Source organism: Micromonospora sp. CA-249363 (assembly GCF_050950185.1).
Classification (GTDB): Bacteria; Actinomycetota; Actinomycetes; order Mycobacteriales; family Micromonosporaceae; genus Micromonospora.
Genome location: NZ_CP192020.1, coordinates 6,261,388 through 6,316,158, shown reverse-complemented (window position 1 = coordinate 6,316,158; position 54,771 = coordinate 6,261,388). Strand labels below are relative to the sequence as shown.

The following is a 54,771-nucleotide window of genomic DNA, read 5'->3' as shown; positions in this document are numbered from 1 at the left end:
CGACGCCGCGCAGCGCGATCGGGATCGCGTACTCCTGGATGGCGAACGCGCGGGTGATGCCGGCCGCGGCCAGCGCCTCGACGGTCTCGTCGCGGGCGCCGAGGGCGGCGAAGGTGGGTGCCTCCGGTCGGACCGGGGCGGTGGGGGCCAGTTCCTGGCCGTCCATCAGATCTTGTGTCAGCTCGCTCATGTGGATGTGGGGGTGCCCTCTCGTGGGTGCGCCCCGTCAGGTCCTGAGGGCGCGGTCGGTATGACGCGGGCCACACGGTCGGGGGCAGACTGCCGAGCCGGACCGGGCCGCACGCGCGCCGCGGGCTGAACGTCGATCAGATCGGCGCCCACGGCAACTGCTCTATGCTACCCGAACAGGCAAGCTCACGTCCCGATTCCCGGTCGGCCAGCCGCCACGCGGGGCGACTGAATGTGAGCTGCCTCACACGCGGTAGCGTGCGCTCGTGTCCACCGCCGGTTCCGCCGTCCCCGATCTGCTGGGCCTGGTCGCCTTCGGCGAACTGCTCGCCTTCGAACGCATGGCCGCTGACGCACGACTCGCCCCCGACCTGCGCCGGCGCGTCGCGTTGGACCAGATGGCCGCTGCCGAGATCGACAACTACCGCCGCCTCGCCGACCGGCTCGCCGCGCTGGGTGTGCCGCCGGAGGAGGCGATGACGCCCTACGTGCGGCCGTTGCAGGCGTACCACGACTCCACCGAGCCACGGGACTGGGCGGAGGTCGTCACCAAGGCGTACGTGGGCGACGCCATCACCGACGACTTCATCGGAGAAATCGCCGACGCGCTGGACGGGCCCGACCGGGCGCTGGTGCTCGACGTGCTGCACGACTCCCGGTACGCGGAATTCGCCGCCGCCGAGATCCGGGCGGCCGTCGCCGACGACCCGCGGGTGGCCAGCCGGCTCTCCATGTGGGCCCGGCGGCTGGTCGGGGAGGCGCTGTCCCAGGCCGGCCGCGTCGCCGCCGAACGCGCCACGCTCACCGCGCTGGTCACACAGGCGGACCGGATCGACGTACCGGGCCTCTTCGCACGGCTCACCGCCGCGCACACCGCGCGGATGGCCGCCGTCGGACTGAACAACTGAGCGCCACCCGTCGAGGCGTCTCCGCGGTACCGGCCCGCGGCAGGTGGCCAGACGCCGACCTGCCGCGACGGCCGGACCGGTCAGCGGACGGTGAAACCGACCGCTCGGGGGGACGCCTCGGCGATCTCGACGTAGGCGACCTTCTCGACCGGAACGATGACCCGCCGGCCCTTCTCGTCGGTCAGGGAGAGCGTGCCGCCGTTGCCGGCGAAGGCGTCGGTCACGATCTGCTCGATCTCGGCCGGCGACTGCGCGCTGTCCAGAACCAGCTCGCGCGGCGCGTACTGCACGCCGATCTTGACCTCCACTGTGCCTCCTCAACTGGGGCGATAACCGCCCTGCGAAGGCTATCCGATCACGGGGGCGGCGGTCAGGCTGACTCACCTTGCAGCGGGAAGCTCGCGATGCCCCGCCACGACAGCGCGGCGACCAGTGCCTCGGCCTCCGCCTTCGGCACCTGCCGGCCACCGGCCAGCCAGAACTGCGCGGCCGTCTCCGCCGCGCCGACGAGCCCGGAGGCGAGCAACTCGGCGTGCGACCGGCCCACGCCCGTGTCGGAGATGATGGTGTCGGTGATCGCGGCGATGCAGCCCTGTTCGACACGCTCGACCCGCTGCCGCACCGCCGGGTCGTTGCGCAGGTCCGACTCGAAGACGAGCCGGAACGCCTCGCTCTCGTGGTCGACGAAGTCGAAGTAGGCGCGAACCGACGCGCTGACCCGTTCCTTGTTGTCGCTGGTGCCCCGCATCGCCTCGTGCACCTGAGCGACGATGGCGTCACAGTGGGTGTCCAGCAGCGCCAGGTAGAGATCCATCTTGCCGGGGAAGTGTTGGTAGAGCACCGGCTTGGAGACCCCGGCCCGCTCGGCGATGTCGTCCATCGCCGCAGCGTGGTAGCCCTGCGCGACGAACACCTCCTGGGCCGCCGCGAGCAGCTGCTTACGACGCGCGGAGCGGGGCAGGCGGGTGGGCCTGCCAGCGGTCTGTGCGCCGTTCCCCACAGCCGTCATGGGATCCTCCGAGTTCTCCGTACGAGCCGCCATTTTCCCCCCAGACCGGGGCGGCCCCCGACCGCGTCGTGGAATTGGCCCGCCGCTGTAACTTATCGCCACTCTCCCCACACGGTAGCCTCAGCGAGGGCGACCAAGGAGCGCGCGGTGAGTGAAACAGGGCAACCCGGAGCCGCCACCCCGGGAGAGCACGGTGACGGAGCGGGTCAGCACGACGACCCGGGTCGTTCCGGCAACGGGTGGGCGCCCTCGACGGGCGGGTGGTCACCGTCCGGCGAGAGCGAAGCGGCCGGGGAGCAGGCGCCACGATGGCAGCCCGACCCCGCGTCCGGCTGGCGCACCACCTCCACGAGGCACGGTGACCTTCCCGCGCCTCTGCCTGGACTGGCCTCCGAGCGGCCGGCGCGGGTCAACGGCCACCACACCAACGGCGTCCACCACGCCGAGGGCGAGGTCAACGGTGACGGCGTGGTCAACGGCGTCCACCACGAGGACGCCGAGATCAACGGCGCGGGTTCGTCGTCCGGTCGGCAGGCACCGGTCAGCGCGCCGCCGGGGCGGGCCGCCGAAGACCGGCCTGACCTGAGCGTCGGGCGCCTGGCGGTGCCCGCCCAGCGTCCCGCGCCGCCCGCCGACCAGGGGTCGGGGGAGGCCGACGACGGCCGGGCCCGGCACCTGACGGCCGACCCCACCACGCCGCGCAGCGTCCGCTGGGCCGAACCCGGCGTGCCCGGCACCGCGCCCATCGAGGTGCCGCCCGTCGGCACGGCGGCCTCGGGCTTCGAGGTGCCACCCGGACTCCACGCGCCGACCGGGGACCGCTCGACCGTCGACGACCGGGAGGCCGGGTCGCGCGCCCGCCGGGAAGCCCGCCCGCCGGAGGCCTCGGCCGAGCCGGGACGCGGCGACGAGTCCGAGCCGGAACGCCCCGCCGCCGACACCCGCCGAGTGGGCGAGTCCTCCTCCGTCGAGCCGGACTGGTCCGGGCCCAGCTGGAACCGCCCGAGCTGGGGCGGCGGGTGGGCGCCACCGTGGTCCCGACAGGACGGCGAACCGTCCGACCGACCGACGCGGGACGAGTCCGCGCCGGGTTGGGTCGCCGAGCCCAGCGTGCCGTACGAACCCGTGCGGGCCGAGCCGACGCGTCCGTACGAGCCACTGGCCGCCGAGCCCTCCCGCGCGTACGACGTCGCCCCCGAGGCAGAGGCGGCACCCGACCGCGGCCGACCCTCGCGGCCGGCCTGGGCCGGCGAACGGCCGGCCACGACGTCGGCCAGCGTGCCGCCGGAGGCCTCCCGCTCCGAGCCGCCCGAGCGCCCCTCCTGGCCCGGCGGGCCGACGTCCGAGCCGGGCGGTACGCCTCCCACGGGCCGTCCGTCCTGGGCCGCGCCGTTGTCGAGCAGCGTGCCGGCCGACCCGCCGCCCCGCCCGGGCGTCTCGGACGCCACGCCCACCAGCGGACCCGGGGCGCCTACGCCGGCGACGTCGGCGGCTGCCGAGCGTCCGTCCTGGGCCGGACGGCCTGCACCGACCAGCGGTCCGCCGGCTGCCGAGCGTCCGTCCTGGGCCGGGGGTTCCGCGCCGACCAGCGGGCCGCCGGCGGCCGAGCGTCCGTCCTGGGCCGGAGGCCCCGCGCCGACCAGCGCCGCGCACGCCGAGCCGGCGAGCGGTCCGCCGGCTGCTGACCGTCCGTCCTGGGCCGGCGGTTCCGCGCCGACCAGCGGGCCTCCGGCTTCCGAACGCCCGTCCTGGGCCGGTCCGGCCTCGGCTCTCCCGCCGCCGCCACGGCCACCCTGGGCCGGCGAGCCCGACTCGCCTCCGAGCGGCTTCGGGGCGTCACGCCCGTCCTGGCCCGGCGCTCAGGCCTCCGACGGCCCGCCCGCGCGCCCAAGCTGGGGCGGCCCCGCGCCGGTGGACCCGTCAGCGCCGGTCGATCCTCCACCGGCGCCCGCCGGCCCACCGGCCACCGTGGTGGATGCGCCGTCGCAGAGCACGCCGTCACCGGCGACGCCCGCCCGCCCGGCGGCCGAGCGCCCGTCGTGGGCGGGGAGCTCGCCGACGCCCGCGGCGAACACGGCGGCCGAGCGTCCGTCGTGGGCAGCGAGCTCGCCGACGCCCGCGGCGAACACGGCGGCCGAGCGCCCGTCGTGGGCGGGGAGTTCACCGACGCCCGCGGCGAAGGTGGCGGCCGAGCGACCGGACTGGTCCGAGGGGCGCATTCCGGCGGCCTCGCCGGCCGATCGTCCGTCCTGGCCGGCGAACCGGCCGGTGAGCCCTGCTCGTGCGAGCGACGCGGACGAGCCGGCCAACCCGGTCCGACCGACCGCGCCGTTCCGGCTCCGGCCGGCGAGCCCCGAGCCACCCGACCCCTCGACCGTCGGGCCGACCCCCACCACCCCGACGGCAACCGGTCCGGCCTCGGCCACCGGCGGGCCGGGGCGACACGACCGGCCGTCATCCGCGTCCGCCCCGCCCTACGCGGCCCGCCGATCCGCCCCGGATCCGGCGTCGTCACCCGACGCCGCCGCCGGCGGTCGACGGCCCGACACGCCGGCGGTGCTGCCGCAGCGCGTCCCCGCGCAACCGGACGTGCCCGTCGTGCCGGAGCCGCCAGCCGTGGAACCACCCGCCGAAACCCCCGAACTCGCGCGCATCGCCACCCATCTGCGCCGTGACGACGAGCCCGCTCCATTGCGGGAGCGTCCCGAGGGATTCGACGTCAACGCCATCCTGGATGCCGTCCGGGAGGTGGCCGGCGTCCGGGACGCGGCGCTGCGTCGTACCCCGGCGGGTGCGCACAGCCTCCGGCTGGACCTCGCCGACGGCGCGGATCCGGCCGAGGTGAGCCGACAGGTCGCCCGGCTGCTCCAGGAGCGGATGGGCCTCGCCGCCGCCCCGCAGAACGTGCCCGGCCTGCCCACCACACCGGCTCCGCCGGTACGCCGCCGCGCCGCCGAACCGCGATCCACCGAGCCCCGGTCGGGTGGCGCGAAACCCGCCAACGCGCGATCCGCCGAGTCCCGACCTGCCGAGCCGCGCAACAGCGGTGCGAAGTCGCTGGCCGGCGAGGCGCCGGCGACCGCTCGGCCGGGCGGCGGCCCGGCGTCGGCCGCACCGGCGGCTCCCGAGCAGTGGACCGGCCCGGACACCGCAGGTCGACGACGGACGGGCACCCCGCACCGGGGCCGCGCCACGGTCGAGGAGCCCGGCTCGGTCTCGGGGGTGCCCGCCGGAGGAGCCACCGGCAGCCCGGCGACGGTCGGTACGTCGTACTCCGGTGGTCAGGTGACCACGACGGAGTCGGCGCCCTCCCGCCCGCTGGACACCGGCGGCGCGCCGGGGCCGCGGGTGGTCATCGACCACGTGCAGGTCAGCACCTTCGGTCTGGACGCCAATGTGGAGGTACGGCTGCTGGCCGGCGACGGCAACGCCGCCGGGTACGCGACCGGGCCGGCGGTGGACGGTTACGTGCTGCGGCTCTGCGCGGTGGCAGCCGCCGCGGCCGTCGACGAGCTGCTGCGTGGCACCGAGAACGCCGAGCGTGGCCGCTGCTTCGTCGAGCACGCGGCGGTGGTGCCGTTCGGCAACTGCGAGGTGGCCACGGTCGTGGTGCTGCTGGTCTGCGACGGCTGGGTGGAGCAGCTCGCCGGCTCGGCGCTGGTGGCCGGCGACCCGCGGCAGGCGGTGGTCCGGGCCACGCTCGCGGCGGTCAACCGACGGCTGGAGGCACTGCTGTCCTGACGGCTGGAGGCACTGCTGTCCTGACGGGTGCGAGGCAGACTGGACGGATGAAGCGTGCCACCCTCTGGCCGGACCACCTCCTCCCCGACGCCGGTGTGCCGCCGCCGTGGCCGGGCCGGAAGGTGCGCCTCGACGGCCAGGTCACGTACGTGCGGGACACACCCGCGACGAGTACGGGCGCGGAGCCGGCGCTGTTCGTGCACGGGCTCGGCGGCTCGTCGCAGAACTGGACCGATCTGGCCGGGCTGCTCGCCGACCGGTTGGACGGTCAGGCCATCGACCTGCCCGGGTTCGGCCGCAGCGAGCCGGGCCGGCGCTACACGATCCCGGCCTTCGCCGACCTGGTCATCAGGTGGATCGAGCACTCCGGTCGAGGGCCGGTCCACCTGTTCGGCAATTCGTTGGGTGGCGCGGTCTCGGTCCAGGTGGCGGGGTTGCGGCCGGATCTGGTCCGCACCCTCACCCTGATCTCGCCGGCGCTGCCGTTTTTGGACTTCCGGCGGTCGTTGCAGGGCCGGATGCTGCCGGTGCTGGCCATTCCGGGGGGTGAGCGGCTGGTCGCCCGGCGGTTGACCCAGCTCGCCCCGGAGGTGATGGCCGAGCAGGTGCTCGAGGCGTGCGTCGCCGATCTGAGCCGCATCTGCGTGCAGCGCCGGGAGGAGGCGTTGGAGGAGATCCGGGTGCGGTACGAGGAGGCGCACTACGCGGCCGCGTACGTCCGGACGTTCCGGGGCCTGGTCTCCAGCTTTCTGCGGGCGTACCTGCCGGGGGCGGGCTCGCTGTGGCGGCTCGCGGGAGCGGTCCGCGCGCCGACGCTCGTCGTGGCGGGTCGGCAGGACCGGCTGGTCGACGTCCGGGTCGCGCCGCAGACCGCCCGGGTCATCCCGGACAGCCGCCTGTTGATGCTCGACGGTGTCGGTCACGTGGCGCAGTTGGAGGTGCCCCGGCTGGTCGCCCGTGCGGTGGTGGGTCTGCTCACCGAAAAGGGGGACGCCGTCCGGCCGTCCGATCTGGCAGGCTGACCCGGATGTTCAGGTCCGCTTCCCGCCACCGACGCTTCGCACTGATCGCCCAGTTGGTGGCGGTGGTGCTGGCGATCGGCGCGGCCGTGACCGTGGTCGCCGAGGAGCGGGGCGAGCCGTCCGATCGGCTGACCGCCGAGGAGGCCGTTGCGCCGCCGCTGGTGGCGGGTCCGCTTCCGGCGTCGGTGAGTCCGTCGCCGAGTGCCACGGTGGCGGCGTCGCCGAGCGCGTCGCCGGTGCTGCGGATGCCAGGTGCGGTCCCGAGCGCGGGGACCGGCCGGTTCGACCACGACGACCGTTCCGGTCCGGTCCTGGGGCGCGCGGGTGAGCTGCGGCGCTACCGGGTGGCGGTCGAGTCGGGCAGCGACGAGGACGTGGCCGCGTTCGGGCAGGCCGTCCAGGTGGCGCTCACCGGGCCCGGCAGCTGGGTCGACAGCGGTCGGCTGCGGTTGCAGCAGGTGCCGGGGGACGCTCCCCGGGACTTCACCGTCTACCTGGCGACCGCCCGTACGGCGGGCCGGATGTGCGCCGCGGGTGGGGTGGACATCCGCATCGACGGGCGGCCGTACACGTCCTGCCGGGCGCCCGGTCAGGTGATCGTCAACCTGGACCGGTGGCGGTTGTCGGTGCCGCACTACGTCTCGGCGCGGGTGCCGCTGTCGGTGTACCGGACGTACGTGGTCAACCACGAGGTCGGTCACCAACTCGGTCACCGGCACGAGCGCTGCCCGGGCTCGGGACGCCCGGCGCCGGTGATGATGCAGCAGACCCTCTTTCTCAACGGGTGCAAGGCCAATCCGTGGCCGTACGTCGACGGTCGGCGCTATGCCGGGCCGGCACTCTAGAGGCACCGCTCAGACGTATTGCGGTAATAGCGGCAAAAGCGGAGAATTGCCCGAATAGTCTGGCACGCTGGACGTCATGACGCCGTCGTCCCCTTACGGCCCGCCCGAGTCGCCCGACCCGTCGCCAGGGTCGGCGTACGACGGCGCGCGTCCCAGCCTCGTGCGGATGCGCCGACGCCGGCGGCGCAGTGTGCTGCTCGGCGTGCTCGTCCTCGCCACCGCCATCGGCGTGACCGTGGCGCGCGGTGGTGAACCACCGGCCGACGCGCCACCCACCCCGACGCCGGGCGGCATGGGCGTGGGCGGCGGGGCGGCCCATCCGGCGCCCAGCGACTACCCGTCGGTCGGCGCGGGACGGTTCACCGCCGCCGACTCGGAGACCGCCGTGCACGGCGAGGACGGGCCGCTGCGCCGGTACCGGGTCGTGGTCGAGCGCGACAGCGGCCAGGATGCCGACACGTTCGCGGCGCGGGTGGACGAGGTGCTGGCCGACCCGCGTAGCTGGATCGCCTCCGGCGATCTGCGCGTGCAGCGGGTGGCCGACGCCCGGGCCGCCGACTTCACCATCTACCTCGCCACCCCGGTCACGTCGGAGCGGATGTGCGCCGAGGGCGGGCTCACCACCGAGCGCTACACGTCCTGCCGGCTGCCCGGTCGGGTCATCATCAACCTGGCTCGCTGGCAGGAGGCGGTGCCCGACTACGGCGCGCCGCTGGAGACGTACCGCACCTACGTGATCAATCACGAGGTCGGCCACGAGTTCGGCGCCGAGCACGAGGCGTGCCCCGGCCCGGGCGAACCCGCCCCGGTGATGCAGCAGCAGACGTACGGGCTGCAGGGTTGCGTCGCCAACGCCTGGCCCTACCTCGACGGCCGTCGCTACGCGGGCGACATCGTCCCCTGAGTTATTCCCGCTCCCGCATCGCGGACCACGTGTCCTCCCTCATGGCCGAGCGGGGCCCCGGCGAGCAACAATGGCGCGGTTCACACCGCCGATCCCGGGGAGTCCACCGTGTCGTTGCCCCCGCTCGTCGAGCCCGCCGCCGAGCTGACCGTTGACGAGATCCGCCGCTACTCGCGCCACCTGATCATCCCGGACGTCGGGGTGGCCGGGCAGAAGCGGCTGAAGAACGCCCGGGTGCTCTGTGTCGGCGCCGGTGGCCTCGGCTCGCCGGCCCTGTTGTACCTCGCCGCGGCGGGAGTCGGCACCCTCGGCATCATCGACTTCGACACCGTCGACGAGTCGAACCTCCAGCGCCAGGTCATCCACGGCGTGTCCGACGTCGGTCGGTCCAAGGCCGAGTCCGCCGCCGCGTCGATCCGCGAGATCAACCCGCTGGTCAACGTGGAGATCCACAACACCGCGTTGGACCGGGAGAACGTCCGCGAGATCTTCGCCCAGTACGACCTGATCGTCGACGGCACCGACAACTTCGCCACCCGCTACATGGTCAACGACGCCGCGGTGCTGCTCGGCAAGCCGTACGTCTGGGGCTCGATCTACCGGTTCGACGGCCAGGCGTCGGTGTTCTGGGCCGAGCACGGCCCCTGCTACCGGTGCCTCTACCCTGAGCCGCCGCCGCCCGGCATGGTCCCCTCCTGCGCCGAGGGTGGCGTGCTCGGTGTGCTCTGCGCGTCGATCGGGTCGATCCAGGTGAACGAGGCGATCAAGCTGCTCACCGGCATCGGCGAGCCGCTGGTGGGTCGGCTCATGGTCTACGACGCCCTGGAGATGGAGTACCGCAAGATCAAGGTCCGGAAGGACCCGAACTGCGTGCTCTGCGGTGAGAACCCGACCGTCACCGACCTGCTGGAAGACTACGAGGACTTCTGCGGCGCGGTCTCGGTCGAGGCCCAGGAGGCGGTGGTCGACTCGACCATCACCGCGCTGGAGCTCAAGGAGTGGCAGGACGCCGGCAAGGACATCTTCCTCGTCGACGTGCGGGAGCCGGCCGAGTACGAGATCGTGCGGATCCCCGGCGCCACCCTGATCCCCAAGGGCGACATCATCTCCGGTGAGGCCCTCGCCCAGCTCCCACAGGACAAGCAGATCGTGCTGCACTGCAAGTCCGGCGTCCGCTCGGCCGAGGCGCTCGCCGCGCTGAAGTCGGCCGGGTTCCGCGACGCCGTCCACGTGCAGGGCGGCGTGCTCTCCTGGATCAAGCAGATCGACCCGTCGCTGCCCGCGTACTGACCGGCGGAGCCGGGGCGGCCCTGCCGTCCCGGCCCCGACCCGTCGCGTCAATCGACGCAGATAGCTCCGACCAGACCTGCGCGCCGAGCGACGCAGCCATTTCCGGCTGGCCGATTCCCCGAGGCGGGATCGCGTCTGCGCAGGTAGCGTCTCCGCCGTGGTCGACTTGGAAGCCGCGATCGGGTTCGTCGTGGCGCACGGGGACGCGGTGGAACGCGCCCGCCTCTCCTGGCTCCGCAACGGCACCCCGGTGCCGGCGGAGCTCCTGGAGGTGGCCGAGGTCGGCCAGTCACCCGAGGGTGGCTGGCCGGCGACGTGGGGCGGCGAGGTCGCCTCGGTCGACGCCACGTGTTTCCGGCTCAGCGAGCTGGACGACCTCGGCGCGCTGGGCCGTCCCGCCGCCCGGCGGGCACTGGACTGGCTGGCGTCCCGGCAGCAACCCGACGGTGGTTGGGACGAGGACCTCTCACTGGCCGGCTCGGCGCCCGAGTGGGCCCGCCCCGGTGACCCCGAGGCCAAACTCTTCCTCACCGCCAACGCCGGTTTCTGGCTCACCGTCGCCGGCCTGGACGCCCGCGCCTCAGGTCCGCTCGATCACCGGGTCGGTGGGGCGTACGCCGGTGTGGTGCAGGCCGCGGCCCAGTCGATCGTCGCGCGGCTACGCCCGGACGGGAGCTGGCCGTCGTTCCTCGCCGCCGGCTGGCTGAGCGCGGCCGTCCTGCACCGCCAGGACATGTTCCAGGAGTCGGCGCGGATCCAGGTGGTGCTCGCCGAACGGATGGCCGCCATGTCGCCGGGCGACGTGGCGTGGCTGGCGGCCACGCTGCGCCGGGTCGGCATCGACTCCCACGACTGGGTCATGACGCGCGCCCTGCGACGGCTCACCGAGACCCAGCGCAGCGACGGTGGGTGGGAGAGCGACGACGGCCACCAGTTCGACGTGCACTCCACGCTGTCCGCGATCCGGGCCTGCCGTCCGGCCGGCTAGCGCACGTGCCCGTCGCCGGTGACCACGTACTTGGTGCTGGTCAACTCAGGCAGGCCCATCGGCCCCCGGGCGTGCAGCTTCTGCGTGGAGATGCCGATCTCCGCGCCGAAGCCGAACTCACCCCCGTCGGTGAACCGGGTCGACGCGTTCACCATCACCGCCGCCGCGTCCACCCGGGCGACGAACTCGCGGGCGGCGGTCGTCGAGTCGGTGACGATCGCCTCGGTGTGCCCGGTGCCGAAGCGGCGGATGTGCGCGACCGCCGCGTCCAGCGAGTCGACCACCGCCACCGAGATGTCGGCCGACAGGTACTCCGTGGCGAAGTCCTCCTCGGTGGCCGGGACCACGGCGGCCGAGTGGGCGACCACCTCCGGCGAGCCGTGCACGGTCACGCCGGCCTCGGCGAACGCGGCCAGCATCGGCGGCAGGAACGCGTCGGCGACGTCCACGTGCACCAGTAGCGACTCGGCCGTGTTGCAGGTGGACAGGCGCTGTGTCTTGGCGTTGAGCGTCACCGCGACGGCCTTGGCGACGTCGGCGGCGGCGTCGACGTAGACGTGACAGTTGCCCACGCCGGTCTCGATGACCGGCACTGTCGACTCCTCGACCACGGTGCGGATCAGCGACGCGCCACCGCGCGGGATGAGCACGTCGACCAGGCCACGGGCGCGCATCAGCTCCTTGACCGACTCGCGGGAGGCGGCGTCGAGCAACTGCACCGCGTCGGCCGGCAGACCGGCCTCGGCGACCGCGTCCCGCAGCACCGCGACCAGCGCGGCGTTCGAGTGCGCGGCCGACGACGACCCGCGCAGCAGCGCCGCGTTGCCGGACTTGAGGCAGATGCCGGCCGCGTCCACCGTCACGTTGGGCCGCGCCTCGTAGATGATGCCGACCACCCCGAACGGCACCCGGATCTGGCGCAGTTCCAGCCCGTTGGGCAGGGTCGACCCGCGGACCACCTCGCCGACCGGGTCGGGCAGCGCGGCCATCTCACGCAGCGCGCCGGCGATGCCGGCCACCCGGCCGTCGTCGAGGGCGAGCCGGTCCAGCACGGCCGCGCTCAGCCCGGCCTCGCGCCCGGCCGCCAGGTCCGCCTCGTTCGCGGTGAGGATCTCCGGGGTACGCGCCACCAGCGCGTCGGCCATCGCGACCAGCGCGGCGTCCTTGACGGTACGGGTGGCCACGGCCAGGTCGGCGGCGGCGTCCCGCGCCCGTCGCGCCTGTTCGGCGACGCTCATGCCAGTACTCCTCACAGCAGCACGAGGTCGTCGCGGTGGACGACCTCTCGTTCGTACGCCGGGCCGAGCGCCGCGGCGAGTTCGGAGGTGGAACGCCCGAGTAGGCCGGGCAGCTCCACCGCGTCGTAGTTGACCAGTCCCCGGGCGACCGGCGCGCCAACGTTGTCGACCAGGTCCACCGGGTCGCCGGCGGTGAAGGTGCCGTCCACGGCGGTGATGCCGGCGGGCAGCAGCGACTTGCGTCGCCCGACGACGGCGGCCACCGCGCCCGGGTCGAGGTGCAGGCGGCCCCGGGGGGAGGTGGCGTGGGCCAGCCAGAACAGCCGGGCCGTCGGCCGTTGCCGCTGCGGGTGGAACAGGGTGCCGACCGGCTCGCCGGCCAGCGCCGGCGCGGCCAGGTCGGCGGAGGTGAGCACCACGGGGATGCCGAAGCCGGTGGCGATGCGGGCCGCCTCGACCTTTGTCACCATGCCGCCGGTGCCGACGCCGGACCGACCGGCGCCGCCGATAGTGATCCCGGCGAGGTCCTCCTCGCCGCGTACCTCGGCGATCCGCACCGACTGGGGACGGGTCGGGTCACCGGTCCAGAGCGCGTCTACGTCGGAGAGGAGCACCAGCAGGTCGGCGTGCACGAGGGCGGCCACCAGGGCGGCCAGCCGGTCGTTGTCGCCGAACCGGATCTCCTCGGTGGCGACCGTGTCGTTCTCGTTGACGATCGGCACCGCCCGCAGGTCGAGCAGTTTGCGCAGGGTGCGGTACGCGTTGCGGTAGTGCGCCCGCCGGGTCACGTCGTCGACGGTGAGCAGTACCTGGCCGACGGTGCGGCCGTGCCGGGCGAAGCTGGCCGCGTACCTGCCGATCAGCAGGCCCTGGCCGACGCTGGCGGCGGCCTGCTGGGTGGCCAGGTCGCGCGGACGTCGGGTCAGACCGAGCGGGGAGAGCCCGGCGGCGATCGCGCCGGAGGAGACCAGCACGACCTCGCGGCCCTCGGCGCCGAGCCGGCCCAGGGTGTCGACGAGCGTGTCGACCCGCTCGTCGGCCAGACCGCCGGTCGCGGTGGTCAACGAGGAGGATCCGATCTTGACGACGATCCGTCGAGCGGCCGTGACTGCGTCGCGCACCCGCCCATTCTGCGCGGTCACGCCCTCGTGGCCCGGTGGCGTTCCCATATGGTGGCGGATTGTGACTCCTGACGAATACGTCGAGGCGGTGCTGGACCTCGTGGAGCGGATTCCGGAGGGTCGGGTGATGTCGTACGGCGCGGTCGCCGACGCGCTGGCCGAACGCTCGGGTCGCTCCTCCGCGCGACTCGTGGGCAACATCATGGCCCGGCACGGTGGCTCGGTGCCCTGGCACCGGGTGGTGACCGCGGCTGGCCGGTTGCCGCCGGGGCACGAGCGTGAGGCGCAGGCCCGACTGCGGGCCGAGGGGACGCCGTTGCGCGGCGCGGGGGTGGACATCGCGGCGGCGGGTTGGTCGCCCGAGGAGGGGATGTGACCCCCGCCATAACGTGAGTAACATTCGGCCCCATGAACCAGCCGCCGGGTGCTGCCGGCCTGCCCTCCACCGGTCGGCTGTCCCGCCCGGTGCACGTCGGATACGCGCTCGGCTCGCTTGCCACCGGCGCGTTCGGCACCGTGCCCGGCCTGCTGTTGCTGCCCTACCTGACCGACACGCTCGGCGTCGCCGCCGGGGTGGCCGCCCTGCTGGTGCTGCTGCCGAAGGCGTGGGACGTGCTGGTGAACCCGGTCGCCGGCCGGATCTCCGATCGCACCCGGTCGCGTTGGGGCGCACGCCGCCCGTACCTGCTCGTCGCCGGTCTCGCGCTCGCCGTGCTCTTCGCGGCCATCTTCGCGGCGCCGTTCGGCAGCGGGCCGGCCGCCGCGACGTACGTGGCGCTCGCCTTCCTGGCCACGGCCACCGCGTTCGCCTTCTTCCAGGTGCCGTACATGGCGATGCCCGCCGAGATGACCGACGACTACACCGAACGCACCCGGCTGATGACCTGGCGGATCGCCGTGCTGGCGCTGGCCATCCTGATCTCCGGCGCGGTAGCCCCGATGGTGGTGACGGCCGGCGGCGACGGCGTGCCCGGGCACCGCTGGATGGGCCTCTTCGTGGCGGCGCTCATCGGCGTCGGCGCGGTCGGCGCGTTCCTCGGCACCCGGTCCGCACCGGCTGGTGTGGTCGGCGTCAGCGAACCGACGCTGCGTGCGCAGCTCGCGGTGGCCGGGGCCAACCGGCCGTTCCGCGCGCTGCTGATCTGCTTCGTGGTGCAGTCCGTGGGGGTGGCGACCATCCTCGCCGGGGTCAACTACTTCGCCGGGCAGATCCTGCGCGACGACCGGAACGGGCCGACGCTGCTGTTCGCCTGTTTCGTCGGGCCGGCGCTGCTGGTGATGCCGCTCTGGGCGCGGGTCGGCGCCCGGCTGGGCAAGCGGGCCGCCCTGGTCGTCGCCGGGCTGATCCTCGCTGCCGGGGCGTTCGCCCTGGTCGCCGCCCCGGTGCTGCCTCCGGTCGTCGTCTACCTGGTGGTCGCGGTGCTCGGCGTCGGGTACGCCGGGCAGCAGGTGTTCGCGCTGGCCATGCTCCCCGACTGCATCGCGTACGAGACGGCACGCACCGGTCGCCGGCAGGCGGGCGTCTTCACCGGCCTGTGGACCGCCGGGGAGACCTTCGGCCTGGCTCTCGGCCCCGGCATCTACGGCCTCGTGCTGCAGGTCTCCGGCTACGTCTCCTCCGACACCGGAACGGCCGCCGCCCAGTCCGACACGGCGAGGCTGGGCGTCCTGCTCGGCTTCACCCTGATCCCGGCCCTCCTGATAGCAGCCCCCATCATCCTGCTCCGCCAGTACACCCTCCCCACCCCCGCGCCCGTCTCCACGCCCGTTTCCCGGAGCGATCATGGAGTTGTGGTGGGGGACGAAAGCCGTTGACCGTCACGAGAAGGGCACCACAGCTCCATGATCGACGAGAGCAGGGTTGAGGCCGGCGCGTTGTCCCGCGACGGGGTCAGCGCCGAGCAGGCGTTGGACGAGGTGCGGCGGCTGCGTGCGGGCGACCGGCCCACCCATGGCGGGCGGCTGTTCGCCTACGTCTACGACCCGGCGGTGCCGGGGCTCGACGACCTCACCGCCGCCGCGCACCGCGAGAGCGCCCACGTCAACGGGCTCGACCCGACCGCGTTCCCGTCCCTGCTGGCCATGGAGAACGCGCTCGTCGGCGCGGCCGGCCGGCTGCTCGGGGGCGGCCCAGGCACGAGCGCGCCGGACGTGGTCGGCAGCGTCACCAGCGGTGGCACCGAGTCGCTGATCCTCGCCGTCAAGGCAGCCCGGGACGCCCACCCGGAGATCGCCGCGCCCCGGATCGTCGTGCCGTCGACGGCGCACGCCGCGTTCGCCAAGGCGGCGCACTACCTGCGGGTGGCGCTGGACGTGGTGCCGGTCCCGCCGGAGACGCTGCGTCCCGAACCCACCGCGATGGCCGCCGCGATCGGGCCCGACACGGTGCTGGTCGCCTGCTCCGCGCCCTCGTACGCGCACGGGGTGGTCGACCCGGTCGTCGAGATCGCCGCCGTTGCCGCCGAGGCCGGAGTGCGCTGCCACGTCGACGCCTGCTTCGGCGGCTGGGCCCTGCCGTACCTGCGTCGCCTCGGCGAGCCGGTGCCGGCGTTCGACTTCACCGTCCCCGGCGTCACGTCCATCTCGGTCGACCTGCACAAGTACGCGTACGCGCCGAAGGGCGTGTCGGTCCTGCTGCACCGGGACGCCGCCGGACGCGCGCCGCAGTACTTCGCGTACGCCGACTGGCCCGGGTACACGATGATCAACCCGGTGATCGCCTCGACCCGCTCGGGCGGGCCGATCGCCGCCGCGTACGCCACCCTGCGGCACCTCGGCGACGCCGGCTACCTGCGGTTGGCCGCCACCACCCGGGACGCGGTCGCTGGTCTGGCCGACGCGGTCCGTGCCGTCGACGGGCTGCGGCTGATGGCCGAGCCGGAGTCCACGGTGGTCTGCTTCACCGCAACCGAGGACGGCCCCGACCTGTTCGTCCTGGTCGACGAGCTGACCGCACGAGGCTGGCACACCCAGCCCCAGCTGTCGTACGCCGATCTGCCGGCCAGTGTGCACCTCACGGTGACCGCCTCGGTCGCGCCCCGGGTGGCCGAGTTCGGCCCGGATCTGGCCGCCGCGGTGGAGGCGACCCACGCGGCCGGACCGGTGCGGCTGCCCGCCGAGCTGGTGTCCCTCGTCGGAGTCCTCACCCCCGAGGCGCTGACCCCGGAGGTGGTGGCCGGCCTGGCCGCCGGGCTGGGCCTGGGCGGCGACCCGAACAGCGACGACACCGTCGGCCCGCTGCCGGAGCGGATGGCGGTCGTGAACACGCTGCTCGACGCCGCTGCACCGGCGCTGCGCGAGAGGTTGCTGGTCGAGTTCGTCGGCCTCCTGCAACGGCCCGACTGGAGTTCGGGCGAGTGAACCCCGGTGCCCCACCTCCGTGGAGGTGGGGCACCGGACGTCGGGCTCAGAGCACGCCGGGCAGTTGCACGTGGTTGTCCTTGTCGTTGAGGTCGCGCCACGGACGGTCCTGGGCGTCGATGTGCACGATGTAGAAGTCGCGCTTCACCGCGGCGGCACCCGAGCGGTCGGGCACCAGGTTGACGAAGGTGTAGCGCCGTGACTCGCCGGCCGGCACCCCCGGCAGGAGGCAGATCCGGTTGACGTCCTGACTCGCGCCCTCCGGGTCGCACCTGGGCCAGTCGCCGCCCGCCGGCTCACCGACGTCGAAGCCCCGGAACTCGAGCTGTGCCGCATCGACCCGCCCCCCGTTGGTGACGGTGAAGACGGTGGTCAGCTTGCGGCCGCCCGGGGCGTCGACGAGCGTGTGCGTCATGGTCACCCGCAGGTCGGTGAGCCGGGGATCCTTGCCGAACTTCGTGGGGCCGTCGGTCTGGACGAACCGGCCACCCTGGAAGCGGTAGGTGCGCTGCTGTTCCTGCCGCCAGTACGTCGGGGTGTCGCAGCACGGCTGGAGGTCGGCCACCCGTACCTGCACGGCACCGGCGGTGCTCACCGTCAACCCGAGGATGTCCGCGATCCCGTCGGTGGTCCGGGCGACCCGGCCGAGCGTCACGATCCGTCCGTCGTCGTCCCGGTCGAAGGCGACGACCTGCTTCGCCAGCGCCTCGCCAAAGCGGCACGCGATCAGGGCGACCGTCTCCTGCGCGCCGTCCCCGTCCAGGTCGGCGTGGCTCACCGGCCCATCCGCAAGCAGCGGAACCCAGGCCTCGATCGCCCTGGTCACCAGGCGTACGTCCGACGTGGTGCAGGTCGGCGGCACGTACTGCGGCCAGGCTGGCAGGTCCAGGCGGGCACCGAGCAGCTGGGTTCGGCTGATCCGGCCGTCCGGGGCATCAGGCGTGGTCGTCGGCGTGGAGTCCGGCGACGGCGTGGCGGACGGCGTGGTCGGCGGCGTGGTGGTCGGCGGCGGTGTCGGGTCGACGGACTCCGCCGGCACCGGTGGCGTCGTCCGGTCGCCCTTGAGGGCTGCGTTGGCGACGACCGGTGCCAGGACCAGCACGGCCGCGGCCGTGGCGACCGCCACGACCTTCGTCCGCCGCCGGCGGCGCAGGGTACGTCGGGCCTGGTCGGGACCGGGGCCGACGGCCCGGGCGGTGACGTCCGCACGGTACGCGGTCAACCGTTCGCGCAGCCGCGGGTCGAGATCAGACATCGGACACCCCCTCGGTGTTCTCGTCCAGCAGTCCGGCCAGGGCGGTCCGGCCCCGGTGCAGCCAGGACTTCACGGTGCCCTCGGCCACCCCTTCCTGGAGGGCGATCTGACTGACCGACAGGTCGGCCAGGTAGTGCAGGATGACGGCCCGCCGATGGTTGGGGGGCAGTTGCGTGAGCGCCGCGTCGATGGCCACCCGGTCCGGTGTCGGGCCGTCCACCTCGGCCTCGACGCGTCGCTGCCGCAGGAGGTGGTTGCGGGCCGTGCGGAGCCGACGCCAGCGGCTGCGGGCCAGGTTCCAGGCGACCCGGCGGACCCAGGCCACCGGATCCTCGTAGCGGACCAGGCGGTCCCAGCGCGCCAGCGCCCGGCAGAACGCCTCCTGGGCGAGATCCTGCGCGTGGCCCAGATCCCCGGTGTACGCGCAGAGCTGAGCGGTGACGCTCCGGAAGTGCGCGTGGTAGAAGTCGTCGAAGGCGATCACCGCCGTATCCGGCCCCCCGACCGTCAGCGGCGCCGGTGGTTCGTTGGCGCGGGCTCCCATCGTTGCTGTCACTGCCCCTCCCCCGTGTGCCGCCGGGCCGGTGCCCCGGGCGCCGGTAACACTCCCCGACAGCGAACGCGGTTGCGCCCTCTTCTGCCGCGAACCCGACTGTCCCGGGCCAACGCTGAAGCGTCCGAGAACGCCGCACATGATCCGTAACGAATCAACGGCCTTATGTATAGACAAGTATCACTATAAGGAGGTTTTGTGGTATTCGCCGCTTCCGTACGTCAATTCATCAACCAACGACACGGGAGAAGGCGATGACGATGCGGAAGATCCTGATGACCGGTCTGACTGCGGCGGCCGGACTGGCCCTCGGCGTGACCGGAGTGGCGACGGCAGCCCTGGCGATCGGTCCCGGCCCGGGTGCGCCGGGCGAGATCGGTCCCGGCCCGGGCGTCGTCCTGGCCTGACCCTTCGATGGACGAGACGGTCTGCGTCGGGGGGGGGGGGGGGGGGGGGGGGGGGCCGGTCGGTGACCGGCCGCCCCGGTGCGCCTTCAGCGATAGTCGAACGTCGACTCGTTGTCGCTGTCGTCGTTGTCCAGCCAGGGGTCCCGGTCCGGGTCCGCTGGCCAGATCCGCAACGCCGCCTGTCCCGAGGGAAGGCTGGCCCCGGTGGCCACCCCCAGTTCCAGGGTCCGCCGCACCTCGCTGTGTCCCCGTACGGCGCTCAGGCGGCAGGACACCTGCACGGTGCTCCCCGTCTCGATGTCGCAGCCCGTCCAGCCGTCTCCGACGGGTCGCAGGGCCTTCGGCAGCTCCATGGTCAGGATCACCTCGGGTGCCGTCCGATCCGCTTCGTTGCGGATCCGCACGGTGACCGCACCTGACCGGGAACCGTCCGTCGCTGCGGTCAACACCACGTCGGTGGCGGTGACGGACAGGTCCGTCGAGCGCGGGTTGGGACCGAACGAGGTCGGGCCGGACACCTGCTCGAACGCGTCGCCGGCCCAGCGGTAGCCGCGCCACTGCCGTTGGGAGTTCTTCTCCGGCCAGCCGCCGCCGGGCGCGACGTCGAGCACCTCGACCCGAATCTCGCCGTCGTCGCGTACGTCCAGGTCCGTCACCCAACCGGGAGTGGGGGAAGCGGTGCCGGTCACGCGGCCGAGGGTGACGACCCGCCCCGCCGCGTCCCGGTCGAACGCGACCACCTGGAACGGACCACGGGTGCCGAACACGCAGCGGACCAGGGCGACCGTCTCCGTCGCCCCGTCGCCGTCCAGGTCGCCGTGGTCGACCTCGACCAGCTCGTTGACGTCGTCGCGGGCCGGTTCGGCTCCCAGCCGCACCCGCCCGGTGGGGCATTCCGCCGGTGTGTTCCAGGCGGGCAGCGACACCGTCGCGGCGAGCAGCTGGGCCCGGCTGATCCGCCCGTCCGGGGCGGCACCGGTCGGACTGGCGCCGCCGTTCGACGCGGTGGCCGACGGGCTGGCCGTCGTAGCGGCGGTCGCGGTCGCCGACGGGCGCGCGGACGGCGTCGGCGTGGGATCCACCGGCCCCGGCTCGCGATCCGGGCCGTTCATCGTCGCGTACCCGACGGCTGCCCCGCCGAACAGCGCGAGCACCGTCGCGGTGGTCGTGGCCAGCCGGCGACGGCCGCGCCGAGACGCCGTCCGCCGCACGGCGGCGGGCCCGGGCACCTCGACCTCCTCCAGCACGGTACGGCGGTAGTGGGCGAACTCTTCGGCGAGGTCGAGGATCTCCTGCTCAGACATCTCGCACCTCCTCGGTGGTGTCGCGCAGGTGCGTCGCGAGGGCCGTCCGTCCCCGGTGCAGCCAGGACTTGACGGTCCCCTCGGCGACCCGTTCCTGGGCGGCGATCTCGGCGACCGTCAGGTCGGCGAGGTAGTGCAGCACGACGGCCCGGCGCTGCTTCGGCGGCAACTTGGCCAGCGCGGTGTCGAGGGCGACCCGGTCCGGGCTCGGCTCGGCGACGTGTGTCTCCCGTTGCCGCAGCAGCCAGGCCTGCGCGGTCCGCAGCCGCCGCCAGCGGTTGTGGCCGAGGTTCCAGGCGACCCGGCGTACCCAGGCCAGCGGATCGTCGTACCGGGCGAGCCGACTCCAGTGGGCGTACGCCCGGCAGAACGCCTCCTGAACCAGGTCCTGCGCCTGCCCGCGATCACCCGTATACGCGGTGAGCTGCACCACCAGCGATCGGAAGTGGGCGTGGTAGAAGTCGTCGAAGACCAGTTCGGCGGTCGCGGCGAGAGGGCTTCCCGGTGGGTCGGGGGGCGGTCCGCCCACCCGTACTTCTCCTGTCACAAGCACTTGTCCTCCCCGTGGTGGCCGCCGACGGCGTGTTGGCCGGCACCGGTCACACACTCGGCTGCGCCCGCCGGTTGCGATCGGGGCCGGTGGGGTTGCCTGTCCGGTCCGTGACAACCGGCTGTGATTCACTGTGAGGTGAGGAGAGGGGACGTCCGTGCAGCTACCGGCAGTGCTCGGTGAGCCGATCCGGTTCGTGCTGAACTGGGGGCGCCGCTACTCGCTCTGGGTGTTCAACTTCGGCCTGGCCTGCTGCGCGATCGAGTTCATCGCCACCAGCATGGGCCGGCACGACTTCATCCGGCTCGGCGTGATCCCGTTCGCCCACGGCCCCCGACAGGCCGACCTCATGGTCGTCTCCGGCACGGTGACCGACAAGATGGCCCCGGCCATCAAGCGGCTCTACGACCAGATGCCCGAGCCGAAGTACGTGATCTCGTTCGGCGCGTGCTCCAACTGCGGTGGCCCCTACTGGGACTCGTACTCGGTCACCAAGGGCGTCGACCAGCTCATCCCCGTCGACGTCTACGTGCCCGGCTGCCCGCCCCGCCCGGAGGCGCTGCTGCACGGCATCCTGCGCCTGCAGGAGAAGATCGCCGCCGAGCAGTCCGGGATCGGCGGCGTGCCGCAGCGGGACCTGCTCGCCGCGCCCGCCGAGGCCGGCGCCCCGCGCTCGGTCGACTCCCTCACCGCCCCACCCGTACGCCCACCCGCCGCAGGTTGACCCTGGGGGTGGTCGGGCGGCGCTAGCCTGCGCACTATGAGCAGCTCAGGAGACCGGCGCTCGGATCACATCATCGACGTGCTCAGCGCGGAGTTCGGGGCGTCGATGGCGGTCGACCCGGCGGCCTTCCGCCGCAAGTTCCGCAAGATGGCCGCGTCGCCGTTCGCCTTCTACCGGGGCAGCGCCGCGCTGTTCTACGCCGACCAGCGTGGCGACTTCGCCGACGACCGGTTCCTCGACGAGCGGACCGGCCGGGTGTGGATCCACGGCGACCTGCACGCGGAGAACTTCGGCACGTACATGAACGCCTCCGGGCAACTGGTGTTCAACGTCAACGACTTCGACGAGGCGTACGTCGGGCCGTTCACCTGGGATCTGCGGCGGTTCGTGGCCAGCGTGGCGCTGCTCGGCTACAGCAAGGCCCTCTCCGACACGGTGATCGGCGAGCTGGTCACCGGCTTCGCCCGCGCCTACCTGACCGAGTTGCGGGCCATCGCCGCCGGCGGGGACGACGCCATCGGCTCGATCACCCTGGACAACGCCGACGGGGTGCTGCGTCGGGTACTCCAGCAGGCCCGCCTCAACACGAGGGTCGACCTGCTCGCCGCGCAGACCACCGTCGACAACTACGAGCGGCGGTTCTCCGTCGGCGAGGGCATCTTCGAGGTCGACGCCGCGAGCCGGGACAAGGTGCTCGCCGCCTTCGAGGAGTACCTGGGGACCCTGCCCGCCGCCACGGCCCGGCTGCGTCCGGGGGCCGCCCGGATCAAGGACGTGGTGCTGCGCAAGGGCGTGGGCATCGGCTCGGCGGGTCTGCCGTCGTACAACCTGCTGCTGGAGGGACACACCCAGGCGTTGGAGAACGACGTCGTGATCTACATGAAGCAGGCGCAGGTGCCGGCGGTGGCCCGCTACAGCACCGACGAGTCGGTGGCCGGCTACTTCCAGCACCAGGGCCACCGGACCGCCGAGTCGCAGCGCGCGTTGCAGGCGCACGCCGATCCGTGGCTGGGCTACACCGAGTTGGACGGGGCGGGCCAACTGGTCGCCGAGGTCTCCCCGTACGCCGCCGATCTGGACTGGGCCGACGTCAACGAGCCGGACGAACTGACCGGGGTGCTGGCCGATCTGGGCCGGGCGGTGGCCCGGATGCACTCGGTCGCGGACGACGAGTCCAGCCACGACCTCGTGGACTACTCCACCGAGGAGGCGATCGTCGCGGCCGTGGACGCCGACGAGTCGGGGTTCGTCGGCCACCTCGTGGACTTCGCGCACGCGTACGGGGTGCGCGCCCGGCAGGACCACCAGCTCTTCGTGGACCTGTTCCGCAACGGCCGGCTACCGGGGATCTAGCTACGAGGCGAACTCCAGGATCACCTTGATGTCGTCCGGCCCGGGCGTGTACGCGTCGGCGTACCTGTTCACCGGCACCCGCCGGGTGATCAGGGAGGAGAGCCAGACCTGGTCGGCGCGCGACAGAGCCTGGGCCGCCATGTTCCAGTGCCGCCGGTTGGCGTTCACCGAGCCGAACACCACGTTGTTCTCCAGCACCAGCGCGCGGTTGAGCGCCCCGGCGTCGAAGTCGATGCTGCGGCCGCCGCTGGACACCCCGGCCAGGCAGACGATCCCGTTCGGCGCGGCCTTGCACATGACGTCCAGGACCACTGTGGGCGCGCCGGTGCACTCGATCACCACGTCCGGCTCGAAGGGCAGGTCGTTGACCGGCACCGCGTGGTAGGTGGCGCCCAGCCCGGCGACCAGCTCCGGCTTCGGCCCGTCGGTGGCCCGGTCCAGCACGTGGACGGTGAGTCCGCGCTGGGCGCCGAGCAGTGCCGCCAGCAGCCCGATCGGCCCGGCCCCGGTCACCAGGACGGTCTCCGGCCGCCACTCGGCCCGGTGCCCGATCCGTTCGATGTGGTCCCACGCCTTGGCCACCACGCTGGTCGGCTCCAACAGCACGCCGACCTGGGCCAACGCCGGATCGAGCCGGACCGCGAACTGCGGCTCGATCCGCCAGCGGTCGCGGGCGAAACCGGGGAGCGCCTTGATGCCGTGCTCGGTGTACTGACCGTTGCGGCACATGTCCCACTCGCCGACCGCGCAGTTGGGGCAGGGCACCGGGTCGGGGTGCCGGACGATGCCGGCCACCAGGTCGCCGGGTTGCAGGGTGCCGGTCGGGTCGTCGAGCACCCGGCCCAGCGACTCGTGCCCGATCACCAGGCGGTCCGCGCCCGGCGGCGCCTCGCCGTAGTCGCCGGCGATGATCTCGTGGTCGGTGCCGCAGATGCCCACGGCCAGGGCCTCAACCAGGACAGCGCCCTCCTCGGACGCCGGCTCCGGCTGATCCTCGACGAGGCTCAGCGAGTTGGCGACCCCGGGTTTCACCGTCACAGCGCGCACGCCCTCATCTTTCCCCTCCGACGGGACCCCCGCCGGTAAAGCCGGCAGATCACCGGGGCCGCTCGCGGGCCGCGGGCCGGCCAGTTCCTCTGAACCAGGCCCTAGGATCAGCGCATGACGTCAGAAGAGGTCGGCGCTCGGCTGGTCGCGCTGCTCGCGCCGGTCGAGGCGACCGCGTCGGTGTCCGGCGGGCAGCGGTTCGCCCGGGCCACCGTCGACGTACCTCCGGCGAGCTGGTCGGCCGCGGTCCGCGCCGCCCGCGACGACACCGAACTCGCCTGCGACTTCTTCGACTGGCTGTCGGCGGTCGACGAGTTGGCCGAGGGCTTCGACGTGGTCGCGCACCTCTGGTCGACGCGACTGCGGCACGGCGTGCTGCTGCGTACCCGGGTGCCCCGCGACGCGCCCTCGGTGGCCTCGGTCGTGCACATCTACCCCGGCGCCGCCTGGCACGAGCGCGAGACCCACGAGATGTTCGGCATCGACTTCGCCGGGCACGGTGAGCTGCGACCGCTGCTGTTGCCGCCGGAGTTCGAGGGCAATCCGCTGCGCAAGGAGTTCGTGCTCGCCTCCCGGGTGGCGAAACCCTGGCCGGGCGCGAAGGAACCGGGCGAGTCGGAGGCCGGCGGTGGCCGTCGACCGATCCGTCCGCCGGGCGTGCCCGCTCCGGGGGAGTGGGGGACGACGCCCACCCCGGCCGGCGCGGGTGGCGTGGGGGAGGGACCGCGCGGCGGGACCCCGGCCCGTCCGGCCGGTGACCGTCCGGCGCGGCCCGCTCCGGGGGCCCGTCCGGGGCGTACTCCCCGGGTTGCCGACGCCGGCGACGGCCCGGCGGGGTCCGCGCGGCCCGGGCCGGTCGCGGACCCGGCGGCGCGCGACGACAGCGACGACGACGGGGGTACGGCCTGATGCCGCTCTGGGTGGAGCTGGTGGTCCGGATCGGCGGCGTGGTGGTCGCGTTCCTCACCCTGCCGTTGCTGGTCGGCCAGACCGAGCACAAGGTGATGGCGCACATGCAGGGTCGGCTCGGCCCGATGTACGCGGGCGGCTTCCACGGCTGGGCGCAGCTCGTGGCGGACGGTGTGAAGTTCGTGCAGAAGGAGGACATCACCCCGCGCGAGGCCGACCGGGCGGTGTTCCGGCTGGCCCCCGCTGTGGCGCTGGTGCCCTACCTGCTGGTGCTGCTGGTCATTCCGCTCGGCCCGAACGACCTGGTCGGGCAACCGTTGGACATCGGCCTGTTCTTCGTGCTGGCCGTCGTCGGCATCGGTGTCGTGGCGGTGCTCATGTCGGCGTGGGCGTCGGCCAACAAGTACAGCCTGCTCGGTGGGTTGCGCGGAGCCGCCCAGCTCCTCGGCTACGAGCTGCCGCTGGTGTTGGCCGCCGCGTCGGTGGCGATGGCGGCCGGGACGCTCAGCCTGTCCGGCATCGTCGAGGCGTGGCAGCCCTGGTGGCTGCTGTGGCAGGCACCCGCGATGATCATCTTCTTCGTCGCGGGGCTGGCCGAGATCCGCCGGCCGCCGTTCGACATGCCGGTGGCCGACTCGGAGCTGGTGTTCGGCTACATGACCGAGTACACCGGCCTGCGGTTCGCGTTCTTCCTGCTCGCCGAGTACGTCGGCATCGTGGTCATCGCCGCGCTCACCACCGTGCTGTTCCTGGGCGGCTGGCAAGGGCCCTTCGCCGACGACCAGCTCGGCTGGCTCTGGACACTGCTCAAGATCTTCGCCGTGGCCTTCGTGATCATCTGGCTCCGGGTCTCCTACCCCCGCCTACGCGAGGACCAGCTCCAACGCCTCTGCTGGCTGGTCCTGGTACCCGCCTCCCTGGCCCAACTGGTCCTGACCGCAGCAGTACGCGTAGCCCTGTAACCGTCGCCCCGGCTCCGCTCCGCCGCACCCCGCCCGTGCTCCCGCCCCGCTCTCGCCCCGCCCCCGCCCCGTGCCGCCCCCGCTCCCGCCCCCGTCGATCTTGCACTTTCTGTTGTCGATATACGTGGTGTGTCCGGCTTTGTCGCCGCAGAAAGTGCAAGATCGCGGGTGACTACGGCCCGACCCCGTCGATCATGAAGTTATGGTGTCGGGTTTGGTGCATTCACGGGCGCTTTGTCGCCCACCACAACTCCATGATCGGCGTGGCGTGGCGTGGCGTGGCGTGGCGTGGCGGGACGGGACGTGGCGTGGCGAGGCGCGGTGGGGCGTGGCGAGGCGCGGCGGGGCGTGGCGAGGCGCGGCGGGGCGTGGCGAGGCGAGGCGCGGTGGGGTGGGGCGTGGTGGGGTGGGGCGTGGCGCGGCGGGGTGTGGCGGGGCGTGGTGTGGGGTGGGTCAGCTCAGGGGGGTGTGTTGCGGGTCTACCGGTTCCGCCGGGGGTGGGGGTGGGGTGCCGTCGCCGAAGGGGCGGCCGCCGAGTTTCTCCCGGTCGTGCGGGGTGAGCCAGTTGGACAGGTCGGGGCCGAGCGGCACGATCCCCGTCGGGTTGATGTCCCGGTGCACCTCGTAGTAGTGCCGCTTGATGTGGTCGAAGTCGATGGTGTCGCCGAACCCGGGGGTCTGGAACAGGTCCCGGGCGTACGCCCACAGCACCGGCATCTCGCTGAGCTTCTGCCGGTTGCACTTGAAGTGGCCGTGGTAGACCGGGTCGAAGCGGACCAGCGTGGTGAACAGCCGTACGTCGGCCTCGGTGATGGTGTCGCCGACCAGGTACCGCTGGTCGGTCAGCCGCTCGGTCAACCAGTCCAGCCGGTCGAACAGCCGGTGGTACGCCTTGTCGTACGCCTCCTGGCTGCCGGCGAACCCGCAGCGGTACACGCCGTTGTTGACGTCGCGGAACACCACGTCGTTGACCTCGTCGATCTGCTCGCGCAGGTGCGACGGGTAGAGCTGCGGGGCGCCCTCGCGGTGGTACGGCGTCCACTCGGTGGACAGGTCCAGGCTCATCTGCGCGTAGTCGTTGGTCACCACCTGCCCGGTGGACACGTCCACCATCGCCGGAACGGTGATGCCCCGCTCGTAGTCGGGGAAGCGCGCGAAGAACGCCTCCTGGAGGCGCTCGATGCCGAGCACCGGGTCGCGTCCACCCGGGTCGAGGTCGAAGGTCCAGCTGCGGGCGTCGTGCGTCGGGCCGGCGATCGCCATCGAGATGGCGTCCTCCAGGCCGAGCAGCCGCCGCACGATGACGAGGCGGTTGGCCCAGGGGCAGGCCCGGCTGACCGCCAGCCGGTACCGGCCGGGCTCCGCCGGGTACCCGTCCCGCCCGTCCGCGGTGATCCGCGTGGCGATGTACCGCTGGTCCCGGGTGAACTCGCCACCCGGCTCGACGTACTTCCCGCCTGTCTGCGCCACGTCGTCCGCCCTTTCCGCGCCGGTTGCCCTCACCGCTCATCCTCGCCGAAATCCGGGTACCCGGCTCGGTGCGGGCGAACCTCGGCTGTCTCCGGTGCTGGCCGCGGGCGGCTCCTTCTTGGCTACCCTGCCGTCATGACGGATGTGGAGACGGCGGCCCGGCGCCTCATCGCCGACGTGTGGAACGCGCGTCGGGAGGAGTCGGCGTACGAGCTGATCGCCGAGGAGTGCCCGGGGCTGGGTGGGACGGGCCCGGAGGCGACGCTGGCCTGGCACCGTGAGCGCCGGGCGGCCTTCCCAGACCTCCGCTACAAGATCGTCGACGTCGTCGCCGCCGGTGAGCGGGTGGCCGTGCACTGGCGGGCGGCCGGCACGCACGCGGGGCAGTTCGGGCCGGTGCCGCCGACCGGGCAGGTGGTCAGCTACTCCGGGGCGACGTTCCTGCGCTTCGACACCGCAAGCCGGATCATCGACGTGTGGAGCTGCAACGAGCTGCTCCAGCTCCTTCAGCAGCTCGGCGTCGAGATGGTGCCGCCGGCCGGCGGGCTCAGCGGCTCCGCGGCGTGATCCGCTCCAGCGGAATGTTCATTTCCCATGGCTCCGGCACGAGGATCCCGTCGGTGAGCCGGTCCTGCTCGACGTAGATCTGCTTCATGGCGTCGAGTTTGTAGCTGTGCACGACGATGCCTGCCTCGGTTTCTATCCGCCAGAAGTAGGGGATGTCCGCCTCGGCGTAGAGGGCCGGTTTGAGCACCCGATCGATGCTGCGGGATCCTTCCGAGACGATCTCAACCACCAGAAGAACCTGATCCGGCAGATAGTGCGACGGATTCCGCTGCGCGGCGTCGAGGTAGGTGACCAGCAGATCCGGGATGAAGGAGCGCTTCCGCGAGATGCGTACCTCGACACCCTGCGTCACGTCGAGGTCGCTCGGGCAGCTTTCCAGCATGGCCGAGCCCAGCAGGAGCGCGATGGACTGATGAAGTCGCCTGGGGGAGGGCGACATGAGCAGGTTTCCGTCCAGAAGTTCAGGGCGTGGGCGGCCGTCGTCGGGTAGGGCGTCCAAGGCGTCGGTCGTCCACTCGCCCCGCGGCGGAACGTCGTCGTGCAGCGCGGCGGTCATCGACGGGTCCTTTCCGGTGCGTCGTTCTCCCCGGGACCACGGTACCGCCGCGGACCTGTGGGTGGTGGTCGCGCGCGCCGGGGCCACAGGGCAGGATGGTCCACATGACCGATTCCAGCGAGCGCGGCGATCCGGCCGGCGGCACCAGCGAGCGCGGCCTGCCCGGCGCCGGTCTGGTGAAAGGACTGGCGGTCACCCTCAAGACGATGACCAGCCGCTCTACCACCCAGCAGTACCCGGACGTCGCGCCCGAGCTGCCGCCGCGCTCGCGTGGCGTGATCGCGTTGTCCGAGGAGAACTGCACGGTCTGCATGCTCTGCGCCCGGGAGTGCCCGGACTGGTGCATCTACATCGACTCGCACAAGGAGGAGGTGGCGGTGCCCGGCGCCGCCCGTCCCCGCCAGCGCAACGTGCTCGACCGGTTCGACATCGACTTCTCGCTCTGCATGTACTGCGGCATCTGCATCGAGGTCTGCCCCTTCGACGCGCTCTACTGGTCGCCGGAGTTCGAGTACGCCGAGTACGACATCAAGGACCTCCTGCACGACAAGGACCACCTCGGCCAGTGGATGGCGACGGTTCCGCCGCCGCCCGCGCACGACCCCAACGGCGAGCCGGCCAAGGAGGAGACCGCCGCCGCGCGCAAGGCCGCGCGGTCGATCCCACCGGCGGTACGCCCCGGCGACGAGGGCCCGGCGTCGTGACCGCCCGAGCCGCGGGGGCGGGCCGGTGACCGGCGCGGATCTGCTGCTGCTCGCGCTGGGCGCGGTGGCGGTCGGCGCCGGTGTGCTGGTGGTGACCACCAAGCACCTGGTCCGGGCGGGGCTCTACCTGGTGGTCTGCCTGGGCGCGCTGGCCGGTGACTATCTGGTGCTCGGCGCGGAGCTGGTCGCCTGGGTCCAGGTGCTGATCTACGTGGGCGCGGTGGTGGTGCTGCTGCTGTTCGCGGTGATGCTGACCCGGGCGCCGATCGGGGCGTCCGACGACCTGGACCGGCCCGGCTGGCCCGCCGCGCTGATCGGCGGCGGCGCCGGCCTGGGGCTGAGCGTGCTGTTGGTCGACGCGTACCGGTGGAGCACGGTCGCGCTGCCCGGCGCGGGTACGGCGGAGCGGCTGGGTGAGCAGATCTTCGCCTCCTGGGTGCTGCCGTTCGAGGTGCTCTCCGTCCTGTTGCTGTCCGCCCTGGTCGGCGCGGTGGTGCTGTCCCGGCCCGACATCGGCCGCCGTACCGAGGACGCGGCCGCGCCGGCGCAGGAACTGGCCTCCGGGGGGCGTCGGTGAGGCCGGTCATCCCGTACGTCACCGCCGCGCTGCTGTTCGGCCTCGGCGTGTACGGCGTGCTGCGTCGACGCAACGCCGTACTGGTGCTCATGTCGGTCGAGTTGATGCTCAACGCGGTGAACCTGATCCTGGTCACCGCGGACACCACGGTCCGCGCGGTGCTGCCGCACTCCGGTCAGGTGTTCGCGCTGTTCGTCATCGTGCTCGCCGCGGCGGAGATCGGGGTGGGGCTGGCGATCGTGCTCCAGCTCTACCGTCTGCGGTCCACGGTGGCGGTGGACGACGTGGCGTTGACCGAGCCGGCGACGCCGGTCGTCGTCGGGGACGCGGAGGCGGGCCGGTGACCGGGCTGCTCGGGGCGGCGCTGCCCGCCGTACCGCTGCTCGCCGGTCTGGCCGGTCTGCTGCTGCCGCCGGCCCCACGGCATCGGAGAGGCGCGGTCGGCGGTGACCGGGCCCGGACGGCGGCGGTGACGATCGGTGTGGCCGGTGCCGCCGGCGCGCTGGCGCTGGCCGTGGCTCTGCTGCTGACGGTCGACGGTCCGACGGAGACGTCGACGACCTGGGTCGACATCGGCGGGCTGGCGGTGACCCTCGGGGTACGCCTGGACGGCGCCGCCGCGCTGGTCGCCGTGGCGGTCGCCGCGGTGGCCCTGGCCGTGCAGGTCTACTCGATCGGCTACCTGCGGCGGGGCCCGCACGACGACGTCGACGTCGACCACCGCTACCCGCCGTACGCCGCCCAGATCAGCCTCTTCACGGCGGCGATGCTGCTGGTGGTGGTCGCGGGTGACCTGATCATGCTGCTGGTGGGGTGGGAGGTGATGGGCCTCTGCTCGTACCTGCTCATCGCCCACGACCGCCGGCTCGCGGGCGCGCCGGCCGCCGCCATGAAGGCGTTCCTGGTGACGCGGGTCGGTGACGTCGGTTTCCTGCTCGGCATCGCGCTGCTCGGGGTGTCGACGGGCAGCTTCCGGATCGCCGACGTGCTCGCGCACGACCATTCCGGGGCGACCCTGACCGCCGCCGGTCTGCTGCTGCTCGGCGGTGTGGCCGGCAAGAGCGCGCAGTTCCCGCTGCACACCTGGCTGCCGGACGCCATGGCCGGTCCGACGCCGATCTCCGCGCTGATCCACGCCGCGACGATGGTCGCCGCCGGGGTGTACGCCGTGACCCGGCTGTACCCGCTGTTCACGGCCGCTCCGGTGACGTTGACGGTGCTCGGGGTGCTCGCCGCGATCACCCTGCTGCTCGGGGCGCTCGCCGCCACCGCACAGGACGACATCAAGCGGGTCCTGGCCTGGTCGACGGTCTCCCAACTGGGTTACATGACCGGCGCGCTGGCCGTCGGCTCGCCGTCCGCGGCGCTGTTCCACCTGCTCACCCACGCCGCGTTCAAGGCGCTGCTGTTCCTCGCCGCCGGTGCGGTGATCCACGCGGTGGGCACCACGCTGATGTCGGAGATGGGTGGGCTGCGCCGGGGCATGCCGGTGACGTTCTGGTGCACGGTGATCGGTCTCGGCGCGCTCGCCGGGGTGCCCCCGCTGGCCGGTTTCTGGAGCAAGGACGGCGTGCTCACGGTCGCCGAGTCGGCCGCGCTGGAGGGCACCGGCCCCGCGCCGTCGTGGGTGGGCTGGCTGGTCTGGCTGGCCGGCCTGCTCGGTGTGGCGATCACCGCCTGGTACGCGGGTCGGCTGCTGCTGCGGACCTTCTTCGGCGAGCCCCGGCTGCCGCTGGTCCACCCGCACGACCCGCCGGCGGTGCTGCGCTGGCCGGTGCTGCTGCTCGCCGTGCCGGCCGCGCTGCTGGGCCTGGCCGGGTTCGTCGGCGCGTTCGCCGACCGGCTGCGGTTCGCCACGGTGCCGGTCGCGGGCGCGGAGGACGGCCTGGTCCACGTCGGGCCGGGGCTGCTGCTGCCCCTGGCGCTGCTGGTCGTTGGCGCGGGACTGGTGTGGGCGCGCTGGCGTCGGGACCGGGCCGCCGATCCGGCGACCGCGCTGGGTCCGCTGCGGCCGGTCTTCGCCCGCGCGTTCCGCCTCGACGACGTCCAGCACACCCTCGTCGTACGCCCCGTCCGGGCGCTGGCCCGCCTCGCGCGTACCGGCGACGAGGTGGTGGTGGACGGGGTCGTGGAGGGCAGCGGCAGGGCCGCGACGGGCCTGGGGGCCGGGCTGGCCGCGCTGCACCGGGCGGCGCTGCCCCGGGCCGCCGCCGGTGTGCTGGCCGGGGCGCTGCTGATCGGCCTGGCCGCCGCCGTGCTGGGGGTGGTGTCATGACGGTGGGACAGGTGCTGCTCGTCGCCGTGCTGGCGCTGCCGGCGCTGGGTGCGGTCGCGGTGGCGGCGACACCCCGGGACCGGGCGGCGCGGATCGTCGGCACGGTCGCGGCGGCGTTGACCCTGTTGGCCGCCGTGGCGTTGGTGTCCGGTGGGCGGGGCTGGTTCGCCTGGTCGGCCGGTACGCCGGCGGTACGCCCCTGGCATCAGCTGGACCTGCCCTGGGCGTCCGGCCTGGATCTGCGCTTCCACCTCGGCGTCGACGGCATCTCCTGGCCGCTGGTCGTGCTGACCGCGCTGCTCACGCTGCTCTGCTGCGGGTACACGCTGTGGCGGGTGCCCCACGGCGGCAGTGGCCGGGCGCTGGTGGCGCTGCTGCTGGTCGTCGAGGTGGGCATCCTCGGCACGTTCCTCGCCCTGGACCTGGTGCTGTTCTTCCTCTTCTTCGAGGTCGTCCTGCTGCCGATGTACGCGATCATCGCCGGCTGGGGTGGCGCCGACCGGCGACGGGCGGGTCGCAAGTTCGTGCTCTACACGCTCGTCGGTTCGGTGCTGCTGCTGGTCGGCGTGTACGTCGTTGTCGCCGCCGCCGGCACCGCCGACATCGTGGCCCTGACCGGCGGGGCCGGGCTGTCCCGGGGCACCCAGTTGGCCGCGTTCACGCTGCTCGCGCTCGCGTTCGCGGTGAAGAGTCCACTCTGGCCGCTGCACTCGTGGCTGCCCGACGCGCACACGCAGGCCCCGACGGTGGGCAGCGTGGTGCTGGCGGGGGTGCTGCTCAAGATGGGCACGTACGGGCTGATCCGGGTGGCTGTGGGGGTGGCCCCGGAGGGTGCCCGCTGGGCCGCCCCGGTGCTCGGCGTACTGGCGGTCGCCGCGATCCTGGTCGGCTCGCTGGTGTGCCTGGCGCAGGTCGAGGTGAAGCGGCTCATCGCGTACTCCAGCGTGGGGCACATGGGTTTCGTCCTGCTGGGCGTCGCGACGCTGACCGCCACCGGCATCCAGGCGGCCCTGATCGGCAACGTGGCCCACGGCGTCATCACCGGCCTGCTGTTCTTCCTGGCCGGGGCCGTGAAGGACCGCACCGGCACGGGTGCGCTCGCCGAGCTGTCCGGGCTGCGGGAGACCGCGCCCCGGCTGGCCGGTCTGCTGGCGTTCGCGGCCGTCGCGTCGCTGGGCCTGCCCGGGCTGGCCGGCTTCTGGGGGGAGGCGTTCGCGGTGGTCGCGGCGATCAAAGTGGGCGGCCCGCTGTGGCTGACCCTCGGGGTGCTGGCGGCGGTCGGTGGCGCGCTCACGGCCGCGTACTTCCTGCGGTTGTTGCGCCAGGTCACCCACGGTCGGCCGAGCACCGCGGTGGGCGGCGTCGGCGCGGGACTGGCCGGCGCGGAGGTGACCGCGTGGGCGCCGCTGGTGCTGCTCGCGCTGGCCATCGGGCTGGTTCCGGCGCTGGTCCTCGGTGTCGCCGAGGCGCCCGTCGACGCCCTCGTCGAGGTGATCCACAGGTGAGCACGAGAAGCGTGCCGCGACCGGGGGTGGACCGATGAGCGTCGTGCAGAGCGTGGACAGCGTCGCGCTGCTGCCGGCGTACCTGGCCGCCGGCACTGCCGTACTCGTGCTGGTGGTCGACCTGGTGCTGGCGCGGCCGCGCGCCACGGTCGCGGTGGCCGCGCTCGGCGCACTCGGCACCGCTGTCTGCTCGGCGCTGGTCGGTGCGGGCGGCGAACGGCGGACGTTCTGCGCCGGCGCGGACTGCTCGTGGATCTTCGGTGGCCGGGCGGCCCTGGTCGGCGCGGTGGTGGCGCTGCTTACCCTGGGCGTGCTCGGGCTGTCGGTGCCGGCGCTGCGGGCCGGCCGGTCCCCGGTGGGGGAGTACGCCTTCCTGCTGGCCTGCTCGATGACCGGCGGTGTGGTGCTCGGCGCGGCCGGTGACCTGATCACCCTGATCGTGGCGTTGGAGACGCTGACCCTGCCGCTGTACGTGCTTGTCGGCCTGCGCCGGGGCAGCCTGGCCAGCGCCGAGGCGGCGGTGACGTTCTTCGTGGTGAGCGTGGTGGCCACCACGCTGACGCTGCTCGGCGCGGCGCTGCTGTACGCGGTGACCGGCGGGCTGCACCTCGACCGGGTCGGCGCGTCGCTGGCCGAGCGGCCGGAGCTGCGTGACCTGCCGCTGACCACCGCCGCCGTGACGCTGCTGCTGCTCGGGCTGGCCTTCAAGGTGGCGGCGGTGCCGTTCCACGCCTGGGCGCCGGCCACCTACGACGGCGCTCCACTGCCGGTGGCCGCGTACCTGTCGACGGCGTCGAAGCTGGGCGGCCTGGTGGCGGTGCTGGCCGTGGTACAGCGGGCGCTGCCGACGGACCAGACCGGTCCGGTGCTCGCCCTGCTGGCCGTCCTCACGATGACCGTCGGCAATCTGGTGGCGCTGCGTCAGCGGCGTACCGTCCGGCTGCTCGCCTGGTCCTCGGTCGCGCAGGCCGGTTACATCCTCGCCCCGCTGGGCGCGTTGGCGCTGGCCGCCGGCCGCACGGATGAGGCGCGGTCGGCCGCGTACGCCGCCACCGTGGCGTACGCCGTGTTCTTCGTGGTGCTGGAGCTGGCGGCGTTCGCCGGGGTGACCGCGCTGCGCCCGGCGGGGGCGGACGGCGGCACGCTCGACGACCTGCGCGGGGCCGCGCGCCGGCACCCGTGGCGTGGTGCAGCCCTCGGCCTCGCGCTGGTGGGTCTGGCGGGGCTGCCGCCGGGCCTGGCCGGACTGTTCGCGAAGGTGACGGTGGTCCGGTCGCTGCTGGACGGCGGCGCGGCCTGGTTGGCGCTGGTGGTGGCGCTGAACGCGGTGCTCGGGCTCGCCTACTACCTGCGGGTGACCGCCGGCCTGTGGACGCCGACGCCCTTGACGCGTGGGGACGGCGTGGTGGCCGTACCCCTGGTGCCGGTGGTGGCCGTGGTGCTGGCGGTGACCACGGTGGCGGCCGTGGTGCTGGGCGTCGCCCCGCAGCTCGTGCTGGATCTCGCCGCCCGCTGAGCGGGTCTCAGTCAACTCTCAGCGTTCCGACGGATGGTTGACGGGTATCGAGTTGTTGTACCGGTCAGCGGATCGAGGCGATCCGCGCACCGAAGGAGAGATCGTGCACCACAACCGTCTGAAGACCGCCGCGCTGCTCGGCCTGCTCACCGCGCTGATCCTCGCGGTGGGCTACGGGTTCGGTGGCAGTGGCGGCCTGGTCATCGCCGTCCTCATCTCACTGGGCATCAACGGCATTTCGTACTTCTACTCCGACAAGATCGCGCTGCGCTCGATGCGGGCGCAACCGGTCAGCGAGGCACAGTTCCCCGAGCTGTACCGCATGGTGCGCGAACTGGCGACCGAGGCCCAGCAGCCGATGCCCCGGTTGTACGTCAGCCCGACCGCCCAGCCGAACGCGTTCGCGACCGGGCGTAACCCGCAGCACGCGGCGGTCTGCGTGACCCAGGGCATCACCGAGATCCTGGACTACCGGGAGCTGCGTGGCGTGATCGGGCACGAGCTGTCCCACGTCTACAACCGGGACATCCTGATCTCCAGCGTCGCGGCCGGCCTGGCCGGCATCATCACGTTCCTCGCGAACATCGCCTGGTTCATTCCGCTGGGCGGCGGGGACGACGAGGACTCGCCGAACCCGGCCGTCCTGCTGCTGACCCTGATCCTCGGCCCGATCGCGGCCACCGTGATCCAGCTGGCGATCAGCCGCAGCCGCGAGTTCCAGGCCGACCAGTCCGGCGCCGAGCTGAGCCGGGACCCGCTGGCCCTGGCCAGCGCCCTGCGCAAGATCGACGCCGTGGCCCGGCGACGCCCGCTGCCGGCTCAGGGCACGCTCACCAGCAGCGCCCACCTGATGATCGCCAACCCGTTCGCCGGTGGCGCGGTGGCCGCCCTCTTCTCCACCCACCCGAAGATGGAGGACCGGGTCGCCCGCCTGGAGCGGATGGCCGCCAACTCGGGACCGGTGCAGTTCCAGCGCTGACCCGCTGAACCCCGTACTCCACCCGCGTCCGCCCACGGACGCGGGTGGAGTCGTCTCCCGGTCACTCCGGTGTCGGCAACCGGTCCGGACGGGTGAGCAGCACGACGACGAGCAGGACGACGCCCGCCGTGAGGTACGACGCGGCGGGCGAGAACACGGCGGCGACGCCCCCCAGCAGGAAGATGCCGACCCCCGAGGTGACGATGTTCGCCGCGACGATCGTCGCCTCGACCTGCCCCATCCGTTCCGGAGGGGCCAACCGGGCGAACGTCGTCTGCGCGCCGATCAACCAACCACCGCCCGCGCCGATCAACGCGTTGCCCACCGTCAGCGCTCCCAGCGGCGCGTCGACGGCGACCAGGACACCGGTCAGCACCAGCGCGCCGGCCAGCGCCGTGGCGACGGCCACCTGACCGGCCACCCGGCCCAGCCAACCGGACCGGCTCACCAGCAGCACGAAGACCGCCCCGCCCAGCGCCGACGCCGCCAGCACGGCGGGACGCCAGGCCCCCTGCGCGAGATCGGGGGCGAGGGTCTCCGGCAGCGCGCCGGACAGCACGGTGGCCAGGGTGAGCACGGCCACGCCCCGCAGCACGGGATGGCCGGCGATGATGCGGATGCCCGCGGTCGCCGGTGGACGCGGCCCACGTACCCGGTGGGGGCGCTTCGGCAGTCCGGCCAGGACGACCGCGGCGACCAGGAACGACCCGAGGTCGATCAGGAGCGCCACCCGGGAGCCGAGGGCCACCGTCAGACTGGCCCCCGCGAGCAGGCCGACCACCTGGCCCGCCTGGTTGGCGAAGGCGCTGAGGCCGAACAGCGGCAGCCGCAGCGGCGCGTCCACCGCCTCGGCGACGACGGCCACGTTGACGCTCGCGTAGGCGGCCCGTACCGCGCCCAGCAGGCCCGCCGCCACGATCGCCGGCAACGGCTCGGGGACCGCCGCGGGCACGGCGATCAGCGCGGCGCCGGCCACCGACAGCCAGACCAGCAGGGTACGGCGGGCCGGCACGTCCAGCCAGCCGCTGAAGACGGTGGCGACCAGCAGGGCCGGCAGGGTACGGGCCGCGTAGACCGCGGCCGGGCCGAGAACGGAGTTCGTCTGGTCGTACGCGAGCAGCAGCAGAGCGGCCAGGCCCACGAAGTCACCCAGCTCCGAGATGCCCCGGGCGATGACCAGCCGGGAGGCCACCGGATGTCGGAACAGCGCGCGGTAACCGGGCGACGGCGTGAGCTGTGCGTCGGTGTCGGGCATCAGGTCGGCTGGTCCGCTTCCACTACCCCGATCGGCTGATAGGCGGCGTTCTCCCGGACCCGGCGGGACTGCTCCCGGCGGTAGCTGCTGCGGATCTCCGGATCCTGGCGGCGTCGACGCAGCGCCACGAAGTCCGACCAGACGTCCTCCGGCCACGCCGGCAGTCCCTCTCCGGTCACGAGTTCGGCGCTGCGGAAGGCCTCCAGCGTCGACCGGTGCACCGGTTGCAGGCACATGAGGGGGATGTTCCGGTAGAAGCGCACCACCTGCCCCACCTCGGTGAGCCGCAGGATGGTGGGCAGCAACGAGGTGTACCAGTCGGTCTCCACCACGCCCTCGTAGAGCTGCAGGCCGCGCTGGGCGGGCCAGTTCGGCACGCCCCGGGCGATCAGGCACCAGCCCGGGGACGTACGCGCCACCACGCCGGTGACCAGCTCGACCGTGTTGGCGGCGCGCGGGTCGGCATCGAGGAACGGGATGCTCGCGCCGTACCTGTCGAAGATGTCCAGGTCACCGTGGAACTGCTCCGGCGCCGCCTGCAACTGGTCGGCCGCGTCGGGCAGCTTGCCGTCGTAGCCGCCGGCGAGCGAACGCCACTGGGCCGGCTCGTTCTCCGTCAGCAGCGTCCACTCGGTGTCCTGCCCGTCCCAGCGCAGGGCGAAGTCTGTCGGCGGGTAGACGTACCAGCCGAACCCCGAGGCGGCGGCGACCGGCGGGCACTGTTGGACGGCTCGGGAGGGCAGAGAGCCGCGCAGGCTGGGCGAGGCGGCCTCACTGGGTTTGGCGTCGCCGTACAGCGAATAGATCTCGACTCGCAGAGGTGCGGTGGTAGTCCCGGACATCGGACCTCCTGCCTCATCGTGCGGTGCCGGCGTATGGACCCAATTCGATCAGCAACCTACCCCCTTTGTGACCGCTCGGTCAGTCCCGGCCTCCGCGCTGCTGTGAGCGGATCGACCATCCACGGCGTGACCTCGGGCGTTAGGGTCGAACGAGCCTTTACCCGTTACCTGTCCCAGCGGAGGTACACCTCGTGGCCGCACTGCGCCAGTACCTGGGTGTCTGGCGGATCCCCGGTGCGCCGATCCTGCTGGTCACCGGCATCATCGGGCGACTCGGCATCGGCATGACGCCGCTGGCGCTGCTGCTGGTCGTCGAGCAGGTGACCGGGCGCTACTCCCTGGCCGCCATCGCGGGCGGCATCTACGCCGTCGCCGGCGCCGCGCTCAGCCCGATCGCCGGTCGGATAGCCGACCGGGTCGGTCCCAGCCCGGTGCTGCTGGTGACCGCCGTGGCCCACCCGTTGGCGCTCACCGGGCTGCTGCTGGCCAGCCGCTCCGGCGACGACGCCCTCGCCGCCATCTACCTGACGGCCGGCATCGCCGGCGCGACGTACCCGCCGCTCACCGCCGCCATCCGCGGCGCCTGGAACGAGCTGACCAGCCCCGCCTCCGGCCGGTACGCCCTGCGCAACACCGCCCTCGCGGCGGAGACCTCCCTGTTCGAGATCGTGTTCGTGCTCGGCCCGCTGCTCGTGGCCGGGTTCGTACTGGTCGCCGACGCGGCGGCCGCACTGATCGGGGCAGCGGTCGTCACCCTGGTCGGCACCACCGCAGTCGCCCTCGGCCGGGCGATGCGCGACTGGCGTCCCCACCCGCGCGAACACCACGCCCGAGGTCTCGGTCCGCTGCGGGTCGCCGGCTTTCCGGCCCTGCTGGTCTGCGTCGCCGGGCTGGGCATCGCGTTCGGTGCCGCCGGTGTGATCGTCCCGGCGTACGCCGGCAACGCCACCACCGACGACCCGGAGAGCCTGGCCGGGCTGCTGCTGGCGGTCTGGGGAGTCGGCAGCGCCATCGGCGGCTTCTGGTTCGGCGTCCGCCGGCCCTCGCCCAACATGACCCGCCAGTTCGCCCTGCTGCTCGCCGCGCTGGCCGGCACGTTCGTGGTGTTCGCGGTCATGCCCACGCCGCTGGCGCTGGGCGTCGCCCTGGTCGTCGGTGGCGCCACCATCGCTCCGGCGCTGACCCTGGAGAACACCCTGGTCGGCCGGATCGCCCCGACGGGCATGCTGAACGAGGCGTACACCTGGGTGGTCACGGTGGCCGTGGCGGCGAGCGCCGCCGGCGGCGCGGTGGCCGGCCTGATCGTCGACCACGCCGGCGGCGTGCCCTGGGCCTTCGTCTTCGCGGGCGCGGCGGTGGCCGTCGGGGCCGCGGTCGCAGCGCTGCCCGCCGGGCCCATCGCCCGAGCCGAAAAGCATGCGGTACGCGCCGACGAGCCCGTCCCGGTCTGACCTCCTCCGTCGTGTCCGGCGGCTGTCGGTGGGGTGCACCAGACTGAGCGTCGACGAGACGAGAGGGGAATCATGGCCAAGCTGCTCTACTCGGCGACCGCGTCACTCGACGGCTACATCGCCGGCCCCGGCGGTGACATGTCCTGGCTGACCGAACACCTCGCCGGCGACAACCCGACCGCCGACCGTCTGCTGGCCAACGTCGGCGCGATCCTCGCCGGCAACCGCACCTTCGGCGGCGACGACCCCAACCGTGGCACCGACAACGAAGGGGCCTTCGGCGGCCAGTACCACGGCCCGGTGGTCGTCCTGACCCACCGCCCACCCGACGACCCGCCCGAAGGCATCACCTTCGCCGACGACCTGCACGTTGCCGTCGCGCAGGCCAAGGAAGCCGCCGGCGACAAGTACGTCAACGTGCTCGGCGCGGACGTCGCCAAGCAGTGCCTACGCGCCGGCCTGCTCGACGAAGTCCTTATCTTCTCCGCGCCCGTGCTGCTCGGCGAAGGCGTACGCATCCTCGACGACCCAGGCGGCGCCCGCGTCCGGCTGACGCCGATCCCCGGGGAGACCGCCCACTGGTACACCGTCGTCCATTGACGTGTGGCGGCCGCGCCGCAAGTTGCCACCGCCGACCGGCAGCGGCCTGCGGGGGAGCCCGACGCAGCCCGGAGTTCGACGATGATGGCCGAATGGACCAGCCGGAGAAGGTAGTCGGCCTACGCATGACGACGCGTCAGTGGCGCCACCTGGACGGAGCTCTCGACAGCGCGATCAGCGTCGCGGCCGAGAACGGTGATCCTCGCCAGATCCTTTGGGCGGCAAGCGGAATCCGCAGGGCCGGATGGGACCAGATCGCCCACTGGATACCCGGCGTCGCCGGCTCCGGAGACTGGCCGCCGGACGACGAGGACGTTGTCGCCCAACTCTCCCGCGCAGACTGGGCGCTCGCCGCCGAGTGCGCCGGGCACTGGGCCGCTGTCGCCGCGACTGTGGGGCACGAGCAGGAGGCGGCTGTGCTTCGCAGTGTTCAGGCTCTCGTCGTCGAGGGACTCAGCGCCACCTCAGCCTGATCGGCCAGCCCGGTGCTGGGCTGGCCACCTTCTGTCGGCCAGCCCGGGTGCTGGGCTGGCCGATCCCCTGACCGGTGGTTGGTCCCTCTTACCGGTAGTTCGTGAACTGGAGGGCGACGCCGAAGTCCTCACCCTTGAGCAGCGCGATGACCGCCTGGAGGTCGTCCCGCTTCTTGCCGGTGACGCGCAGCTGGTCACCCTGGATCTGCGCCTGCACGCCCTTGGGGCCCTCGTCGCGGATCTTCTTGCTGATCGCCTTGGCCTTGTCCGTCTCGATGCCCTGGATCACCTTGCAGTCGATCTTGAACACCTTGCCCGACGGGCGCGCCTCACCCGCGTCCAAGGACTTCAACGAGATGTTCCGCTTGACCAACTTCTCCTTGAAGACGTCCAGCGCGGCGCGGACCCGCTCCTCGGTCTCCGCCTGAAGGCCGATCGCCTCCTCACCCGACCAGGAGATCTCCGCGCCCGTGCCGCGGAAGTCGAACCGCGTCGAGAGCTCCTTCTCCGCCTGCCGGAGGGCGTTGTCGACCTCCTGGCGGTCGACCTTGCTCACGATGTCGAAAGACGGGTTCGCTGGCATGCTTCTGCTCCTGCTGTCCGGCGGTCTGGGAGGTGCAGTCGGCCGCCGACCAGCGGCACGACCCCCTGACGGTACCCGGTTGCGTCGGTCCCGGGGTGAGCCGCTATCCTTGCTTCCGCCGCCGCGTTGCGACGCGGTGGGGTGCCCTGGCGGGTTGCCCGAGCGGCCAATGGGAGCGGACTGTAAATCCGTCGCGAAAGCTACAGAGGTTCGAATCCTCTACCCGCCACCAGGTGCAGAAAGAGGCCCCTGACCAGCGTGAACGTTGGTCAGGGGCCTCTCTCGTAAGTCTCACTCAGTCCCGCTCTAGCCCGCTCGATCTCGCTGGCCGTGTCGTATACGTGTCGCCGGAACGTGACCAGCGGGGATGGTGATCACGCCCTTACAGCATGACAAGGTTCGTCACCACGTTGCCGACGACGCCGAGGACGACGCCACCAGCGAAGGTCGCAAGAGCGATGCGTGTCCCGCTTCGACGTTGCTGCTCCGCTTGCTCTGCATGGGCGGTCTTCAGTTTCTCAATCTCGGCTTTCATGCTTCGCTCCGTACGTTCGCTCAGCAACAGCGAGATCTTGCTTGCCTGATCTTCGTTTAGTTCGGCAATCGTCCGCGCTGCCTCTGCCCGCTCAACCAGTTCTCGCACCTCGTCCTCGAAAGCTTCGGCCTTGGTGCTGATGTCTCGAAGCCTCTTCACGGTTTTGGAGAGGGTCGCTGAGACCTCCGCGATCTCATCTTCAAGCGAGGGGAGCGGCGGTGGCAAGGTCCTCTCAACCGAAGCCATGGCTTTCGCTGCTACGTCCCGGAACCGCGCAGCGGCCTCGATCCGTTCTGTCCGGCTCTTGAGAACTATCAGCGTCACACCCAACACGGCGAGCACCGCCGCACCAGCAATAAGTGACCATTCGACCGGGGTCGGCGTTCCGGAGCTTTGGGAGAGTTGGAATCCCACAGTCGCGGCACCCGCTGCGGGGATCAGGATGTCGGCGGGATCGATTCGACGTCGCCGTCTCCGCTTCGTTGGCTTGTTCTCCACGGCGAGCAGCTTAGGGACTGCCGGACGGCGCTTTTATACCGGAATCGCCGTGAATAGGTCACCTCTCTCGGTGAGTGGTTGTGTCGGACTTTTGACCGCCGCCACTCCCATCCGCCTGCCACGCCAGCGCCGCCTCGATCCGGCGACGTGGTACTTCCTCTTGGCCGTAGACGCACTTGGCGTAGACCCGCATGAGGACGTGCATGCTGTGCCCGGCCCACTCGGCGACCTGGGCAGCCAGTACCCCGGCGTTGAGCCACAGCGATACAGCGGCGTGTCGCAGATCGTACGGTCGCCGCGCCAGCGGGGATCGCTGCTGAGCAGGGGTAGCACCTTGGCTCGTGCGTCGCGCCATGCCTTCCCGTAGGTGTTGTTCGGGATCGGCTGACCGGCGGTAGGGACGTACCGGCCACCGGGGCCGCGCCGGGTGACGAACAGCTTCCCGTTGGATCCTGGCGGGTACTCCTTGACGTGGTGGTCGAGCAGCCGCACGAGCGGCGGTGGCGCCGGCACGTCTCGCGTGGCGGCCTTTGCTCGGTGCTTCAACCCTCGTTCCTCGGCCGTGTTGCTCCCGTCGCCCCAGTCGCGTCCTACGGCCACGGTCGAGCCGGTCAGGTGCAGTACGCCCCACCCGTCAGGTTGGGAGGGCCGCTCGTACTCGTCTCCGCGCAAGTGAAGCACCTCTTCGGGGCGTAGTGCGGCGTACTACATGCATCCGAAGAACGCTTCCAACTCGGGCACCGTCCGGCCAGTCTCGGCGAGCAGTGCCCGCGCCTGGTCGGGATTGACGACCGCGTGCCGGTCGACCTCATCGGCCGTCTTCGGGGCGGTCCAGCTCACCAGGGTCATTGGGTGCGTGTCGAGTAGGCGCAGCTCAACGGCGTACTTGAGTACGGGCTCGCCGACTACGTTTCGCCGGTCATCGGCCGAGCGTATGCCGACCCGGATCGCATGAAACCCAACCCGGAACCGATCCTGCAAGCTTTGCGCTCCGTCGGCAAGCCACGGGCTCGGTGTGTGCTGATCGGCGACTCACTCTCGGACGTAGAGGGAGCGCACGCCGCAGGGGTGCGGGTGATCGGTTACGCGAACCGTGCCCCTGAAGTCGAGTCGTTCTGGGCGGCCGGCGGGAAAGTGGTGATCACCAGCATGGCCGAGATCGCCAACGTGATGGTCGAGCCGGCAGGTTTCTAGATTCAATAGGTCGCTAAGCTAAGGCTGCCTCATTCGTCCGAACTCTGCTGCGGAGCTAGCAGGCGAACGCGGTCGTACTGCTCCTGGCTGGCGGCGTAATCCGCCAGCGCTTTAATGAGGGAGCCAAGCTGCATTACTGCATAGCTAGTGGCAAAGACAACCAAGAACAGGCCAACCCTTGACCTGTGACATTGTTCATCATCTACGATCTTTAGGTCTCCAGCGATCGCGAAATACACGAGGCCCATGATGCCCATGAACAATTGGGCAGCCATGGTCCATAGGAAGACGAAAATTAAGTCGCCATAATAGGATCGAAAGTTTCTGCCATATTTTTCGGCATCGAATAAGGGTTCATCAACGGCTTCGACCAATTCTTGCCCCGCGCCAGATGCAATCCTTGCTCGTGGCGCACCCTTACCGTTGACGATCATTGTCAGGTAGAGACGGCTGCGCGGCATCGACAGAGCGAGGACTGTTGCCGCCGTGGCGGCGCCGAAGCCTAATGCGGAAAAAGCCAGAGATCCGGCTACAAAATCCTTTACCTCGGCCTCTTTGAGCGCAGGAAACCAGCCTAGACGAAAGCTGGTGAAAACTAGTGCGCCGGCCAGGAGTAGACTAATCGATACATTGCGGTGCGATACAACATCACCCAGGCGTGGGAGTACGTACCTACGCGTAAAGCCTAGGAGGCCTGGGTCCTTTCGCTTGGTCGTCTCCATACCGCCAGCCTAGTCGCGCCCTACGACGTTTCTTGGCTGGATGCGGCGTCCTCGACAGGCGGCGTCGTACTCTGCGCCAATCTCGACGCAGCCACTGCTGCAAGAAGATGCGACTGCTCGAACAAGATCTCGTCTTGCTCGAATTCGGAATCGCGGTCATCGAATACGGCATTTGCCCGAAGTTGATGCTTCTCAGTGCTCACGACAGTATCCCGCTGCTCGCCTTGTCGGCGTCCAACCACTCTCGCGCTTCGCACGTTAGTCAGAGTCCTGCGGACATGTGCCCGAATTAATCCGATGATCCCCCCACTGCGGCTTAGTGTATCGCCACGCGCGGCGGATACCACTACCTGGGCTCGCTGTCCCTCTGATTCACCGGCCAAGGTGGAAAGTACGTCGTTTGCCTCATCCCAATCGGTGTTCGGACGATTAACCTCCAACGCGGCCTGCCTAATTCTCGCAAGGCGGTCTATTTCTTCCTCGAAGGAGGCGGAGGCCAACGGGCTAAGTTGCAATCGCAAACGGTTAGAATACTCATTGATTCTGGCGATAGTGGAGAAGTATTGCTCAAGCGTGCCGACGCCCACCCCTTGCCGGCGACCTTCCAGCAATAGGAGCCGCGCGGCAGGAAACACTGATACGCGGGTCGGTTCTGCTGCCCAAGTTCCGGGTTGCGCGCGTGACCGCTCTGTCTGACCAGTGGCCTCATTGTAAAATAGGGGGTTAGCCCTCGGATTCCCACTCACAAACCGAATGTCGAGAAAGGGCTCCCGGTAAGACATTCTCTCGACGGCGATATCGAGATCCCGGTAGATACTCATCTGCGTTGCCCGCGGTGGGGTTTCGCGAAGCCATTGAAAGAAGTCCTCGTAATCAAGTGGTGCACTGTTGAGGTGTCCATGCATAACGTACGCCCGAATGGATCTCGTGCGCTGCGCCATCATCCCCACCCAATCGTTGATTTCAGAAGAATCATGACAGTGTAAAACCCGCGCCAGGCATTGTTGGTGTCAATTATCCGACCGAACTTTGCAGGATGTGCCGCCATCGCTCCGTTGTGACGATCGACGGTGCAGTCGAGGGGGCGAGGAGTCGACCAAGGTTCAACCAGCCGGGCTATGGCGGAGGCACATGGAGACGGACGAGATTCAGCGCTACTCGTCCGATGACCATCGCGCCTACGCAGCCCGAGTAATCCCGGCGAGCTATGTTGTGCCAACCCGTGTTGCATACGTGTCGCCTATGCCAAAACCAGCCGTCACCGGCTGGACTCAGCGGGCTAGAACTAAGCCAGACCTTGGCCGGGCAAACGACAACGGCCCTCGATCAGGATCTCTGCTGGTCAGGGACCGTGTCTGCACCTGGTGGCGGGTAGAGGATTCGAACCTCTATAGCTTCCGCGACGGATTTACAGAGCGTCAATAGCAGGCCCTCGACCAGCGCAAACATCGCCTCACGCCGGTTATATGGCGGGTAGGTCGATCTTGCCGCTGGTAGCGCATTGAGAGATGTCCGATGCCGTCCTACGCTCGCCGGGTGGAGACGACCGTGCGACGGGCCACTGGCTCTACGGCGGGGTCACTCCCGCGGCGGTCTTTGTGGTGATGCTCGACTACGACTTCTGGCACGCCGTCGGAGAGGCCGACAACGACCTCGAAGAGGATGAGCCACCGCAGCTGAACCCGGAGGGCCAGCTCTACTACGTGAGGCATCGGCCAGGATGGCCTGTCGAAGCGCAATCCTTCTGGCCAGACTCTCAGGGCTTCCACACGGTTGACGATGCGATCGCTGCCGCGGAGGCTGCCGTCCCCGGCTCAATCAGCTGGCAGTAGGCCGACCGACTGTCGATCACGTTCGGAGCGGCGAAGGCGGGCGACGCTCCGAGTTGCCGAGGGCGGCGCGGACCACGGGATCAGCGACTGTCTGAGGGCTTCGCTTGGGCGTTTCCGACCGTGGGCATGATGTCGGCCATGCTCTCGCCCGCACCAGATCGGGACCTACCTGCCGGAGACCAGCTCATCAAGATCTGGTTCAAGTTCGTCCGGAGGGAGGGATGGCTTCCCTACGACACCGAGGGCCTGTGGAGTGTTGCTGCCGGCCCAGATACGGCTCGCATCTGCAACGTTCCGTTTCTCCAGGACGGCGTCGCTGAGGGAGACGTTGTCCGCTTCACTACGGGCCTCGACGGACTTCACTGGGCGTCGGGGCGGGTCGAGGCGTCGGGCAACTGCACTGTGAGAGTCCTGCCGAAGCCTCGGGGTCCGCTCGGGCCGAGCGCCCACGCCGTCTACGACCGCTTGGCGCCCTTCGGCCTCGCCGGCGAGACGTTCAGCAAGGAGCTTCCTCTCGTTGCTTTCACCGTGCCGGCGAGTGCGGACCTCCCTGCGGTCAAGGCAACTCTGTTGCGCGGCGAGGCGGAGGGTTGGTGGAGCTTCGAGCTCGGCTGCACGACCGACGAGTGGGAAGCGGCCTGAACCTGCTGCTCGCGGACGCTCTTGTCCGTGGCGGCAGTGAGAGGTTCGAGTCCCGAGGCGTCCGGGCCTCAGTTGATATCGCTCACCAAACGCCGCGCCTCGGCGATGACGTCTGCGTCGACATCCGTGGCCTCGGTGCTCGTGTACTGCTGCCCGTCGTGGACGCGTCCACGTGGACGTAGGCGTTGTCGAGGGCGATCAGCTTCGCTGCCAGGGGAGTGCCGTCCCAGGTGACGAAGCGGTAGGCCCAGGAGGTGAGGTCGCGAGGTGTGATGGTTCCCGCGAGCAGTCTGCGAGCCATGACGCGTAGGGCCTCCTCCTCTCCTCCCTGCTGCCCTCCGGGTAGCAGGTGAGCGCGACTTCCGCGAGGGCGCCTTCGAGCCAGGGCCGCAGCTCGTCGTTTTCGCTGCCCTTCGTCATCGGGATGCCGGCGAGGATCCGGAGCGTCGGGCTGTCCACGCCTGCTACGAGGCAGTCGCAGGCAGCGGCGACGACGTCCTCCGCACTACTCGATCTGGCGCTCCAGAGAACGACGGTGTCCTGGAGGTGGGCGAGCGGATCGCTGCTGAGCATCGGCACATGGTCCGTCACCAAGCCGGGCGTTGTCCCCACAACTAGGCGGCGTTCCGTCGGAGCCAGATCGGGGGTACGAAGGACTGACCGGAGACGTGCCCGGCTGCTCAGGGCTACGGGCCGGTAACCAATTGGTGCATTCGGACGGCACGGCTTGTCCGGTGTAGACCACTTGTGTCCGAGCGTTTAGCGGGTATGGTGGTCGATGTGTTTGCTGCGTCCGGGTGTCTGCCGGACCGAGGAAAGCAGTAACGGGGAGTAACCGCAGGCAGCGAGGTCGGTGGGGTCTAGCGCATCCCGGGTGAAATGCGCTGATGGTCGTATCAAGCGCCCGGTGAAGGTGCCCGAGCATGCGAAGTGGGCTCTGATCTGGCCCGGTGCGGCACAGGGAGTTGTCCGAAGGGCGGCAAGTGGTCAACGCTCGGCCCGGTCGTGCCCTGACCGCTTTTCTGGGTTCGGACCGTGTGGCACGATCGTGGAACCTCCACCATCCCCGTGACACTTCCCCGACAGGAGCAAAAATGTCTGGTCGAACGCTGGGCCGGCTGCTTGGCTCGTTCCTGGTGCTTACTGCTATCGCGGCCGGCGTCTTCGTCGGTGACGGCATGGACGGCTACATGCACACGGCGGACATCATCTGGAACATGCCCGCAGCGCGGTGAGCACCACAATCTTCGTGATGTAGGCAGCGGGGCGGGCGAGGGGGCGTTGCATGGCGGGTACTGGCCGCACGGGCCCCCGCTCCAACGAACGTGCCTGGTTCATCACTGGGCCGATGGCGATCCTGGCTGTCATCTGCTCCACCGTCGTCGGTCTGGTTGCCCAGGAGTCGGTGGGCGACTGGGCTCTCGCGGGCGCCCTGCTGGTCGGCATGGTCGCCGCAGGGCTTCCGGTACTGAACTTCTCGGTCCGGCGTCAGGCGATCGGCGTCACCCTCACCGAGATCCCGCTCGTCCTGGCGTTCTACCTGCTCCGGCCACTCACCGTGGTCCTGATCTACACCCTCGCGGCCGTCATCACGCACCTCCGGCACCGTTTCGGCGCGACGAAGTTCTGGTTCAACGTCGCCCGCGCGGCTGCGGGCTCGTCACTGGCGGTCCTGGTGTTGCAGGCACTGCCACCCGTGCACGGGGTCGGTCCGGGCACCTGGCTGACGCTCTTCGTGGCCGCCAGCATGGTCAACCTGGTGAGCATCCTCTCCGTTGCCGGGGTGCACACCCTCCTGCAGGGATGGCAGGTGGGCTGGGAGACCTTCCGGAGATCCCCGCCGGCGCTGCTCACCGCCGCCATCAACATCGCCAGCGGCCTGGTCGTCCTCGTCCTGATCGCGGTCACCTGGTGGTCGCTGCTGCTGCTGGCCGCTCTCGTCGCGGCGTTGGCCATCGTCTACCGGGCGTACGCGCAGTTCTTCCGTCAGCACCGCACCCTCGCCGACATGTACGAGCTGAGTCGAGCGGTGGCCGAGAGCGGCCAGGACGGGACTCTGGCGGACGCGCTCCTGGGGCGGGTACGCGCGTTGATGCAGGCGGAGTACGCGACGCTCTGGTTGCCGGCTCAGGGACGGCATCCGGAGGTCCTGTTGACCGCGCGGAACGACGATCCCGGCCTGCTCGACTTCGCCAAGACACCGTCCGTCCTGCGGAAGCGGGCCCGGGACGAGGGTCGCGTCGTGGCGGTCGGGCGCGGCATCACCACGGACGCCGAGCTGCGGGGAGAGTTGGCCGCCGAGCGCGTCAAGGACGTCATCGTGCTGCCCCTGCGGTCCGGTCACGTGATCATCGGCACTCTCGAGGTGGCGAACCGGCTCGGCGACAGCAACTACTTCGTCCGTAACGACATTCCGCTGTTCGAGACGGTCGCCGCCCACGCGGCGGTGGCTCTGGAGAATTCCCGGCTGGTCGACCGCCTGCGGCACGACGCCTACCACGACGCGTTGACCCGGCTTCCCAACCGGCGACGGGTCACCGAGGCTCTGGAGGAGTCGGTCCGGATCCGCGCACCCGGTGAGGTGGTGGCCCTGCTGCTCTTCGACGTCGACGGGCTGCGTCAGGTCAACGAGTCCCTCGGCCATGCTGCCGGTGACAAGGTCCTCGTCGAGGTCGCCAACCGGCTCCGCGCCAGCGCGCCGTCCTCGGCCCTGGTCGGCCGGCCCAGCGGGGACGAGTTCCTGGTGACCCTCCGGTGCGAGAGCGCCGAGGCGGCACTCGAACTGGCCGAGCAGTTGCGCGACCAGATCCGTGACGAGATGGTCTTCGACGCGCTCACGCTCGACGTGAACACCGCCGTCGGGGTGGCCGTACACCCGGATCATGGCAGCGATGCCGCGACCCTGCTGCTCCGGGTCGACCTGGCGGCGAACGCCGCCAAGTCGGTGCCGGGCAGTGTGCAGTTGTTCAACCCGGGCCTGGAGTCCCGGTCGTTGCGCCGGTTGGGTCTCGCCGGCGACCTGCGCCAGGCGTTGGACCAGGACGAGCTGGAGGTCTACTTCCAGCCCAAGGTGACCTTGCGGGACCGGCGTCTGGTCGGTGTCGAGTGCCTGGCCCGCTGGGAGCATCCGACGCACGGCACCGTCGCTCCCGAGGACTTCGTGGCGGTGGCCGCGCACACCGGCCAGTTGAGCCGGCTCACCGAGGTGGTGCTCCGCGAAGGGCTGCGGCGCAGCCGGGACTGGGCCGAGGCCGACCAGCCGTTGCCCATCGCCGTGAACCTCGCCGCCCGCACGCTCACCGACCAGCACTTCCCGGTCCGGGTGCAGGAGCTGTTGACCGAGTACGGGGTGCCGGCGCAGCGCCTGACCCTGGAGATCACCGAGTCGGGCGTGCTGGACGGCACGGACCGCCCCATCCCGACGCTGCGTCGACTCCGCGACCTCGGCGTCCGGCTGTCGGTGGACGACTTCGGCACCGGTGACTCGTCGTTGGCCCACCTGCGCCGGCTGCCGGTGCACGAGGTGAAGGTGGACCGTTCCTTCGTGCAGGGCATGGCCACCGACCCGGGGGACCTGGCGATCGTCAACGCGGTGGTGACGCTCTCCCAGCAGTTCGGCCTGGCCGTGGTCGCCGAAGGAGTCGAGAGCGAACTGACCCTGGAGCTTCTTCAGGACATCGGCTGCGAGATCGGGCAGGGCTTCCTGTTCAGCCGGCCGCTGCCGTACGAGCGACTGGCCGCCTGGTTCGGCGCTCAGGTGGACCCGGAGACGATCTCCAGCGGAGAGCTCCCACGCCTGCGTGTGGTGCCCTGACCTGGGTATATACGGCCACCGGGGATCCGATTTCACCTGCCGACCCCTGCCGTGTATTCTACTTCTGCGCGCCCCACGGGGAGATTGCGCAGGCCCCCTTAGCTCAGTCGGCAGAGCGTCTCCATGGTAAGGAGAAGGTCTACGGTTCGATTCCGTAAGGGGGCTCGAGGGTTCAGCTGGACCCACCGCGGCGGTGTAGCTCAGATGGCAGAGCAAGCGGCTCATAATCGCTGTGTCGCCGGTTCAAGTCCGGCCACCGCTACTCTCGTCTTCCGGGCTGGTTCCCGGTGGTCGTTGAGATGGGCGCCACTGGCGCCCACTTTGCATGTCCGCGCAGTCAGCGTCTAGGCTGACGCGTCGTAGTTGTTTCCGTTAGCGAGGAAGGCACTCCGCCGTGGCGAAGGCTACCGATGTCCGGCCGAAGATCACTTTGGCGTGTGTGGAGTGCAAGGAGCGCAACTACATCACGCGCAAGAACCGCCGGAACGACCCCGACCGCATCGAGCTGAAGAAGTTCTGCCCGCGCGACGGCCGGCACACGGTTCACCGCGAGACCCGCTGACCGCCGGCCGGCACACGCCGGCCGTCGTCGAAGCCTTTCCAACCGCCGATCTGACCGGTCGGGCGCGGCACCGCCGCAGCCTGCCGACCAGATCGGCGGTTGTGCTTTCCGTGTAGGTTCGCGGCATGTCCCTGGACCCTTCCTTCGTCGGCCGGACGTATCCGCCGACCGCCCCCTACCAGGTGGGCCGAGAAAAGATCCGTGAGTTCGCCGCGGCCATCGGCGCCACCGACGCGGCTCACCACGACCCGGCCGCGGCGCAGGCCCTGGGCCACTCCGACGTGGTCGCCCCGCCGACCTTCCCGGTGATCGTCACCATGGCCGCGACCCGCCAGATCATCGAGGACCCGGACCTCGGCGTCGACTACAGCCGGCTGGTGCACGGCGACCAGCGGTTCGCGTACACCCGGCCGGTGGTCGCGGGCGACGAGCTGGTCTGCACCAACACCATCGAAGAGGTCACCAACCGGGGCGGGCACGGCCTCCTCACCACCCGCACGGACGTGAGCACCGTCGCCGGGGAGCCGGTGGTCGCCGTCTGGGCCCGTTACGTCATCCGTGGAGAGGCCTGAGATGGAACTGCCAACCAAGACGTTCCGGGTGACCCGGGCGGACCTGATCCGCTACGCCGGCGCCTCGGGTGACTTCAACCCGATCCACTGGAGCGACCGCGTCGCCACGAAGGTGGGGCTGCCCGGCGTCATCGCGCACGGCATGTTCACCATGGCGCTGGTCGGCCGGGCGGTCACCGAGTGGGCCGGCACGCCCGACGCGGTGGTCGAGTACGGCGTCCGGTTCACCCGGCCGGTGGTGGTGCCCGACGACGACGAGGGGACCGAGATCGAGGTGACCGCGCGGGTGCGCGAGGTGACCGAGGACGGCCTCACCCGGCTCGACGTGACCGCGACCTGCCTGGGCGACAAGGTGCTGTCGCAGGCGCGCGCGGTCATCCGCACGGCACGCTGAACCAGAGCCGCACGGCACGCTGAGCCAGAGCCACGCGGCACGCGGAAGCAGAGCCACGCGGCACGCGGAATCGCAGCCGCAGGGCACGCTGAGCCAAAAGCCACGCAGCACGCGGAATCGCAGCCGCCGGCACGCTGCAACGCGGCCGGAGGGTGCGCTGAATCGGCTTCGCCACGCGTGGTGGGGAGACCGGTTGGGAAAGTCGGGCGCCTACCCGTACACTGGTCCGCCGTGGGGCAAGTGACCCCTGCTCGGTCGTCTGTGACCGCGTGGGGCGAGTGTTGCCGCACAGGGGTGTAGCTCAATTGGCAGAGCAGCGGTCTCCAAAACCGCAGGCTGCAGGTTCAAGTCCTGTCACCCCTGCGCCTCAGGCCTGACCGTTCCCGTGGGTCGCGCCGCCGACAAGGCGGCGTCCGGCCCGTGGTGGTGGTACCGGCGGGGTGGTTCCGAGGCAATCGGGGCTCCCGGTCGGACCACCGGCCGCGGCCCGTCGCGGGACGGTTGGGTCCGGCCGGCGTGACCAGCGCCGCGTGCGCCGCCCGGCGTGCGACCCGAGATTCCGCGACGGAGGGCGAAGTGGCCGACAACAAGCGGCGCGGCGAGGACGCCGGCGACGATCGTCTCGACGACGAGATCGTTGACGACGTAGCCGACGACGACGACGCCACCGGCGCGGACGAGCCGGTCTCCCGGGGCGGCACCGCGACGCGGGCCCGCGCCCGGGCGGAATCGGCCGACAGCCGGCCGACCACGAGGTCGGAAACCGGTCGGGTGGGCGTGTTCGGCCGCATCGCACGGTTTTTCCGCGAGGTCGTTGCCGAACTGCGTAAGGTCATCTGGCCGACCCGCAAGGAGTTGCTGACGTACACCGCCGTGGTGGTCACGTTCGTCGCGGTGATGCTGACGATCGTGGGTCTGCTGGACTACGGCTTCGCCAAGGCCGTGTTGTTCGTCTTCGGCAACTCGGACTGACCGGCTGTCTCCAGCCGATAGTGACGGAAGTGAGCGAGCGTGCCTGAGTACGACGAGACCGCCGGACAGGTGGACGAGCAGTCCACGGTCGCGACGGCGGCTGGTGACGAGTCGGTTGAGGCCGCCAGCGAGCCGGAGTTCCCCACCACCGAGCCTGCGCCGGACGAGGACTACGACCCGGTCGCCGAGCTGCGGCAGAAGCTGCGTTACGCGCCGGGTGACTGGTACGTGGTGCACTCGTACGCCGGTTACGAGAACAAGGTGAAGACCAACCTCGAGACCCGGATCACGAGCCTCGACATGGAGGACTTCATCTACCAGGTCGAGGTGCCGACCCGGGAAGAGGTCGAGGTCAAGAACGGTAAGCGTTCGCAGGTCCAGGCCAAGGTCTTCCCCGGTTACATCCTGGTCCGGATGGAGCTGACCGCCGAGTCGTACTCGTGTGTCCGCAACACCCCGGGTGTGACCGGCTTCGTCGGCGCGACCGACCGGGCCGACCGGCCCGCGCCGCTGTCGCTCGACGAGGTGCTGAAGTGGCTGGCGCCGGCCGTCGAGACCGAGCAGAAGAAGGCGAAGCCGGAGATCAAGGTCCTCGACTTCGAGGTCGGCGACTCGGTCACCGTCACCGACGGCGCGTTCGCCTCGCTGCCGGCCACGATCAGCGAGATCAACGCCGACCAGCAGAAGCTCAAGGTGCTGGTGTCGATCTTCGGCCGGGAGACCCCGGTGGAGCTCAACTTCAACCAGGTCGCCAAGATCTGATCGGTCGTCGGCGGCGGGTCCGGCCCGCCGCCGACGTCGGCGTACGCCCTCCCGCTCGACCTCGGCGGACGAGCGGGCTGCGGCCTGCGCTACTCTTGAACGTCGCCGCTGTCGCACCGCGCTGACCGTGCGCGCCCCGACTCGGCGGTGACGGCCGCATTTTCCCAGCTCCAAGCCCCAGGAAGTGACATGCCTCCGAAGAAGAAGCTCGTCAAGACGTTCACGCTTCAGCTCCCGGCGGGCCAGGCCACGCCGGCGCCGCCGGTCGGCCCCGCGCTCGGTCAGCACGGCGTGAACATCATGGAGTTCTGCAAGTCCTACAACGCGCAGACCGAGTCCCAGCGGGGCGACATCGTCCCCGCCGAGATCAGCGTGTACGAGGACCGGTCCTTCACCTTCGTGCTGAAGACCCCGCCCGCCGCCCGGCTGCTGCTCAAGGCCGCCGGCGTTCCGAAGGGCTCGGGCGTTCCGCAGGCCACCAAGGTGGGCTCGGTCAGCCGCAGCCAGGTGCGGGAGATCGCCGAGAAGAAGATGGCCGACCTCAACGCCAACGACCTGGACCAGGCCGAGCGGATCATCGCCGGCACCGCCCGGTCGATGGGCATCACCGTCAACGACTGACGTTCGGCTTCCGCCGACGACCGAATCGTGGGAGGGCTCGCGCCGAGCGGCCCGCCAGAGACCACAGGAGTAATCAGCAATGCAGCGCAGCAAGAGCTACCGCAAGGCCGCCGACGTCATCGACCGGTCGAAGCTCTACACCCCCGCCGAGGCCGTGAAGCTGGCCAAGGAGACCACCAACGTCAAGTTCGACGCCACGGTCGAGGTCGCCATGCGCCTCGGCGTCGACCCCCGCAAGGCGGACCAGATGGTCCGCGGCGTGGTCAACCTGCCGCACGGCACCGGTAAGACCGCCCGCGTGATCGTCTTCGCCAGCGGCGCGAAGGCCGAGGAGGCCACCGCGGCGGGTGCGGACGAGGTGGGCACCGACGAGCTGGTCGCCCGCATCCAGGGTGGTTGGCTCGACTTCGACGCGGCGATCGCCACGCCGGACCAGATGGCCAAGATCGGCCGGATCGCGCGGATCCTGGGCCCGCGCGGTCTCATGCCGAACCCGAAGACCGGCACGGTGACCATGGACGTCACCAAGGCGGTGCAGGACATCAAGGGCGGCAAGATCACCTTCCGGGTGGACAAGCACTCCAACCTGCACCTGATCATCGGCAAGGCCTCCTTCTCG

General features: G+C 71.3%; 57 protein-coding genes, 4 tRNA genes and 1 pseudogene (2 of these 62 cut by a window edge). 42 read left to right on the top strand and 20 right to left on the bottom strand.

Annotated elements, in window-relative coordinates:
• On the bottom strand, positions 1-190 hold the 5' end (the start) of the coding sequence (locus ACQPZK_RS28330; protein WP_433535822.1) for a DEAD/DEAH box helicase. It extends 1,487 nt beyond the left edge of the window; the window shows 190 of its 1,677 coding nt (coding positions 1-190); it begins with the start codon at positions 188-190; its stop codon lies off the left edge, out of view.
• A 265-nt stretch (positions 191-455) separates the two neighbouring features.
• Between ACQPZK_RS28330 and ACQPZK_RS28325 the strand changes: the two genes are divergently transcribed.
• A complete protein-coding gene (locus ACQPZK_RS28325) occupies positions 456-1,097 on the top strand; it encodes a ferritin-like fold-containing protein (protein ID WP_433535821.1) in 642 nt (213 codons plus the stop codon).
• An 80-nt stretch (positions 1,098-1,177) separates the two neighbouring features.
• Here ACQPZK_RS28325 and ACQPZK_RS28320 read toward each other — a convergent pair whose 3' ends face one another.
• Together ACQPZK_RS28320 and ACQPZK_RS28315 are read right to left on the bottom strand one after the other, a co-directional pair.
• On the bottom strand, positions 1,178-1,405 hold the full coding sequence (locus ACQPZK_RS28320; RefSeq protein WP_030329796.1) for a DUF3107 domain-containing protein: 228 nt from the start codon (positions 1,403-1,405) through the stop codon (positions 1,178-1,180).
• 62 nt (positions 1,406-1,467) lie between these two features.
• Entirely contained in the window at positions 1,468-2,106 is a 639-nt protein-coding gene (locus ACQPZK_RS28315) for a TetR/AcrR family transcriptional regulator (protein ID WP_433535820.1), read from the bottom strand.
• Between the two features lie 1,404 nt (positions 2,107-3,510).
• On the opposite strand from ACQPZK_RS28315, the gene ACQPZK_RS28310 reads away from it, so the two are divergent.
• The 6 genes from ACQPZK_RS28310 (at position 3,511) to ACQPZK_RS28285 (ending at position 10,896) form a co-directional block, all read left to right on the top strand.
• Positions 3,511-5,847 carry a hypothetical protein gene (locus tag ACQPZK_RS28310; RefSeq protein ID WP_433539339.1) on the top strand — a complete coding sequence of 779 codons (2,337 nt, stop codon included), beginning with the start codon at positions 3,511-3,513 and terminating at the stop codon, positions 5,845-5,847.
• A 47-nt stretch (positions 5,848-5,894) separates the two neighbouring features.
• Positions 5,895-6,869, top strand: a complete 975-nt coding sequence (locus ACQPZK_RS28305) for an alpha/beta fold hydrolase (RefSeq protein ID WP_433535819.1) — start codon at positions 5,895-5,897, stop codon at positions 6,867-6,869.
• 5 nt (positions 6,870-6,874) lie between these two features.
• Positions 6,875-7,714 (top strand): DUF3152 domain-containing protein, encoded by an 840-nt coding sequence (locus ACQPZK_RS28300; protein ID WP_433535818.1) that lies wholly within the window; start codon positions 6,875-6,877, stop codon positions 7,712-7,714.
• A 76-nt stretch (positions 7,715-7,790) separates the two neighbouring features.
• Positions 7,791-8,618 (top strand): DUF3152 domain-containing protein, encoded by an 828-nt coding sequence (locus tag ACQPZK_RS28295; protein WP_433535817.1) that lies wholly within the window; start codon positions 7,791-7,793, stop codon positions 8,616-8,618.
• 108 nt (positions 8,619-8,726) lie between these two features.
• Positions 8,727-9,908, top strand: a complete 1,182-nt coding sequence (gene moeZ / locus ACQPZK_RS28290) for an adenylyltransferase/sulfurtransferase MoeZ (protein WP_433535816.1) — start codon at positions 8,727-8,729, stop codon at positions 9,906-9,908.
• 106 nt (positions 9,909-10,014) lie between these two features.
• Positions 10,015-10,896, top strand: a complete 882-nt coding sequence (locus ACQPZK_RS28285; protein ID WP_433539338.1) for a prenyltransferase/squalene oxidase repeat-containing protein — start codon at positions 10,015-10,017, stop codon at positions 10,894-10,896.
• Here ACQPZK_RS28285 and ACQPZK_RS28280 read toward each other — a convergent pair.
• Positions 10,893-12,134 carry a glutamate-5-semialdehyde dehydrogenase gene (locus tag ACQPZK_RS28280; protein ID WP_433535815.1) on the bottom strand — a complete coding sequence of 414 codons (1,242 nt, stop codon included), beginning with the start codon at positions 12,132-12,134 and terminating at the stop codon, positions 10,893-10,895. The genes ACQPZK_RS28285 and ACQPZK_RS28280 overlap by 4 nt on opposite strands.
• Positions 12,135-12,145: 11 nt before the next feature.
• Entirely contained in the window at positions 12,146-13,303 is a 1,158-nt protein-coding gene (proB, locus tag ACQPZK_RS28275; protein WP_433535814.1) for a glutamate 5-kinase, read from the bottom strand.
• 13 nt (positions 13,304-13,316) lie between these two features.
• Between proB and ACQPZK_RS28270 the strand changes: the two genes are divergently transcribed.
• From ACQPZK_RS28270 to ACQPZK_RS28260, 3 genes are read left to right on the top strand one after another with little or no spacing between them, the layout of a single operon-like run.
• Positions 13,317-13,631: an MGMT family protein gene (locus ACQPZK_RS28270; RefSeq protein ID WP_433535813.1), complete on the top strand. Its 315-nt coding sequence runs from the start codon at positions 13,317-13,319 to the stop codon at positions 13,629-13,631.
• A gap of 32 nt (positions 13,632-13,663) precedes the next feature.
• Positions 13,664-15,070: an MFS transporter gene (locus tag ACQPZK_RS28265; RefSeq protein ID WP_433535812.1), complete on the top strand. Its 1,407-nt coding sequence runs from the start codon at positions 13,664-13,666 to the stop codon at positions 15,068-15,070.
• A gap of 27 nt (positions 15,071-15,097) precedes the next feature.
• Entirely contained in the window at positions 15,098-16,615 is a 1,518-nt protein-coding gene (locus ACQPZK_RS28260; RefSeq protein WP_433535811.1) for a pyridoxal phosphate-dependent decarboxylase family protein, read from the top strand.
• A 46-nt stretch (positions 16,616-16,661) separates the two neighbouring features.
• On the opposite strand, the gene ACQPZK_RS28255 is transcribed toward ACQPZK_RS28260, so the two are convergent.
• Positions 16,662-17,870, bottom strand: a complete 1,209-nt coding sequence (locus ACQPZK_RS28255; protein WP_433535810.1) for a hypothetical protein — start codon at positions 17,868-17,870, stop codon at positions 16,662-16,664.
• Positions 17,863-18,426, bottom strand: a complete 564-nt coding sequence (locus ACQPZK_RS28250) for a SigE family RNA polymerase sigma factor (protein ID WP_433535809.1) — start codon at positions 18,424-18,426, stop codon at positions 17,863-17,865. Before ACQPZK_RS28250 ends, ACQPZK_RS28255 begins: the two co-directional genes overlap by 8 nt.
• Positions 18,427-18,677: 251 nt before the next feature.
• Here ACQPZK_RS28250 and ACQPZK_RS28245 point away from each other — a divergent pair, with 251 nt between their 5' ends.
• A complete protein-coding gene (locus ACQPZK_RS28245) occupies positions 18,678-18,830 on the top strand; it encodes a hypothetical protein (RefSeq protein ID WP_433535808.1) in 153 nt (50 codons plus the stop codon).
• Between the two features lie 86 nt (positions 18,831-18,916).
• On the opposite strand, the gene ACQPZK_RS28240 is transcribed toward ACQPZK_RS28245, so the two are convergent.
• Both ACQPZK_RS28240 and ACQPZK_RS28235 read right to left on the bottom strand, forming a co-directional pair.
• Positions 18,917-20,134 (bottom strand): hypothetical protein, encoded by a 1,218-nt coding sequence (locus tag ACQPZK_RS28240; RefSeq protein WP_433535807.1) that lies wholly within the window; start codon positions 20,132-20,134, stop codon positions 18,917-18,919.
• On the bottom strand, positions 20,127-20,663 hold the full coding sequence (locus tag ACQPZK_RS28235) for a SigE family RNA polymerase sigma factor (RefSeq protein WP_433535806.1): 537 nt from the start codon (positions 20,661-20,663) through the stop codon (positions 20,127-20,129). The genes ACQPZK_RS28240 and ACQPZK_RS28235 overlap by 8 nt, the downstream gene beginning before the upstream one ends.
• 178 nt (positions 20,664-20,841) lie before the next feature.
• Here ACQPZK_RS28235 and ACQPZK_RS28230 point away from each other — a divergent pair, with 178 nt between their 5' ends.
• Both ACQPZK_RS28230 and ACQPZK_RS28225 read left to right on the top strand, forming a co-directional pair.
• Entirely contained in the window at positions 20,842-21,408 is a 567-nt protein-coding gene (locus tag ACQPZK_RS28230) for an NADH-quinone oxidoreductase subunit B (protein ID WP_433535805.1), read from the top strand.
• 36 nt (positions 21,409-21,444) lie between these two features.
• A complete protein-coding gene (locus tag ACQPZK_RS28225) occupies positions 21,445-22,761 on the top strand; it encodes a DUF2252 domain-containing protein (protein WP_433535804.1) in 1,317 nt (438 codons plus the stop codon).
• Here the strand turns inward: ACQPZK_RS28225 and ACQPZK_RS28220 are convergent, their stop codons facing one another.
• Complete coding sequence (locus tag ACQPZK_RS28220; RefSeq protein ID WP_433535803.1) at positions 22,762-23,808, bottom strand: glucose 1-dehydrogenase; 1,047 nt, start codon at positions 23,806-23,808, stop codon at positions 22,762-22,764.
• 114 nt (positions 23,809-23,922) lie between these two features.
• Between ACQPZK_RS28220 and ACQPZK_RS28215 the strand changes: the two genes are divergently transcribed.
• Both ACQPZK_RS28215 and ACQPZK_RS28210 read left to right on the top strand, forming a co-directional pair.
• Positions 23,923-24,717: an NADH-quinone oxidoreductase subunit C gene (locus ACQPZK_RS28215; RefSeq protein WP_433535802.1), complete on the top strand. Its 795-nt coding sequence runs from the start codon at positions 23,923-23,925 to the stop codon at positions 24,715-24,717.
• Complete coding sequence (locus ACQPZK_RS28210; protein WP_433535801.1) at positions 24,717-25,679, top strand: complex I subunit 1/NuoH family protein; 963 nt, start codon at positions 24,717-24,719, stop codon at positions 25,677-25,679. The genes ACQPZK_RS28215 and ACQPZK_RS28210 overlap by 1 nt, the downstream gene beginning before the upstream one ends.
• A gap of 453 nt (positions 25,680-26,132) precedes the next feature.
• On the opposite strand, the gene ACQPZK_RS28205 is transcribed toward ACQPZK_RS28210, so the two are convergent.
• Positions 26,133-27,182 (bottom strand): glutathione S-transferase family protein, encoded by a 1,050-nt coding sequence (locus ACQPZK_RS28205; protein WP_433535800.1) that lies wholly within the window; start codon positions 27,180-27,182, stop codon positions 26,133-26,135.
• A 102-nt stretch (positions 27,183-27,284) separates the two neighbouring features.
• Here ACQPZK_RS28205 and ACQPZK_RS28200 point away from each other — a divergent pair, with 102 nt between their 5' ends.
• A complete protein-coding gene (locus ACQPZK_RS28200) occupies positions 27,285-27,716 on the top strand; it encodes an ester cyclase (RefSeq protein ID WP_433535799.1) in 432 nt (143 codons plus the stop codon).
• Here the strand turns inward: ACQPZK_RS28200 and ACQPZK_RS28195 are convergent.
• Positions 27,697-28,272 (bottom strand): Uma2 family endonuclease, encoded by a 576-nt coding sequence (locus ACQPZK_RS28195; protein WP_433535798.1) that lies wholly within the window; start codon positions 28,270-28,272, stop codon positions 27,697-27,699. The genes ACQPZK_RS28200 and ACQPZK_RS28195 overlap by 20 nt on opposite strands.
• 95 nt (positions 28,273-28,367) lie before the next feature.
• On the opposite strand from ACQPZK_RS28195, the gene ACQPZK_RS28190 reads away from it, so the two are divergent.
• From ACQPZK_RS28190 to htpX, 7 genes are all read left to right on the top strand, one after another.
• The gene (locus tag ACQPZK_RS28190; RefSeq protein ID WP_433535797.1) at positions 28,368-28,976 is read left to right on the top strand and encodes a NuoI/complex I 23 kDa subunit family protein; all 609 of its coding nucleotides are present in this window, start codon (positions 28,368-28,370) and stop codon (positions 28,974-28,976) included.
• Positions 28,977-29,001: 25 nt separating this feature from the next.
• Positions 29,002-29,553, top strand: coding sequence for an NADH-quinone oxidoreductase subunit J family protein (locus ACQPZK_RS28185; RefSeq protein WP_433535796.1), 552 nt, complete (start codon positions 29,002-29,004; stop codon positions 29,551-29,553).
• On the top strand, positions 29,550-29,897 hold the full coding sequence (gene nuoK / locus ACQPZK_RS28180; RefSeq protein ID WP_433535795.1) for an NADH-quinone oxidoreductase subunit NuoK: 348 nt from the start codon (positions 29,550-29,552) through the stop codon (positions 29,895-29,897). Before ACQPZK_RS28185 ends, nuoK begins: the two co-directional genes overlap by 4 nt.
• On the top strand, positions 29,894-31,828 hold the full coding sequence (locus tag ACQPZK_RS28175) for an NADH-quinone oxidoreductase subunit 5 family protein (protein ID WP_433535794.1): 1,935 nt from the start codon (positions 29,894-29,896) through the stop codon (positions 31,826-31,828). Before nuoK ends, ACQPZK_RS28175 begins: the two co-directional genes overlap by 4 nt.
• Positions 31,825-33,333: a complex I subunit 4 family protein gene (locus ACQPZK_RS28170; protein ID WP_433535793.1), complete on the top strand. Its 1,509-nt coding sequence runs from the start codon at positions 31,825-31,827 to the stop codon at positions 33,331-33,333. Before ACQPZK_RS28175 ends, ACQPZK_RS28170 begins: the two co-directional genes overlap by 4 nt.
• Before the next feature lie 34 nt (positions 33,334-33,367).
• Positions 33,368-34,849: an NADH-quinone oxidoreductase subunit N gene (locus ACQPZK_RS28165; protein ID WP_433535792.1), complete on the top strand. Its 1,482-nt coding sequence runs from the start codon at positions 33,368-33,370 to the stop codon at positions 34,847-34,849.
• A 103-nt stretch (positions 34,850-34,952) separates the two neighbouring features.
• Positions 34,953-35,828, top strand: coding sequence for a zinc metalloprotease HtpX (gene htpX / locus ACQPZK_RS28160; RefSeq protein ID WP_433535791.1), 876 nt, complete (start codon positions 34,953-34,955; stop codon positions 35,826-35,828).
• A gap of 61 nt (positions 35,829-35,889) precedes the next feature.
• On the opposite strand, the gene ACQPZK_RS28155 is transcribed toward htpX, so the two are convergent.
• Both ACQPZK_RS28155 and ACQPZK_RS28150 read right to left on the bottom strand, forming a co-directional pair.
• Positions 35,890-37,083 (bottom strand): hypothetical protein, encoded by a 1,194-nt coding sequence (locus tag ACQPZK_RS28155; RefSeq protein WP_433535790.1) that lies wholly within the window; start codon positions 37,081-37,083, stop codon positions 35,890-35,892.
• Positions 37,083-37,925 carry a DUF6065 family protein gene (locus ACQPZK_RS28150; protein WP_433535789.1) on the bottom strand — a complete coding sequence of 281 codons (843 nt, stop codon included), beginning with the start codon at positions 37,923-37,925 and terminating at the stop codon, positions 37,083-37,085. Before ACQPZK_RS28150 ends, ACQPZK_RS28155 begins: the two co-directional genes overlap by 1 nt.
• A gap of 191 nt (positions 37,926-38,116) precedes the next feature.
• Between ACQPZK_RS28150 and ACQPZK_RS28145 the strand changes: the two genes are divergently transcribed.
• The 3 genes from ACQPZK_RS28145 (at position 38,117) to ACQPZK_RS28135 (ending at position 40,449) form a co-directional block, all read left to right on the top strand.
• Entirely contained in the window at positions 38,117-39,376 is a 1,260-nt protein-coding gene (locus tag ACQPZK_RS28145) for an MFS transporter (protein WP_433535788.1), read from the top strand.
• A 72-nt stretch (positions 39,377-39,448) separates the two neighbouring features.
• Complete coding sequence (locus ACQPZK_RS28140) at positions 39,449-39,976, top strand: dihydrofolate reductase family protein (protein ID WP_433535787.1); 528 nt, start codon at positions 39,449-39,451, stop codon at positions 39,974-39,976.
• Positions 39,977-40,101: 125 nt separating this feature from the next.
• Positions 40,102-40,449, top strand: coding sequence for a hypothetical protein (locus ACQPZK_RS28135; protein WP_433535786.1), 348 nt, complete (start codon positions 40,102-40,104; stop codon positions 40,447-40,449).
• 88 nt (positions 40,450-40,537) lie between these two features.
• On the opposite strand, the gene ACQPZK_RS28130 is transcribed toward ACQPZK_RS28135, so the two are convergent.
• Positions 40,538-41,032 carry a YajQ family cyclic di-GMP-binding protein gene (locus tag ACQPZK_RS28130; RefSeq protein ID WP_433535785.1) on the bottom strand — a complete coding sequence of 165 codons (495 nt, stop codon included), beginning with the start codon at positions 41,030-41,032 and terminating at the stop codon, positions 40,538-40,540.
• A gap of 148 nt (positions 41,033-41,180) precedes the next feature.
• On the opposite strand from ACQPZK_RS28130, the gene ACQPZK_RS28125 reads away from it, so the two are divergent.
• Positions 41,181-41,264: transfer RNA gene (locus tag ACQPZK_RS28125), tRNA-Tyr, on the top strand.
• Between the two features lie 150 nt (positions 41,265-41,414).
• On the opposite strand, the gene ACQPZK_RS28120 is transcribed toward ACQPZK_RS28125, so the two are convergent.
• Complete coding sequence (locus ACQPZK_RS28120) at positions 41,415-42,065, bottom strand: hypothetical protein (RefSeq protein WP_433535784.1); 651 nt, start codon at positions 42,063-42,065, stop codon at positions 41,415-41,417.
• Between the two features lie 705 nt (positions 42,066-42,770).
• Positions 42,771-42,905, bottom strand: coding sequence for a hypothetical protein (locus ACQPZK_RS28115; RefSeq protein ID WP_433535783.1), 135 nt, complete (start codon positions 42,903-42,905; stop codon positions 42,771-42,773).
• 57 nt (positions 42,906-42,962) lie between these two features.
• On the opposite strand from ACQPZK_RS28115, the pseudogene ACQPZK_RS28110 reads away from it, so the two are divergent.
• Positions 42,963-43,259 (top strand): annotated as a pseudogene (locus ACQPZK_RS28110) (HAD family hydrolase); the annotation flags it as partial.
• A 29-nt stretch (positions 43,260-43,288) separates the two neighbouring features.
• On the opposite strand, the gene ACQPZK_RS28105 reads toward ACQPZK_RS28110, so the two are convergent.
• Positions 43,289-43,981, bottom strand: a complete 693-nt coding sequence (locus ACQPZK_RS28105) for a hypothetical protein (RefSeq protein WP_433535782.1) — start codon at positions 43,979-43,981, stop codon at positions 43,289-43,291.
• 20 nt (positions 43,982-44,001) lie between these two features.
• A complete protein-coding gene (locus ACQPZK_RS28100; protein WP_433535781.1) occupies positions 44,002-44,184 on the bottom strand; it encodes a hypothetical protein in 183 nt (60 codons plus the stop codon).
• A 1,305-nt stretch (positions 44,185-45,489) separates the two neighbouring features.
• On the opposite strand from ACQPZK_RS28100, the gene ACQPZK_RS28095 reads away from it, so the two are divergent.
• Positions 45,490-45,813, top strand: a complete 324-nt coding sequence (locus ACQPZK_RS28095; RefSeq protein ID WP_433535780.1) for a hypothetical protein — start codon at positions 45,490-45,492, stop codon at positions 45,811-45,813.
• 138 nt (positions 45,814-45,951) lie between these two features.
• Complete coding sequence (locus ACQPZK_RS28090; protein ID WP_433535779.1) at positions 45,952-46,455, top strand: DUF4265 domain-containing protein; 504 nt, start codon at positions 45,952-45,954, stop codon at positions 46,453-46,455.
• Between the two features lie 82 nt (positions 46,456-46,537).
• Here ACQPZK_RS28090 and ACQPZK_RS28085 read toward each other — a convergent pair whose 3' ends face one another.
• Complete coding sequence (locus ACQPZK_RS28085) at positions 46,538-46,756, bottom strand: hypothetical protein (protein ID WP_433535778.1); 219 nt, start codon at positions 46,754-46,756, stop codon at positions 46,538-46,540.
• Between the two features lie 793 nt (positions 46,757-47,549).
• Here ACQPZK_RS28085 and ACQPZK_RS28080 point away from each other — a divergent pair.
• The 12 genes from ACQPZK_RS28080 to rplA form a co-directional block, all read left to right on the top strand.
• Positions 47,550-47,690 carry a hypothetical protein gene (locus tag ACQPZK_RS28080; protein ID WP_433535777.1) on the top strand — a complete coding sequence of 47 codons (141 nt, stop codon included), beginning with the start codon at positions 47,550-47,552 and terminating at the stop codon, positions 47,688-47,690.
• Between the two features lie 50 nt (positions 47,691-47,740).
• A complete protein-coding gene (locus ACQPZK_RS28075; RefSeq protein ID WP_433535776.1) occupies positions 47,741-50,269 on the top strand; it encodes a putative bifunctional diguanylate cyclase/phosphodiesterase in 2,529 nt (842 codons plus the stop codon).
• 92 nt (positions 50,270-50,361) lie between these two features.
• Positions 50,362-50,434 (top strand) — tRNA-Thr (locus tag ACQPZK_RS28070).
• A 24-nt stretch (positions 50,435-50,458) separates the two neighbouring features.
• Positions 50,459-50,531: transfer RNA gene (locus ACQPZK_RS28065), tRNA-Met, on the top strand.
• Positions 50,532-50,663: 132 nt separating this feature from the next.
• Positions 50,664-50,831, top strand: coding sequence for a 50S ribosomal protein L33 (rpmG, locus tag ACQPZK_RS28060; RefSeq protein WP_007073056.1), 168 nt, complete (start codon positions 50,664-50,666; stop codon positions 50,829-50,831).
• 125 nt (positions 50,832-50,956) lie between these two features.
• Positions 50,957-51,403 (top strand): FAS1-like dehydratase domain-containing protein, encoded by a 447-nt coding sequence (locus ACQPZK_RS28055; protein ID WP_433535775.1) that lies wholly within the window; start codon positions 50,957-50,959, stop codon positions 51,401-51,403.
• Between the two features lies 1 nt (position 51,404).
• Positions 51,405-51,797: a MaoC family dehydratase gene (locus tag ACQPZK_RS28050; RefSeq protein ID WP_433535774.1), complete on the top strand. Its 393-nt coding sequence runs from the start codon at positions 51,405-51,407 to the stop codon at positions 51,795-51,797.
• Positions 51,798-52,087: 290 nt separating this feature from the next.
• Positions 52,088-52,160, top strand: a tRNA-Trp gene (locus ACQPZK_RS28045).
• 213 nt (positions 52,161-52,373) lie between these two features.
• Positions 52,374-52,769: a preprotein translocase subunit SecE gene (secE, locus tag ACQPZK_RS28040; protein WP_433535773.1), complete on the top strand. Its 396-nt coding sequence runs from the start codon at positions 52,374-52,376 to the stop codon at positions 52,767-52,769.
• Positions 52,770-52,808: 39 nt separating this feature from the next.
• Positions 52,809-53,531: a transcription termination/antitermination protein NusG gene (gene nusG, locus ACQPZK_RS28035; RefSeq protein WP_433535772.1), complete on the top strand. Its 723-nt coding sequence runs from the start codon at positions 52,809-52,811 to the stop codon at positions 53,529-53,531.
• A 189-nt stretch (positions 53,532-53,720) separates the two neighbouring features.
• The gene (gene rplK, locus ACQPZK_RS28030; protein ID WP_433535771.1) at positions 53,721-54,152 is read left to right on the top strand and encodes a 50S ribosomal protein L11; all 432 of its coding nucleotides are present in this window, start codon (positions 53,721-53,723) and stop codon (positions 54,150-54,152) included.
• A 79-nt stretch (positions 54,153-54,231) separates the two neighbouring features.
• Positions 54,232-54,771, top strand: the 5' portion of a protein-coding gene (gene rplA / locus ACQPZK_RS28025; protein ID WP_433535770.1) for a 50S ribosomal protein L1. 177 nt of this gene lie beyond the right edge of the window; 540 of the gene's 717 nt are visible here — the first part of the coding sequence; its start codon is at positions 54,232-54,234; the stop codon falls past the right edge of the window.

Excerpts from the sequence above, each read along its gene's own strand:
- ACQPZK_RS28315 (WP_433535820.1), bottom strand. The coding sequence starts at position 2,106 with ATGACGGCTGTGGGGAACGGCGCACAGACCGCTGGCAGGCCCACCCGC.
- ACQPZK_RS28305 (WP_433535819.1), top strand. The coding sequence starts at position 5,895 with ATGAAGCGTGCCACCCTCTGGCCGGACCACCTCCTCCCCGACGCCGGT.
- ACQPZK_RS28300 (WP_433535818.1), top strand. The coding sequence starts at position 6,875 with ATGTTCAGGTCCGCTTCCCGCCACCGACGCTTCGCACTGATCGCCCAG.
- ACQPZK_RS28295 (WP_433535817.1), top strand. The coding sequence starts at position 7,791 with ATGACGCCGTCGTCCCCTTACGGCCCGCCCGAGTCGCCCGACCCGTCG.
- ACQPZK_RS28280 (WP_433535815.1), bottom strand. The coding sequence starts at position 12,134 with ATGAGCGTCGCCGAACAGGCGCGACGGGCGCGGGACGCCGCCGCCGAC.
- proB (WP_433535814.1), bottom strand. The coding sequence starts at position 13,303 with ATGGGAACGCCACCGGGCCACGAGGGCGTGACCGCGCAGAATGGGCGG.
- ACQPZK_RS28265 (WP_433535812.1), top strand. The coding sequence starts at position 13,664 with ATGAACCAGCCGCCGGGTGCTGCCGGCCTGCCCTCCACCGGTCGGCTG.
- ACQPZK_RS28260 (WP_433535811.1), top strand. The coding sequence starts at position 15,098 with ATGATCGACGAGAGCAGGGTTGAGGCCGGCGCGTTGTCCCGCGACGGG.
- ACQPZK_RS28255 (WP_433535810.1), bottom strand. The coding sequence starts at position 17,870 with ATGTCTGATCTCGACCCGCGGCTGCGCGAACGGTTGACCGCGTACCGT.
- ACQPZK_RS28245 (WP_433535808.1), top strand. The coding sequence starts at position 18,678 with ATGACGATGCGGAAGATCCTGATGACCGGTCTGACTGCGGCGGCCGGA.
- ACQPZK_RS28240 (WP_433535807.1), bottom strand. The coding sequence starts at position 20,134 with ATGTCTGAGCAGGAGATCCTCGACCTCGCCGAAGAGTTCGCCCACTAC.
- ACQPZK_RS28225 (WP_433535804.1), top strand. The coding sequence starts at position 21,445 with ATGAGCAGCTCAGGAGACCGGCGCTCGGATCACATCATCGACGTGCTC.
- ACQPZK_RS28215 (WP_433535802.1), top strand. The coding sequence starts at position 23,923 with ATGACGTCAGAAGAGGTCGGCGCTCGGCTGGTCGCGCTGCTCGCGCCG.
- ACQPZK_RS28210 (WP_433535801.1), top strand. The coding sequence starts at position 24,717 with ATGCCGCTCTGGGTGGAGCTGGTGGTCCGGATCGGCGGCGTGGTGGTC.
- ACQPZK_RS28200 (WP_433535799.1), top strand. The coding sequence starts at position 27,285 with ATGACGGATGTGGAGACGGCGGCCCGGCGCCTCATCGCCGACGTGTGG.
- ACQPZK_RS28195 (WP_433535798.1), bottom strand. The coding sequence starts at position 28,272 with ATGACCGCCGCGCTGCACGACGACGTTCCGCCGCGGGGCGAGTGGACG.
- ACQPZK_RS28190 (WP_433535797.1), top strand. The coding sequence starts at position 28,368 with ATGGTCCACATGACCGATTCCAGCGAGCGCGGCGATCCGGCCGGCGGC.
- ACQPZK_RS28170 (WP_433535793.1), top strand. The coding sequence starts at position 31,825 with ATGACGGTGGGACAGGTGCTGCTCGTCGCCGTGCTGGCGCTGCCGGCG.
- ACQPZK_RS28165 (WP_433535792.1), top strand. The coding sequence starts at position 33,368 with ATGAGCGTCGTGCAGAGCGTGGACAGCGTCGCGCTGCTGCCGGCGTAC.
- ACQPZK_RS28155 (WP_433535790.1), bottom strand. The coding sequence starts at position 37,083 with ATGCCCGACACCGACGCACAGCTCACGCCGTCGCCCGGTTACCGCGCG.
- ACQPZK_RS28150 (WP_433535789.1), bottom strand. The coding sequence starts at position 37,925 with ATGTCCGGGACTACCACCGCACCTCTGCGAGTCGAGATCTATTCGCTG.
- ACQPZK_RS28140 (WP_433535787.1), top strand. The coding sequence starts at position 39,449 with ATGGCCAAGCTGCTCTACTCGGCGACCGCGTCACTCGACGGCTACATC.
- ACQPZK_RS28135 (WP_433535786.1), top strand. The coding sequence starts at position 40,102 with ATGACGACGCGTCAGTGGCGCCACCTGGACGGAGCTCTCGACAGCGCG.
- ACQPZK_RS28130 (WP_433535785.1), bottom strand. The coding sequence starts at position 41,032 with ATGCCAGCGAACCCGTCTTTCGACATCGTGAGCAAGGTCGACCGCCAG.
- ACQPZK_RS28105 (WP_433535782.1), bottom strand. The coding sequence starts at position 43,981 with ATGGAGACGACCAAGCGAAAGGACCCAGGCCTCCTAGGCTTTACGCGT.
- ACQPZK_RS28095 (WP_433535780.1), top strand. The coding sequence starts at position 45,490 with ATGTCCGATGCCGTCCTACGCTCGCCGGGTGGAGACGACCGTGCGACG.
- ACQPZK_RS28090 (WP_433535779.1), top strand. The coding sequence starts at position 45,952 with ATGCTCTCGCCCGCACCAGATCGGGACCTACCTGCCGGAGACCAGCTC.
- ACQPZK_RS28085 (WP_433535778.1), bottom strand. The coding sequence starts at position 46,756 with ATGGCTCGCAGACTGCTCGCGGGAACCATCACACCTCGCGACCTCACC.
- ACQPZK_RS28080 (WP_433535777.1), top strand. The coding sequence starts at position 47,550 with ATGTCTGGTCGAACGCTGGGCCGGCTGCTTGGCTCGTTCCTGGTGCTT.
- ACQPZK_RS28075 (WP_433535776.1), top strand. The coding sequence starts at position 47,741 with ATGGCGGGTACTGGCCGCACGGGCCCCCGCTCCAACGAACGTGCCTGG.
- ACQPZK_RS28055 (WP_433535775.1), top strand. The coding sequence starts at position 50,957 with ATGTCCCTGGACCCTTCCTTCGTCGGCCGGACGTATCCGCCGACCGCC.
- ACQPZK_RS28050 (WP_433535774.1), top strand. The coding sequence starts at position 51,405 with ATGGAACTGCCAACCAAGACGTTCCGGGTGACCCGGGCGGACCTGATC.
- rplK (WP_433535771.1), top strand. The coding sequence starts at position 53,721 with ATGCCTCCGAAGAAGAAGCTCGTCAAGACGTTCACGCTTCAGCTCCCG.